Origin of the sequence: Brachybacterium ginsengisoli, assembly GCF_002407065.1 — a bacterium.
Classification (GTDB): domain Bacteria; phylum Actinomycetota; class Actinomycetes; order Actinomycetales; family Dermabacteraceae; genus Brachybacterium; species Brachybacterium ginsengisoli.
The window spans coordinates 2,337,019-2,394,201 of the sequence record NZ_CP023564.1; the positions used below are offsets into that span (position 1 = coordinate 2,337,019).

Here is a 57,183-nt window from a genome sequence, read left to right on the forward strand (position 1 = left end):
GACTGGCAGGCGCACGTGGAGCAGTTCAACGCCATCGGGGTCGAGAACCTGCTCTCCCTCTACCAGGAGGCGTACGACGCGCAGCACGGAGCGTGAGCACAGGGCGCCCGCGATCGCTCCGGCCCGGCCCGGCCCGGGTCGATCGCGGGCGTCCCGCCGCGCTCCGGGAGGGACTGCGGATCCGTGAGCGAGGCGAGCCCGAGACGGCCGGTCCCCGCGGAGTCCCACGGGCTCGACGAAAGGAGCGGGCCCCTGTGACGCGGGCTACTCTGGGAGGCATGAGTCGACGACCTGGACCGAGCGGTCCCTCCGAGGTTCCGGCGTGGGTCACGCGCGGCAACGAGGCGATCGAACGCGTCCTGCTCCTGATCCGGATCTCGCTCCTCTGGGCGCTGCTGAGCCTGCTGGGCCTCGTCGTGCTCGGCGTCGCGCCGGCGAGCGTCGCCGCCGCCGATGCGCTCATCGCCTCCCGCCACGGCGCGGCGGTGAAGGTCCTGCCGACCATGTGGCGCAGCTACCGCGAGCACCTGGTCACCTCGAACCTGCGGATGCTCCCGCTGCTGGTGGTCCAGGTCGGCTCCGCGGCGATGCTCTGGATCGTGATCAGCGGCGGAGCGCCTGGTGCGGTGGGTGCGTACGTGCTGGGCGGAGCGGCGATGGCGAGCCTGTCGTGGGCCACCGCGAGCCTCGCGGCGATCGTGGCGGTGCCCCGCATCCGCCGGCAGGACGTCCTGGTCACCTGGCGCCTGGCGCTCCTGGTGCCCGGGGCGACCCCGATGCGGTTCCTCGCCCTCACCCTCTGCCTCGGCATCTGGATCGCGCTGTGCTCGCTGCTGTGGCCGGTCGCCGTGCTGCTCGGCGCCGGCGCCGCGATCGATCTCGCCGTGAGCCTGCTGGGCCGTCGGCTCGAGCTCCTCCTGGAGGATCTCGAGCGGTCCGCCGCCGGGGCGTCCGCCTCGCGCACAGGCGCCGGCGGGAGCTCCGCGCGGGAGGCCGCCGCCCCGCGGTGACCTCGCCCGACCCTCTGATCGACCTCCCGGCTCGACGGGATACCCTGGACGGCACGACCGCTCGGTGGCGCGCAAGGGATCGAAGGTCCGGCGCCGGGCGCGACCTGTGCACACTGGAACGGAGAGACATGCCAGACCTGGACGTGACCCGCGCGGATGCGGTGCTGATCGGGGGCGGGATCGCCAGCGCGACCCTCGCCGCGATGCTGACGGAGCTCGAGCCGACCTGGAAGATCGTGGTCCTCGAGCGCCTCCACACCCTCGGCGCCGAATCGAGCGATGCCTGGAACAACGCCGGCACCGGCCACAGCGCCCTGTGCGAGCTGAACTACACGCCGCAGGACGTGGACGGCTCGGTGAGCCCCGCGAAGGCGATCGCCATCAACGAGCAGTTCCAGGTCTCGCGCCAGTTCTGGGCGCACCTGGTGGCGAACGACCGCATCGGCGACCCCGGCGAGTTCATCCATACCGTCCCGCACATGAGCTTCGTGCACGGCATGGAGAACGTGGACTACCTCCGTCGGCGCCATGAGGCGCTGACCTCGAACCCGCTGTTCGACCGCATGGAGTTCACGACCGAGCATGCGCAGCTGTCCGACTGGGCACCGCTCGTCTCCGAGGGGCGACCGGTCACCGAGACCATCGCCGCGACGCGCTCGCCCGACGGCACGGACGTCGACTTCGGCGCCCTCACCCGGCAGATGCTCGACTTCGCCTCGCGCACCGGCACCACCGTCTCGACCGGGTCCGAGGTCGTGGACCTGCGCCGCATGGGCTCGGACTGGGGCGTGATGGTCCGCTCGACGAAGGACGACGCGATGAGCGTGGTGCGCGCACCGTTCGTCTTCGTGGGCGCCGGCGGCTACGCGCTGCCGCTGCTGCAGAAGTCCGGGATCGACGAGATCCGCGGCTTCGGCGGCTTCCCGATCTCGGGCCAGTGGCTGCGCTGCACGGACCCCGAGACGATCGCCCGGCACGATGCGAAGGTGTACGGCAAGGCCGCCGTGGGCGCCCCGCCGATGAGCGTCCCGCACCTGGACACCCGCTTCGTGGCCGGCAAGCGGTCGCTCATGTTCGGCCCGTACGCGGGCTGGTCGCCGAAGTTCCTCAAGACCGGCCGCTACACCGACCTGTTCGAGTCGATGAAGCCCTCGAACATCACCCAGATGATGGCCGTCGCCCCGCCGAACCTCGACCTCATGGTCTACCTCGGCTCGCAGCTCGCGGCGACCCATCATCAGCGTTTCGAGGCCCTGCGCGAGTACATGCCGGCGGCCCGGGAGTCCGAGTGGGAGGAGATCACCGCCGGACAGCGCGTCCAGGTGATCGCTCCGGACAAGTCCAAGCACGGCGTGCTGCAGTTCGGCACCCAGCTGATCACCGCCGCGGACGGCTCCATCGGCGGCATGCTGGGCGCCTCGCCGGGCGCCTCGACGGCCACCAGCATCATGCTCCAGCTGCTCGAGAGGATGTTCCCTCAGCGCATCGACACCTGGCGTCCCGCCCTGTCCCGGATGATCCCGAGCTGGGGGACGTCCCTGTCCGATGATCCGGAGACGGCGCACCGGACCCTGGACCGCACGGCCGACGCGCTGGGACTGGCGCACTCCTGAACCCGTCGGCGGCGTCCCCCTCACCGGGACGGGACGTCGCCGTCGGACCGTGAGAGCACGACGAGGAAGAAGGACGAAGGATGCGCATCTCCTTGATGACCACCTGTCTGGTGGACGTGATGGCTCCTGACGTGGCCCGCGCGACGGTCACGCTGCTGGAGCGGCTCGGCCACGAGGTGGTGTTCGACAAGCGCCAGACCTGCTGCGGCCAGATGCACACCAACTCCGGCTATTACACCGAGGCGGCGCCCGTGGTGCGCTCCTTCGTGGACACCTTCGAGCCGGCGCTGGACAGGGTCGACGCGATCGTCATGCCCTCGGGCTCCTGCACCGGCTGCGTGCGCGACCAGCACGAGCTGGTGGCGCGGCACGAGGGCGACAGCGAGCTGGAGCGCCGCGCCGCTGCGGTCTCCGCGAAGACCTACGAGCTCTCGGAGCTGCTGGTCGACGTGCTGAAGGTGACCGATGTGGGGGCGTACTTCCCGCACTCGGTCACGTACCACCCCACCTGTCATTCGATGCGCTTCCTCAAGGTGGGCGCCCGCCCGGTGAAGCTGCTGCGCGCCGTGGAGGGCCTGGAGATGAAGAACCTCCCGGAGTCGGACACCTGCTGCGGCTTCGGCGGCACCTTCTCCGTGAAGAACGACGCCACCAGCGATGCGATGGTGACCGACAAGGCGTCGAACGTCGTGGCCAGCGGCGCCGAGTTCGTCGTCGCGGGAGACGCCTCGTGCCTGATGAACATCGGTGGCAAGCTGCGCCGCACGGGCGCCGCACCGCGCTCGGTCCATCTCGCCCAGATCCTGGCCTCGACGAAGGAGGACCCCTTCGTCCCGGCGGACACCATCCTCGGGAGGGCGTCATGAGCACCGTCGGTCGACGAACTGCGAGGAACGAGCGGGAGGAGACGGACAGATGAGCACAGTCGGTCGACGAACTGCGAGGAACGAGCGGGAGGAGACGGACACGTGAGCACAGTCGATCTGGGCATCCCGTCCGTCCGTCCGCAGCACGCCTCCCCCGGCTCTCTGCTGCGCGGTGAGCGCGGCTTCCCCTCGGCCGCCCGCGAGGAGCTGGCGGACGAGACCCTCCGCGGGAATCTCCGCCACGCCACCGACACGATCCAGTCCAAGCGGGCCTCCGCGGTGCGCGAGGTGCGCGACTGGCAGAAGCTGCGCAGCGCCGGCAGTGCACTGAAGTGGCAGGTCACCGATCATCTCCCGGAGCTGCTGGAACAGCTCGAGGAGTCCGTGACGGCAGCCGGCGGTGTGGTCCACTGGGCGCGCGACGCGGAGGAGGCCGGGGAGATCGTCACCCGGCTCGCGCTCGAGCGCGGCGCCGAGGAGGTCCTCAAGGTCAAGTCGATGGCGACCCAGGAGATCGGGCTGAACGAGGCGCTCGCCCATGCCGGGATCCGGGCGATCGAGTCCGATCTGGCCGAGCTCATCGTGCAGCTCGCCGGTGACACCCCGTCCCACATCCTGGTGCCCGCCATCCACCGCAACCGCTCGGAGATCCGCGAGATCTTCCTGGCCTCGATGCCTGATCTCGACCCGTCGATCACCGACGAGCCGAAGGAGCTGGCCGAGGCGGCCCGCCGGTTCCTGCGCGAGAAGTTCCTGGACATGCCGGGGTCCGTGGCGGTCTCCGGAGCGAACTTCGCCGTGGCGGACACCGGCACCCTGGTGGTGGTCGAGTCCGAGGGAAACGGCCGGATGTGCCTGACGCTCCCCCGGACCCTGATCTCCGTGGTGGGCATCGAGAAGATCGTGCCGTCGTTCCAGGATCTCGAGGTGTTCCTGCAGCTCCTCCCCCGCTCCTCGACCGGTGAGCGGATGAACCCCTACACGACGCTGTTCACCGGGGTCCACGAGGGTGACGGACCGGAGGAGTTCCATCTGGTCCTGCTGGACAACGGACGCTCCGCGGTCCTGGAGGATCCGGAGGGCCGCAGCGCCCTGCACTGCATCCGCTGCTCCGCGTGCCTGAACGTGTGCCCGGTCTATTCGCGCACCGGCGGTCATGCCTACGGCTCGACCTACCCCGGTCCGATCGGCGCGATCCTCTCGCCACAGATGACCGGCATGCACGGCGCGGACGATCCGAACTCGACGCTGCCCTATGCCTCGAGCCTCTGCGGCGCCTGCTACGACGTGTGCCCGGTGAAGATCAACATCCCCGAGGTGCTCGTGCACCTGCGCGCCAAGGACGTGGACCGTCGGCGTGAGACCCCCGGTGACTTCCACGGCACCTGGGACGTCGCGCTGAAGGGCGCCGGCAAGCTCATGTCCTCCCCGCGCGCCTACGACATCGCGGTGCGCTCGGCCGGACCGCTCACCTCCCTGCTGCCCGGGAAGAACATCGGGAAGCTGCCCGGCATCCTGCCGCTCATGCCGGGATGGACGGACCATCGTGATCTGCCCAAGCCCGGGCAGTCCTTCCGCACCTGGTGGGACCAGCACGAGAAGGACCGCACCGCGCAGGCGCCGCAGGAACGGGCGGCCCAGCAGCAGGCGCCGCAGGACCCGACGGTCGACGAGGGCGGGGAGCGCGCATGAACGAGTGGAACGACGACCGTCCCACCCGCACCCCGGGGCTCAGCGCGAAGGAGGAGATCCTCGCGCGGGTGCGGTCCGCACTCGCGGTCCCGCGCCGCGACGAGATCACCGAGGCCGACGACGTGCCGCGCACCTACCAGCGGGCCGATGACAAGCAGGAGCTCCGGACGGCGCCGGAGAAGGTGATCGAGGTGCTGGTCCAGCGGCTCGAGGACTACACCGCGACCGTCCACCGCGCCACGCCGGACACGGCGCCCTCGGTGATCGCCGCCGCGATCGGCGAGGCACGCTCCGTGGTCGTCCCCTCCGCCCTGCCCTCCGCCTGGCACGAGCAGGTCCAGGCCACCCTGGTGATCGACGACGGCGCCACCCCACGGCAGCTCGATGCGATCGATGCGGTGCTCACCGGCTGCCACACCGCGATCGCCCTGACCGGCACGATCGTGCTGCGGGCGGACGGCCTCGGGGGCCGACGGGCGATCTCGCTCGTGCCCGATCACCATGTGGTGGTCATCGAGGCCGACCAGGTGGTGCTCGGCGTCCCCAAGGGGATCGAGCGGATGGCGGAGGATCCCACCGCGGCCTGGACCATGATCTCCGGCCCGAGCGCGACCAGCGACATCGAGCTCGACCGGGTCGAGGGCGTCCACGGACCGCGGCGCCTGGACGTCGTCCTCATCGAACCCGTCCCGGATCCGTCGCCGGAGGAGGCCCCGGCCTCCGCGCCCGAGACGTCCTCCCGCACGGCCCCCACCAGAGACCAGGAGACCAGCTCATGAACGATGCCGCCCCGACCGCCGGGCCCGACCTGCGCACAGACGCCGCCACCCGGGATCGCGGTGAGCTCTTCACGCTCACGGCCGGAACCTACCGGGCCGAGGTCTCCTCGGTGGGCGCGACCCTCGAGTCCCTCACCGTCGGCGGACGGGACCTGCTGGTGCGCAGTCCCGAGACCGGGCCGATGGCCTTCTACCGCGGAGCGATCGTGGCGCCCTGGCCCAATCGCATCGGCGACGGCACCTACACCTGGGACGGCGAGGAGATCCGCACCGCGCTCACCGAGCCCGAGCGCGGCAACGCCCTCCACGGTCTGGTCTCCTTCCAGCAGTTCACCGCGGCGGACGTCTCCGAGGAGGAGATCGTGCTGCGCACCGAGCTCTTCCCCTCGATGGGCTATCCCTTCCACCTGCTGCTGACCGTGCATCACGCCCTGGATCCGCAGACCGGTCTCACCACGACGGTGACCTCCCGCAACCTCGGTGCTCAGGACGCCCCCTATGGTGTCTGCCCGCACCCGTACCTGGTGGCGGGGCCGGAGCCGCTGGACGAGTGGTCGCTGCAGGTCGAGGCCGGAACGGTGCTCACCGTCACCGAGGACCGGCTGCTGCCCACCGGCACCGCCGAGGTCTCCCCCGGCGGCGACTTCGATTTCCGCGCCGCGAAGGTGCTCGGCTCGCTGTTCATCGACCACGCCTTCACCGACCTGGGCCGTGACGAGCAGGGGCGGCTGACGGTCACCGTCACCGCTCCGGGAGGCACCGGGGTGGAGCTGACCGCCGGCCCCGAGTGCCCCTGGCTCCAGGTCCACACCGGTGACCGGCCGGAGCCGGAGGAGAACCGGCTCGGCCTCGCCGTCGAGCCCATGACCTGCCCGCCCGATGCCTTCCGCAGCGGCACCGACGTGGTGCGCCTGCAGCCGGGCGCCGAGCACGCCGCCTCCTGGTCGCTCCGGGGCTGGTGAGCCTCGGACCCGCTGCCCCGAGCACGAAGCAGGCCCGTCACCGATCGGTGACGGGCCTGCTGCACGAGTCGAGGGCCTCGCCGTCTCTGGCGGGCTCACCCGGGGATCACTCCCCGTTGGCCTCCTCGTAGGCCTTGCGGATGGTGCCGGAGATGCGACCGCGATCGGGGACCTCGTAGCCGGCCTCGCGGGCCCACTCACGGATCCGGGCCGAGTCGTTGGAGCCGCTGCGGCCGGAGGAGGTCCCGCGCGCGCGGCGTCCTCCCACGCGACGTGCCTTCTCCACCCAGCTGCCGAGCTCCTCACGGAACGTCGAGGCGTTGGCGGCGGACAGGTCGATCTCGTACGCGACCCCGTCCAGGGCGAAGCTCACCGTCTCGTCGGCGGTGTCGCCGCTGAGATCGTCGATGAGCTCCACATAGGTCTTCCGTGCCATAGGGGTTCTCCCTTGCCGGTCTGATGTCGATATTCTCGTGCGAACTCAGGTGAGCTCGCCATCGGCGTCCAGTATCGGCGCAATAGGCTCAGATTTCAATCCGATACCGATATCAGTTCAGGCCGAGTGATTCTGCTCATCTCCGCCGTGGAGTTCTCGGTATTCACGTTCTGCGTCGCGTTCGACCTCTCGTTCATGCCGATCCGCGCGGAGAACCGCACGCATCACGAACCAGAACAGCAGCCCCACCCCGATCGAGGGAAGCAGCGCACCCGCTTCGAACCAGAAGCCGGAATCCATCTCAGGCCTCCGGCTTCACGAGCGGGAAGAGGATGGTCTCGCGGATGCCGAGCCCGGTGATGGCCATGAGCAGGCGATCGACGCCCATGCCCATCCCGCCCGTCGGCGGGAGGGCGTACTCCATCGCCTCGAGGAAGTCCTCGTCCAGCCGCATCGCCTCGTCATCGCCCTGCGCGGCCAGCTGTGCCTGCTGGGCGAAGCGCTCGCGCTGGATGACCGGGTCCACCAGCTCGGAGTATCCGGTGCCGAGCTCGAATCCGCGCACGTAGAGGTCCCACTTCTCGACGACCCCGGGCTGCGATCGATGGGCCCGCACCAGCGGGCTGGTCTCGACCGGGAAGTCCCGCACGAAGGTGGGCTCGTACAGATGATCACCGACGCGATTCTCGAACAGCTCCTCCACGAGCTTTCCGTAGCCGAACTTCGGATGATCGAGATCGAGATCGAGCGAACGCGCGATCTCGCGGAGGCGATCGGGCGTGGTCTCGGGAGTGATCTCCTCGCCGAGGGATTCCGAGAGCGATCCATAGACGGTGATCTGTGCCCATTCTCCGGAGAAATCGTACTCGGAGCCGTCGGCGAGGGTGACGATCTGGGAACCCGTCGCGTGCTCGGCGGCTTCCTGCACGAGGCGCCGGGTCAGATCCCCGATGGTGTCGTAATCCCCGTAGGCCTGGTACGCCTCGAGCATCGCGAACTCCGGGGAATGCGTGGAATCCGCGCCCTCGTTGCGGAAGTTGCGGTTGATCTCGAAGACCTTCTCGAGCCCGCCCACAGCCGCCCGCTTGAGGTACAGCTCCGGGGCGATGCGCAGGTAGAGGTCGAGGTCGAAGGCGTTCATGTGGGTGACGAACGGGCGGGCCGCGGCACCGGAGGGGATGACCTGCAGCATCGGCGTCTCGACCTCGACGAAGTCGCGGTCGTGGAAGGAGCTGCGCAGGGAGTGCATGACCTCGGCGCGGCGGCGCACGGTGTCGCGGGCCTCCTGGCGCACGATCAGGTCGACGTAGCGGTGGCGCACCCGGGATTCCTCGGAGAGGTCGGCGTGGAGCACCGGCAGCGGGCGCACGGCCTTCGCGGCCATCTTCCAGGAGTCGGCGAAGACGCTCAGCTCGCCGCGGCGCGACGCACCGGCCCGACCGTGGAAGAAGACGTGATCGCCGAGGTCGACGTCGGCCTTGAGATCGGCGAGGCGCTCCTCCCCGATGACGGCCTGCGAGGCCATGATCTGCAGGCGCTCGCCCGCGCCGTCCTGGAGGGTGATGAAGGCGAGCTTGCCCGTGTTGCGCTGGAAGACCACGCGCCCGGCGACGCCGACGAGGTCGTCGGTCTCCTCGCCGGCCTCGAGGTGGCCGTACGTGGCACGCACCTCGGAGATCGTGGTGGTCACGGGCACCGAGACCGGATACGCCTCCTCGCCGCGCGCCAGCAGCCGCTCCCGCTTGGACTTGCGGACCGCGACCTGGTCGGAGGTGTCCGTGGTGTCGAGGGCAGGGGGATTCTCGCTCATGAGGGCGATTGTCTCATCACTGCCCCTGAGAATGCCCGCCCGTTCAGGGTGCTGTCGCGACCGCCACAGCCGCATCGAGCAGACGGGTGCCGCCGACGGTGCCGGCGAGCACGACGAGCACCTCCCCGCGGTGCTCGGGACCGATCTCCTCGAGCGAGGCCGGATCGAGGGCGAGGGCGTAGTCCCAGTCGATCTCGGCGCGCTCGAGCGCTGCGGCGAGCACGTCCCGGATCGCGCCGACCGAGGGGGCGGCCCGGAGGGCTGCGGAGATCGTGCGGGACAGGACCAGCGCCTGCTCGCGGGCGGCGTCGTCGAGGTAGACGTTGCGGCTGGAGCGGGCGAGACCCGAGGGCTCGCGCTGGATGTCGACGGGCTCGATCCGCACCGGCAGGTCGAGGTCGGCGACCAGGCGCTGGATGATGGCCAGCTGCTGTGCGTCCTTGCGCCCGAACACGGTGAGATCCGGGGCTGTCAGCTGCAGGAGCTTCGCCACGACCGTGACCACCCCGTCGAAGTGTCCGGGCCGGGCGGCGCCCTCGAGGATCGTCCCCGCGCGGCCGGCGGTGACGGAGACCGTCGGCGGCAGCACGGGGTACATCTCCTCCACCGACGGCGCGAAGACCACGTCGACCAGCCCGTCCACGAGGGCCAGGTCGGCGTCAAGGGGGCGCGGGTAGGCCTCGTAGTCCTCGCCGGGGCCGAACTGGAGCGGATTGACGAAGTCGGTGAGGATCACGTGGTCGGCGAGCTCGCGGGCGCGCTCCACCAGGGCCAGATGACCGGCGTGCAGCGCACCCATGGTCAGCACGGCCGCGACGGTCCCCGTCATGGCGGCGCGATTCTCCTTCAGCTCGGCCTTTGTCGTCACGAGCCTCGTGCTCGCGCGGCGCGCTCCGCGCGGCGACTGGTCCTGCGTCATGCCTGGTCCTCCCTCGGCGGCCGGTCCTGCGGTGGCCGGTCCTCCAGCAGCGCCCGGATCCTGGCCCGGGTGTCCTCGGGGAGTCTCGCACGGGACAGGGCCGCGAGCGCCAGGGACCGGTAGGTGTCCGAGACGTCTCCCTGCTCCCCCGGCGCCCCGGTGGCGTCGAGGTCCGCCAGGGCGTCCAGGTGCGCCTGCACCGTCCCGGCGTCCCCGCGCACCACAGGACCGGTCAGCGCCTTGGCGCCGTGGCGGAGGGACTCGTCCAGCGCGGCCTCCAGCAGCGGGCGCAGGTAGGCGCCGGGGTCATCGATCCCGAGCCGGGACAGGGTCTCTCGGGCCTGGTCCACGAGGACCACGAGGTGGTTCGCGGCATGGGCGAGGCCCGCGTGGTACAGCGGCCGATCGCCCTCGGCGATCACCCGGGCCTCGCCGCCGAGCTCGACGGCGAGCGCGGCGGCGATGGGCAGCAGCTCGGCGGAGGCGGTGATCCCCATCGGGCAGCCGATCAGCCGGGGCAGATCCGCGGAGGTGCCGGTGAAGGTCATGGCGGGGTGCAGGGCGAGGGTCGCGCTGCCCGCCCGCGCCAGCGGGGCCAGCACCTCGGTGCCGTAGCGCCCGGAGGTGTGCATCACCAGCTGCCCGCCGGGGACGATCCCGGTCGCGGCGATGCCGGCGGCCAGGGGTGCCAGCTGGTCGTCGGGGACGGCGAGCAGCAGCATCTCGCTGCGCTCGACGATCGCCGGGACGTCCAGCAGCGGCACCCCGGGCAGCAGCGCGTCGGCGCGCCCGCGGGAGGCGTCGGAGACGGCGTAGGCGCCGGTGATCGCATGGCCCTCGGCGCGCAGCGCCGCCCCGAGCACCGCGCCCACACGACCCGTGCCGATCACCCCGATGCCGAGGCGCGGCGGGGTCACAGCGCTCCCCCGGCGCTCGTCGGGGCCGTTCCGGCCCCCGGCGCACCAGCCACGAGGGCGGGCCGCGGCCAGTGCTCCCGGTCCCGGTAGCGGCGCAGGGTCGCGGCATCGCGGGCGAGCAGGGCGTGGAGGGCGAGCACGTCCCGACGGGGCAGCTCGCCGAGGGTCATCGTCTCCCCCGCGACGGCGACCTCGAGATCGAGGACCCCCAGACGGCGGGCGAGGGGTCCGTCCTGCACGGTGAGCTCCTGGATCCGCTCCCGCGGGATGATCTCCAGGCGCCGGGTCAGGATCCCGGAGCGCTGGACGAGAGCGCCCGGCAGCAGCACCGAGACCCGGGTGCGCCGGTCGATCCAGAAGGCGCGGACGGAGGTGCGCAGTCCGTCGATGTCCCGGGCCGGCGCGGTGAGCATCCGTTCGATGGTCGCGGCGTCGTCCGCGGTCCCCAGGGGCGCGGCGAGGTGGCCGAGCGTGGCGCGCAGCTCCTCCGCGGTGCCGACGGGCAGCACGCTGGCCGCACCGTCCTCGTCGCTGTCCTCGATCCCCGCGACGGTGACGCCGGCGGCGGTCCAGCCGGGGCCGCGCCGCAGCAGCGGGCGGCGCAGCTCGAAGCGCTGGATCCGGCCCGCGGCAATGTTGTCGGTGCGGGTGTTGGCCAGGCCGCGGCGCATCCGCAGACCGCGCTCGGAGATGCGGGAGACGAAGCCCCAGCCGGACTCGATGCGGCCGAAGACGTACTTCGGGATCGCGATCGCCGTGGGCAGGAGCGCGATGATCACCGCGAAGGAGAAGCCCTCCTGCCAGATCGCCAGGGAGATGGCCACCACCACGCCCAGGACGCTCATGACCACGCCGAGGAGGAACCCCATGTCCCGCAGCAGGGAATGGACCAGGCGACCGGTGGGGATCCGGGCGATCAGCTCACCGTCGGTGACGCCGTCGTGCAGCAGGTCGTCCAGGCGGTGCCCGATGGCATCGCCGTCGGCGGGGGCCGGAGCATCCGCTGCGGGGAGGCCCTCCGCGGAGGGCGGCAGGCCCGCGTCGCCCCCGGCGGGAGCGCCCCCCTCCGTGCCCGTCCCGGCGAGGGCGGCGACGCCGAGGATGCCCCGGCGCAGCTGCTCGGCGTCGGCGGAGCGGATGTACTCGATGTCGAGATAGGACTCCCCGCCGCCGGCGACCTCGACCCGGACCTTCGCCAGGCCCAGCAGCCGCGCGAGCAGGGGACGCTCCACGGAGACCGATTCGATGCGGGCGCGCGGGGCAAACTCGCGCGACCGGCTGATCATCCCGCTGTGCAGGGAGACCCCGGCGTCGTCGACCGCGTAGGTGGTGTACCACCAGCTGACCGCCGACAGCCCGATCGCGACGACCACGGCCGCCGCCACGATGCCGAGGCCGATGAGGGCGCGCTGGAGGGTGAAGTCGTCGGCCAGGCGGGCGATGTTCTGCGCCGTCAGGACGGCGATGATGCCCACGACGATCTTCCAGCCGGTGACCAGCGGGGTGATCGGGTGGGTGCGCCGTCGCTCCGCGGTGGCTCCGGGCTCGACGGGGGTGTCCCCGGCAGCCGAGGCGCCGCGCTCCACGACCGCCTCCGGATCGTCGCCGACGGGGGTTCCGACCGGGTCCTCGGGCCGTGCCGCGCGCGGATCGTCCCTGCTCACAGCGCGGCCATGTTCTCGATGCCGCGGGCCGTCAGCAGAGCCCGCAGACGTTCCGCCTCCGCCTTCTCCAGCCCGGGCAGCACCACCGTGGAGGCGCCGTTGGCGGTACTCACCGTCAGCTTCGCGAGGCCGTAGCGTCGGTCCACCGGGCCCTCGTCGATCTTCACCGACTGCACTCGCCCGTAGGGGATGGTGTGCACGGCGCGGAACATGATGCCGCTGGCGATGGTGAGGTCCTCCTCGGCATCCAGGTACCCGATGGCCCGCACCCTGCGCGGGGTGAGCAGCAGCGCCTGGAGCAGGATCAGCAGCGGGATCAGGCCCAGGGCGGCGATCCACCACATCCCCGAGAGCGACGCGGAGACGATCGCGCCGATGATGAGCAGAACCCAGATCACGGAGCCGATGAGGCCTCCCACGTACCGGGCGGGGATCAGCCTGGGCGAGACCGGACGCAGCGCGCCCGCTCCGAGCAGGCCCTCAGGATCGTCGCTCAGCACCGGCTCGGGCATCGAGGGGTCACGGGGCATCTCGGCGCCGGACAGAATGCCGGACGGAGTGCCGGACGGGGCTCCGGACGGGAGGGCCCCCGGCTCGGGGCGCACGACGGGGTCAGGGGTTCCGCTCATGGGCACCATGGTGTCACCTCCGCAGGTCCGCGCGCTCTGCAGGAGGTCGGTGGAGGATCCGTCGAAGGTCGGCGATGCACGGGCACCGGTGGCCTCAGCTGCCGGCTCCGGCGCCCTCGGGTGCCCCCTCGCCGTCGTCGGGCGGCAGCTGCCCCCAGTGCTCGACGATCACACCGAGCACCCCCAGCACGATGCCCGACAGCGCGGCGGCGGCGGTGGGCAGGACCCCGCGCCACGGGTCCCCGGTCCCGGTGAGGAGCAGGAACAGCACCTGTCCCAGGAAGACCCCGCCGACCACGGTGCCGGTGTAGGCGCAGGCCCGGGCCAGCAGCACGGTGCGGTACGCGGTGGGGAGGTCGATCTGGTGGCGGCGCGGCGCGAAGCTCGGCCGCTCCGCGCGCTCGGCGCTCTCGGCCATGTACCTCCGCAGCGGGAGCCCGAACGCCAGCAGCACGGCGCACAGCACCAGGAGCACCACGGTGGTCAGCCACCCGGCGAGCGGCAGGGAGTGGCCGCGGGAGGCGAGGGTCTCGAGCATCTGCGCACCCAGTCCGGCGCCGACGACCAGCATCAGCACCAGGACCGGGATGTTCAGAGGTCTCACGAGATCCCGTACCCCTCGATCGCGGGTCCGGGGTGGAGCCCGTCGCGGTCCTCCGCCGTCGCCAGCAGCGCGGCGATCGGGCCTCGGCCCGGGAGCTCGGCATCGGGACGAGCGGCGTGCCAGGGGGCGAGCACGAAGGCACGCTCGTGAGCCCTCGGATGGGGCACGGTGAGCGTCTCGTCCCCGCTGGTCCAGTCGCCATAGGTGATGACGTCGACGTCGAGGGTGCGCGGCCCCCACCGCACGATGCGCTCGCGCCGGGCCGCGCGCTCGGCGTGCTGCGCCGCATCGAGCAGGGAGAAGGGTCCCCGATCGGTGCGCACGCCGATCACGGAGTTCAGGAAGGCGCGCTGTCCCTCGGGCCCGCCGACCGGTGCGGTCTCGAGCACGGGCCCGGTCCACTCGACCTCGATGCCGTCGGCGGCCTCGAGCAGGCAGAGCGCGCTGCGCAGGTGCGCGGTGCGGTCGCCGAGATTGGTGCCGACGGCGAGCACGGCCGCGACCGGCGGGGCATCCCGTTCGATGCTCACGGAGACGTCGCCGACGGGCAGGCCCACCGGGGCGGCCGGCTTGTGGACCCGGACGCCGACCCGGCGCACCAGCGGATGGCCGGTGTCGGTGAGGATGCGGCCGGCGATCCGCTCGGCGAGGGACTCGACCAGGGCGTGGGGACCGCCGACGAGCTCCTCGTGGACGGCGTGGGCGACCTCGGCATAGTTCACGGTGCGGGAGAGGGCGTCGCCGAGACCGGCAGGGGCGGTCGACAGGTGCAGGGTGACGTCGGCGACGAACTGCTGCCCGAGCCGCGTCTCCTCGGGGAGCACACCGTGGTGGCCCCAGGCGCGGATCCCGGTCACCTCGATGCGGTCCAGCCGCTCGGCGCCCAGGGCTCCCGAGGCGTCCGGCGCGGTCATCGCCGGCCCCCTCGGCGCAGCGCGTCGCCCACGCGGACGGCGGCGAGGGAGGGGGCGACGTCATGGACGCGCACCGCCCAGGCGCCGTGCTCCGCGCTGTACGCGCTGATCGCGGCGGTCGCGAGGTCGCGGTCCACGCCGAGAGCGCCCACGAAGCGCTTGCGGCTGGCGCCGATGAGGATCGGCAGGCCGTGGGAGGCGATCGCCTCCCACTCGGCGAGCAGCTGCCAGTTCTGCTCACCGGTCTTGGAGAAGCCCAGCCCCGGATCCGCGACCAGGAAACGGTCCTCGACCCCGGCCTCGCGCAGCGCGTCCAGGCGCTCGGCGAGCTCGTGGGCGCTCTCGTGCGCCACATCCTCGTAGACGGCCAGCTCGTTCATGACGTCGCTGTGGCCGCGCCAGTGCATCGCGATGAACACCGGCGGCGTGCCCAAGCGCGTGCGGAGCCGGGCGGCCTCGGTCCCCATGTCCACATCGGCCCGTCCGGCGGAGACGTCGTTGACGATGAGGGCTCCGGCCTCGACGCTCGCGGCCGCGACGGAGGCGCGCATGGTGTCGACGCTGACCACGATGTCCTCGGCGGCGAGGGCCGCGACGACGGGCAGCACCCGCTCGAGCTCCTCGTCCTCGTCCACGCGCGGGGCGCCGGGACGGGTGGACTCCCCGCCGACGTCCACGATCGAGGCCCCTTGCTCCACTAGGAGCCGGCCGTGCGCGATCGCGGCGGCCGGGGTGTCGTGCGCTCCGCCGTCGGAGAACGAGTCCGGGGTGACGTTCAGGACGCCCATCACCAGGGTGTCGTCGGCATCCTCCGGGAAGGGCAGGCCTGCGGGGCGCGGAGTGGGGCTCATCGCGGTCACGACCCGTGGATGAGCGCCATGGCCTCGCCGCGGGTGCTGGCGTTCTCGCGCAGCATCCCGCGCACCGCGCTGGTGACGGTGCGGGCGCCGGCCGCGCGCACACCGCGCATGGACATGCACATGTGCTCCGCCTCGATGACGACGATCGCCCCACCGGCATCCAGCTCGTCCATGAGGGCGTCGGCGATCTGGACGGTGAGGCGCTCCTGCACCTGGGGGCGGTGCGCGTAGATCTCCACCAGGCGGGCGAGCTTGCTGAGCCCTGTCACCCCTCCCCCGCCGGGGATGTATCCGATGTGAGCGCTGCCGTGGAAGGGCAGCAGATGGTGCTCGCACATCGAGTAGAAGGCGATGTCGCGCACGAGCACCAGCTCCTGGTGGTCGATGTCGAAGGTCGTCGACAGCGGCTCGTGCGCATCCTGCTCGAGGCCCTGGAAGACCTCGGCGTACATCCGGGCGACCCGTGCGGGAGTGTCCCGCAGCCCGTCGCGGTCGGGGTCCTCGCCGATCCCGGCGAGGATCTCCCGGACGGCGGCCTCGATGCGCGGGGTGTCCATGGCCATCTCAGCGATCCGTCGGATCGGTCGAGTCCTGGCCGTAGCTCCCCGGGCCCGACTCGCCGCCGTAGTACGGGGCTCCCGGGATCTGCGGTCCGTCACCGCCGGGATGGGGCAGCTCGGGCGGGTTCGGCTGGAGCGGCTCGCCGGCGTCGTGCGACTCTGTGCCGGTCGCCGTGGTGCTGCTGCCCACCGAGGGCGCCTCCAGCGCGGGGCGCTCCTCGCTCGAGGACCACACCTCGCGCGGGGGCTGCTTCTTCACGTCCCGGAAGATCTCGGCGAGCTCGTGCTCGTTCAGGGTCTCCCGCTCCAGCAGCTCCTCGACCAGACGATCCAGCACGTGGCGGTTCTCCACGATCACGGACCAGGCCTCGTCCAGCGCGGTGTCCAGCAGCTCCCGGACCTCCTGGTCGATCAGGGCCGCGGTCTCCGCGCCGAAGCGGGGCGCCTGGCCCTGCTGCATGCCGACGAAGACCTCGTCCTGGTCGCCGGAGAGGGCCACCTGGCCGACCGTGCCGCTCATGCCCAGCTGCATCACCATGGTGCGCGCGATCTTGGTCGCGTTCTGCAGGTCGGAGCTGGGGCCGGTGGTGACGTCGTGGAAGATGCTCTCCTCCACGGCGTAGCCGCCCATCGCGTAGGCCAGACGGTCCAGCAGCTCGTTGCGGGACTGGTAGTTGCGGTCCTGGGTGGGGACGACCATCGTGTAGCCGCCCGCGCGGCCGCGCGGCAGGATCGTCACCTTGGTGACCGGTGCGGAGTTGTTCATGGCCGCGGCGACCAGGGCGTGTCCGCCCTCGTGGTACGCGGTCATCTGGCGCTCGCGCTCGGTCATGACCTTCGAGTACCGCTGCGGGCCCATGGAGACGCGGTCGATCGCCTCGTCCAGGGCGCGGTTGTCGATGATCTGGTTGCCCGAGCGAGCGGTGAGCAGCGCGGCCTCGTTGAGCACGTTGGCCAGGTCCGCACCGGACATGCCGATCGTGCGCTTGGCGACGTGCTCGAGGTCGACGTCATGGGCGAGCGGCTTGCCCTTGGCGTGCACGCCGAGGATGTGCAGGCGGCCCTTGAGGTCGGGGGCCTCGACGCCGATCTGGCGGTCGAAGCGGCCCGGGCGCAGCAGCGCGGGGTCCAGGATGTCCACGCGGTTGGTGGCCGCGATGAGGATGACGTTCTGGTTCTCGTCGAACCCGTCCATCTCCACCAGCATCTGGTTCAGCGTCTGCTCGCGCTCGTCGTGACCGCCGCCCATGCCGGCGCCGCGGTGGCGGCCGACGGCGTCGATCTCGTCGATGAAGATGATCGCCGGGGCGTTCTCCTTCGCGGTGTTGAACAGGTCGCGCACTCGGCTCGCGCCGACGCCCACGAACATCTCCACGAAGTCCGAGCCGGAGATCGAGTAGAAGGGCACGTTCGCCTCGCCGGCGACGGCCTTGGCCAGCAGGGTCTTGCCGGTGCCGGGCGGGCCGTAGAGCAGCACGCCCTTGGGGATCTTCGCGCCGACGGCCTGGTAGCGGCCCGGGTCCACGAGGAACTGCTTGATCTCGTCGAGCTCCTCGACGGCCTCCTCGGCGCCGGCGACGTCCGCGAAGGTGACCTTGGGGGCCTCCTTGTTGAACAGCTTGGCCTTGGACTTGCCGAACTGCATCGCCTTGCCGCCGCCCTGGGCGTTCATGATCAGGAACCAGAACAGGCCGATGAAGATGAGCAGCGGGAGGAAGGAGAGCAGCAGGGTGGACCACCAGGAGCTGCTGGCGATCTCGTCGGTGTAGCCCTTCGACGGGGCGGCGTCCTCGACCGCCTTCACGACGGACTCGCCGCGCGCGTCGACGTAGGAGAAGCGCACCTTGGTGCCCTTGTTCTCGTCGCCGTCCTGGAAGTCCTTCGTCAGGACCAGGTCCACACGCTGCTGGTTCCCGTCGATGATCTTCGCCTGCTCGACGGTGTCGCCCTGGAGCAGCTCGAGGCCCTGCTCGGTGTCGATCTGCTGGTACCCGTCCCTCCCGAACAGGGAGAACATCGCCATGCCCAGGAGCATCGCGACGATGATCCACAGGGCGAGGCTGGTGAACGGGCGGCGCTTCCTGCCGCTGGAGCGCTTGGCGGAATCTGCCACGTGATCAGTCCTCGTAGACGGAGCGCGAGAGCACGCCCACGTAGGGAAGGTTGCGATAGTTCTCGGCGAAGTCGAGGCCATAGCCGATGACGAACTCGTTGGGGATGTCGAAGCCCACGTACTTCACGTCGATCTCGACCCGCGCGGCCTCGGGCTTGCGCAGCAGGGTCGCGATCTCGACGCTCTTGGGACCGCGCGAGCGCAGGTTGGACAGCAGCCACTTCAGGGTGAGGCCGGAGTCGATGATGTCCTCGACGATCAGCACCTTGCGCCCGGAGATGTCCCCGGAGAGGTCCTTGAGGATGCGCACGACGCCGGAGGACTTGGTGCCCGATCCGTAGGAGGAGACGGCCATCCAGTCCATCTCGACCTTGAGGTCGATCTGACGGGCCAGGTCCGCCATCACCATGACCGCACCGCGGAGCACGCCGACCAGGATCGGCGGCTCGTCCGCGTAGTCCTCGGCGATCTGCTTCCCGAGCTCGGCGACCCGTTCGCGGATCTGCTGCTCGTCCAGCAGCACACGGTCGACATCGGGATGGGGGTGCATCTGGGGCACGCTGATCTCCTCCAGGGAACGTGGTGGGGTGGGCGAGCCGCGGTTCACGGAAGGAGGCGGCGCCACACCAACAGGCCGTCGCGGCGAGCGACCTCGATCCTACCCGGAACAGGCACGGCTGACTGACCGTGCCATGAGACCACCAGGGCGTCGAGGGCCAGCACCTGCCGTCGCAGCAGGGATTTCGTCGAGCCTCCCTGCTCCGTAGTGCGGATTGTGCGGTCAGCGGAACGTGAGGCGTCGCGCAGCACGCGGGTGCGCACCGGGGCCGGCGCGAGCGCCAGGGCATGCACGTCCAGCAGCAGCAGGTCCCTCTCCTCGCGGAGCTCGCCGCCGTCCCGGCGCAGCGCCTCCAGCAGGGCGGTCGCCTCGTCATCGAGATGGTCGGCGTCGGCGGCGACGAGGTCGGCGGTGCGGGCGAGGTTCTCGTCGATCTGCTCCCCGAGGATCTCCCGCAGCAGGGGCAGCGCCCGATGACGCACCCTGGAGCGCAGCAGCGTCTCGTCGGCGTTCATCGGATCCTCCCACCAGTCCAGGTCATGGATCCGGCAGATCTCTTCGGTGTCCTCCCGACGCAGCGCGGTGGTCTCGTCCCGCCCGCTGCCCAGGAAGGGGCGCAGCAGGGCCCCGCGGGACCGCGGGATCCCGGCCAGCGCCCGGGGGCCGCCGCCGCGGGCGAGCCCCATCAGCACCTGCTCGGCCTGGTCGTCCAGGGTGTGCGCCATGAGCAGCGCGAGGGCCCCGCGCTCCTCGCGCAGGCTCTCGAGGGCCGCGTGGCGCACGGTGCGGGCGGCGTTCTCGAGGCCACCGGGGGCCTCGTGGTCCACCCGGACGGCGAGGATGTGGGCCTCGGCCCCGAGGCGCTCGGCCTGGACCAGCGCTCGCTCGGCGACCTCGGCGGAGCCCTCCTGCAGCCCGTGGTCGACGATCGCGGCCTCGGTCTCCAGGCCCATCCGCGAGCCCACCCAGACCGTGGTCGCGAGAAGCGCGAGGGAGTCCGCTCCCCCGCTGAGACCGACCACCAGCCGGGGCGCGGTGCGGCCCACGGCGGTCTCGTCGGCGAGCAGCTCGAGGCGGGCGGCGAGCGCGGCGCGCACGGCGGTGCGGGCGCGGGCGACGACGGGCGGCGGGCCGGCCATCAGTCGACCTGCACGATCTCGGCGGCCACCGCGTCGACCGCGGCGCGGGCGTCGTCCGCATCGGCCCCGTCGAAGCCGTGGACCACGATCGAGTAGCCGACCGTGCGCCCGTCGGGCAGCACCGCGACCCCCGCCAGCGTCGCCGCCCCGCCGAGATATCCGGTCTTGCCGCGCACGAGCCCGTCGGCGTCCTCGGTGCCCGCCGCATCGAAGCGCTCGGCGAGGGTGCCCGTGAGCCCGGCGATCGGCACGTCGAACAGGATCTGCTCCAGGGCGGGCACCTCGCCGGAGGCGACCTCGGCGAGGACGGCGGAGAGCAGGGCGGGCGGCACGCGGTCGTCCCGGGAGAGCCCGGAGCCGTCGCGGATCGAGAGGTCGGCGATGACCTCCGGAGCGACGCCGATCTCCTCGGCGAGGTCCCGGATCTCCGCCTCGACCGCGGCGGCGGCACCGGCAGGGGTCGTCTCCTCGCCCCGTGACAGCGCCACCAGGTGCGCGAGCAGCTCGGCGGTGGTGTTGTCGGAGATCTGCAGGGTGTGGCGGACGATCTCGGCGATCGGCTCGGAGCTGATCTGGACGCTGGGAGCGCCCTCGGGCGCCCCGGCCTCGGAGATCTCGCCGGTCACGGTGAGTCCGGCCTCGCCGAGCAGCGAGGCGAAGCGCTCGGCGGCGTCATGCGCGGGGGTGGCGGACTTGGGACCGTACTGCTCGCCGTCCAGCCAGCCCTCGTCCAGCGCGAGGGCGGAGGTGGGCGTCACCCAGCCGCCCGCCCGGCCGTTGCCGCCCCAGGCGGGGTTCTCGCCGCCGACGAGATGGCCCGCATCCAGCGCGACCCTCACCTCGGAGGTCCCCTGCTCCTCGGCGAGATCCGCCGTCCTGCCGGCGAGCTCGCGCAGGTCCTCGACCGTGAGAGTCATGTCACCGCCGCCGACGAGGGTGACCACACCGTCCTGGACGGTCGCGCGCGTGGTGAGCACCTCGTCCCCGGAGTACTGCCGCAGCACGGCGGCGGCGGTGAGCAGCTTCAGGGTCGAGGCCGGGACGAGAGCCGTGGCGGCGTCGCGCTCGGCGACCGGCTCACCGGTCCCCGCGTCGACGACGCTGAAGGCCAGCCCTCCCGCGACCACCGGCAGATCCGCGTGGGAGGACATCCGTTCCTCGAGGTCATCGGCGGAGTCCGCGACCCCCGCGGCGGGTGCCGTCGAGTGGCTCTCCTCGGCGCCGACGCGCGCCCAGTCCTCGGCGGCCGCCCGCGGTCCGAAGGCCGGGCCCTGCTCCTCATGGCGCACGGTGAGGAAGCCGGGGAAGGCGTCGGTGAGATCACCGAGCACGTAGAAGCTCGTCGGCACCACGGCGCACATCACGATGGCCGTGGTGCGCCACATCCGCTCGATTGCGCTCGCTCCCATGGTGCCCACGATATGGTGTCACGGTCTTGACCAGTGGCCCTCAGGGCCGGAGCAATGGAGCCGCTGTCGTGGAATTCGACGTGACCATCGAGATCCCTCGCGGAAATCGCAACAAGTATGAGGTGGACCACCACAACGGCCGCATCCGTCTGGACCGGATGCTGTTCACCGCCACCCGCTACCCGGACGATTACGGCTTCATCGAGGGCACCCTCGGTGAGGACGGCGACCCGCTGGACTGCCTCGTGCTGCTCGAGGAGCCCACGTTCCCGGGCTGCCTGATCCGCTGCCGCGCCCTGGGCATGTTCCGCATGCGCGACGAGGCCGGCGGCGACGACAAGATCGTGGCGGTCCCCGTCGGCGACCGCCGCCAGGTGCGCCGCCAGGAGCTGACCGACGTCTCCGAGTTCCACCGCCTGGAGATCCAGCACTTCTTCGAGGTCTACAAGGACCTCGAGCCCGGCAAGAGCGTCGAGGGCGCCCACTGGGAGGGCCGCAGCGACGCGGAGGCGGAGATCCGCCGCTCCTACCAGCGCGCCGTCGGCACCGAGCACGCGAACGACTTCACGCAGGAGGTCTGAGCCGACAGGTCCGCACGCCGCGGACCCCGCTCCGACCGAGTACGACGGGCCGGCCCCCTCGGGGACCGGCCCGTCGTGCTGTCACCGCCCGTCGGCGGCCATGGGCCGGGGTGCTCAGCCGTCGAGCTGCGCGCGGTCCCCGCCGGTCTCACCCTCCAGGGTGGTCCCGTGGGCGAAGATCTCGAGCATCGCCTCGACCACGGACCGGGACACCGACCGGGCACCGAAGCCGCCGATCGCCGCGCCGATGCCGAAGGGCAGGAGCCGGGCGAACCACAGGGTGCCCGTGCGTTTCACCACCCGACGGCGCACGTAGCGGGAGATCTGCTTGCTGACCAGGCCCGGCAGGAAGCCGCCGCGGCCGCCGAGCACGGCGTTCCACTGCAGGCCCTGCTTGCCCATCGTCCTGCCGATGATCTCGGTTCCGCGCTCACCGCTGAGCACCGCCATCAGCACGAGCCGGCGGGTGCTGCGGTCGGACATGTCCACGCCGTGGATGTCCGCGGCGGCGAGGGTGAGGAAGGCGCAGGCCTCCGCGAAGGTGATGCCCTCCCCGACCGTGAGGCCCATGGCGGCCGCGGTGCCCAGCCCCGGCAGGGCGGCGACGCCGCCGATCCCGGCACCGGTCAGCGTCATGAGGTTCGTGAATCGCTTCGTGACGTGCTCGAGCAGCTGGCGCTCGGACGCATCCGGCTGCTTGGCCCGCAGCTTCTGCACGTAGCTGCGGGCGAGCGGCGCCTGGATCTTGAGCGCGGCATCGAGCGCGGAGAGCCAGCGTTCGTCGATCTGTTCGACGAACTCGCCGTCCTCGGTCAGCTCGCTCTGCTGGATGGGCTGGTCGCTCTGAGCCACCATGTGCTCCGTTCTGTCGGGTCGTGAACAGGGTCAAGCTACAGCGTCGGACCGGGACCGCCCCGGGCGTCAGCCGATCGACACCTCGCCGGGGGCGAGATCGGCGATCTCTCCGGTCAGTCCGAGCCGACGGACGGCCTCGCCGAGGTCGCCGTAGTGGGAGCCGTAGGCGGAGTCGATGAAGGAGCGGGGCACGGACAGGTCGTGGCAGAGCGTCCCGGCCAGGTGGTCGGTCTCGTGCTGGAAGATCCGAGCGGTCCAGCCCTCGTGCTCCTCGTCGATCTCCTCGAGCGCTCCGCCCGGCAGCAGCTCGGTCCCGCGCAGGCGCACCCTGCGCGATCGCGGCACGATCGACTGCCATCCGTCCACGGAGAGGCAGCCTTCGAAGGCGAAGACCTTCCGGGTGCCGAGCGGCTCGACCACCGGGTCGAGCAGGGCCCGCAGAGCGAGCGGTCGGCGCTCCAGCAGGTCGTCGTCCTCGTCCTCCCCCGGTTCGCTCGCGAAGCCGTCCTCGACGACGTAGAAGCTCAGCGGCAGGCCCACCTGCGGAGCGGCGAGCCCCACCCCGGGCGCCTCGCGCATCGTGATGGTCATCGCCTGGGCCAGCTCGAGCAGCAGCTCGACGTCGATCCGCCCGCGGGCGGCCACCGCGCGGCGGCGCAGGGCGGGGTGACCCGCCTGCACGATCTTCAGGGGATCGGTCTCCTTCGCACGGCGGTCGAGGATCTTCCGGGTCAGCTCGTTGATGTCCACCGCCCCAGTATCCCGCAGCGGGCCCCGCCCATCTCTCCGGAGCCCCGCCGATCGCCGCTCCTGCGCTCCACCGGCGACCGGCCCCTCGACGTCCCGGAGCCCGCGTCTCACCCCTCCCGGGAGGCGGTCCGTCCCGAGACATGAGACACACGCGGCATAGATCACGCCGGGGCCGGGGAGCTGGGCTATAGTTCTGCGAGCCGGTGCGAGGGAGCACCCCCGTGGGAACGACGTCGGGCCGGCCGCTCATCACTTCACAACGGACCGTCCGGCACGTACCTGCCGGTGAAGGAGAACCACCATGGCAACAGTCACGTTCGACAACGCATCCCGCGTCTACCCGGGCCAGGAGCGCCCGGCCGTCGACAACCTCAACATCGAGATCGGTGACGGCGAGTTCCTCGTCCTCGTCGGCCCCTCGGGCTGCGGAAAGTCGACCTCCCTGCGCATGCTCGCCGGCCTCGAGGAGATCGACGCCGGCCGCATCCTGATCGGCGATCGCGACGTCACCGACGTGCCGCCGAAGGATCGTGACATCGCGATGGTGTTCCAGAACTACGCGCTGTACCCGCACATGACCGTCGCCGACAACATGGGCTTCGCCCTGAAGATCGCCGGCAACCCCAAGGCCGAGATCCGCAAGCGCGTCGAGGACGCCGCCGCGATCCTGGACCTCACCGAGTACCTCGACCGCAAGCCGAAGGCGCTCTCCGGTGGTCAGCGCCAGCGTGTGGCCATGGGCCGTGCGATCGTCCGCTCGCCCCAGGTGTTCCTCATGGACGAGCCGCTGTCGAACCTCGACGCCAAGCTCCGTGTCTCGACCCGTACCCAGATCGCGTCCCTGCAGCGTCGTCTCGGAGTCACAACGGTCTACGTCACCCACGACCAGACCGAGGCCATGACCATGGGCGACCGCGTGGCCGTCCTGGACCGCGGCGTCCTGCAGCAGATCGACTCCCCGCGTCGCATGTACGACCACCCGAACAACGTCTTCGTCGCGGGCTTCATCGGCTCCCCGGCCATGAACCTGCTCGAGGAGAAGCTCACCGACCAGGGCGTCCAGTTCGGTGACGCCGTTCTGCCGGTGGACCGCGCGACCCTCTCCGACACCGACCAGTCCACGGTCACCGTCGGCGTGCGTCCCGAGGACCTCGAGCTCGTCGGCACCGACGAGGGCATCCCGGTCGAGGTCGACGTCGTCGAGGAGCTCGGCGCCGACGCCTTCATCTACGGGCGCCGCGCCGGCAGCGATGAGACGGCCAAGCCGTTCATCGCTCGCGTCGACGGCCGCCGTCCCCCGGCCAAGGGCGAGACCGTCTTCTTCCGTCCCAAGCAGGGCCACCTGCACCTGTTCGACGCGAAGTCGGGCCTGCGCCTCGGCGACTGATCTCCCCGCAGCACCGCGCGACGGGCGTCCGGCATCTGCCGGGCGCCCGTCGCCGTTCCCCGCCTCCCGGACGTGGGCGGAAGGTGACCTTCGCGTCGAGATGACGTGAAATCTCGTCCGCACCGTGCGAAGCTCCCCGGCACAGGAGACAATGTCGTCATGGCACCCCTGGAGATCACCGCGTCCCGCGCAGATCCGGCCCTGCTGGACCTGCCCTGGGAGCAGCCGCTGGAGCAGTGGCCCGACGAGATCCTCGCCGCCCTCCCCCGCGGCATCTCTCGTCACGTCGTGCGGTTCGCGCGCGTCTCGGGCCGGGTCCTCGCCATCAAGGAGATCTCCCGCGACCTCGCCCAGCGCGAGTACGACATGCTGCGCGTGCTGGGACGGATGGAGATCCCCTGCGTCGAGCCCTTCGCGGTCGTCTCGGGCCGCACCTCGCCCACCGGCGATCCGCTGGACGCCGTCCTGATCACCCGGCACCTGCAGTTCTCCCTGCCCTACCGGGCCGTCTTCAGCCAGGTCTCGCGCCAGGACACCGCCCACCGCCTGCTCGACGCACTGGCGGTCCTGCTGGTGCGCCTGCACCTGTCGGGCTTCTACTGGGGCGACGTCTCGCTGTCCAACACCCTCTTCCGTCGTGATGCGGGCGCCTTCGCCGCCTATCTCGTCGACGTGGAGACCGGCTCGCTGCACGAGCAGCTCACCGCCGGTCAGCGCTCGTACGATCTCGACCTGGCGCGGACCAACATCATCGGCGAGCTGATGGATCTGCAGGCCGGCGACATGTTCGACCCGGAGTCGGATCCGGTCGAGATCGGGGACGACCTGATCTCCCGCTACGAGGAGCTGTGGGAGGCGCTCACCTCGCGCGAGCGGTTCTCCGCCGACGAGCGCTGGCGGGTCTCCGCACGCATCGAGAAGCTCAACAAGCTGGGCTTCGACGTGGGCGAGCTGGAGATCACCACAGACCTTGACGGGACCAGCCTCTCGATCATGCCCAAGGTGGTCGACGCCGGCCACCACTCACGCCGTCTGATGCGCCTGACCGGCATCGACGCGCAGGAGAACCAGGCCCGCCGCCTGCTGAACGACCTCGATCAGTACCGTGCCGACACCGAGCAGCAGCTCGAGGACGAGGAGTTCGTGGCCCACGAGTGGCTCCAGCAACAGTACGAGCCGGTGGTCCGGGCGGTCCCCCGATCGATGCGCTCCAAGCTCGAGCCGCCGGAGTTCTTCCACGAGATCCTGGAGCACAAGTGGTTCCTCTCGGAGAAGGAGGGCCACGACATCTCCCTCGACGAGACCGTGCGCCACTACATCCTCAACGTCCTCATCCACCGTCCCGATGAGAAGTCGCTGATCACCACCGAGACCTCGGCCCTGCCGATCTTCGACTCCTGAGGACGGTCCGCCGCGGGGCCCGGACCCCGCCGAGGGGAGCATCGATCGCATGACCCACGGACGTCGACGCACCGCCGTGCGCCTGGACAACCTCTCCCTGCGCGATCAGCTGCGGGTGGACCGCCTGCCGCTGCGCCTGCTGCAGATGATGGTGGGGCTGACGGGGTTCGGGTTCTCCCTCGCCCTGCTGCTCGAGTCCGGGCTCGGCGGTGCGCCGTGGGACGTCCTGCACGCGGCCCTCGCCGACAGTCTGGGCCTCACCGTCGGCACCCTCAGCATCAGCGTGAGCTTCGTGCTGCTGCTCGCCTGGATCCCGCTGCGCGAGCGGATCGGGATCGGCACCGTCGCGAACTCCCTCTGGGTGGGGGTGAGCATCGACCTGGGGATGCTGGTGCTGCCTGCGGCGGGCGGGATCCCCGCAGCGGTGGCGATGATGCTCGGCGGTGTGGTGCTCAACGGCGTCAGCGGTGCGGTCTATCTCGGTGCGCAGCTCGGTGCCGGGCCTCGTGACGGGCTGATGACCGGACTCGGCAGGGTGCTGGACCGGCCCGTCGGGCCCGTGCGGATCGCGCTCGAGGTGCTCGTGCTCGCCACCGGAACGCTGCTGGGCGGCCCGCTCGGGCTCGGCACCGTGCTCTATGCGCTCGGCCTCGGGCCGATCATCCAGCTGACCCTGCCCTACGTGACTCTCCCGGTGCGAGGTCGGGGCGGCGGCGCACCCGCCGTGTCGACGCAGCAGGTCCCGGACCTCGGCTGACCGGGTCCGGGACGAGTGCGACGGCGGGTGCGCGCCCGGAGCCGGCGACGAACCCGGGAACGGCTCAGCGCAGGCCCTGGCCCTCTCGGACCCCGGAGATCTCGTAGAGGGCGATCGCGGCGGCCACCGAGGCGTTGAGCGACTCAGATCGACCGGCCATCGGGATCGACACCACCTGGTCGCTGATCTCTCGCGCCAGGCGGGAGAGCCCCTTGCCCTCGGCCCCGACCACCAGGACCGCCGGCTGCGTGCCCAGCTCGAGACCGCGGGTGGTGACGTCGCCCTCGGCATCCAGCCCGAGCACGAACACGCCCTCCTCCTTCAGCGCGGTCAGGGTGCGGTTGAGGTTGGTGACCTGGGCGACCCGGACGCGGCCGGCCGCACCGGCGGCGACCTTCCACACGCTCGCGGTCATGGAGACGCTGCGACGCTCGGGCAGGATCACGCCGTGGGCGCCGAAGGCGTCCGCCGAGCGCAGGATGGCGCCCAGGTTCCGCGGATCGGTGATCCCGTCGAGGGCGACCAGCAGCGGGGGCTCGAACCGGTCCGCGGCCAGGCGCAGCAGCTCGTCCACGCCCGCGTACTCGTAGGGCGGGATCGTCAGCGCCACGCCCTGGTGGACGGCGTGGTCGGTCATGCGGTCCATGTCGGTGCGCGAGGCCTCCGCGATCGGCAGACCGCGGGCGGTCGCCAGGCGCATGATCTCGCGGACCCGCTCATCGGTGTCCAGGCGGAGCATCATCGTCAGCTGGGTGGCGGGCACCTCCTCGCGCAGCGCCTCGAGCACGGCGTTGCGGCCGGCGACCTGATCGCTGCCGGGCGTCTTGCGGACGCCGCCCTTGCCGCCGCCGCGACGCGGTGCCGCACCGGCCGAGGACGAGGACCCCTTGTACGCCTTGTGGTTCGGCCGGTCCGCGGCCTTCGGCGTCGGCCCCTTGCCCTCCAGGGCGCGTCGACGCACACCTCCGGACCCGACGGTCGCGCCCTTCTTGCCCTTTCGCACCGCTCCGCGGCGCGCACTGTTCCCTGCCATCGTTCGTCTCCTCAGTCCTGCTCAGTCTCGTGTCTCGAGGGTCCAGCGAGCGCCGTCCTGGCCGTCCTCGATGCGGATCCCTGCGGCGGTCAGCGCATCGCGCAGCGCATCCGCCCGGGCCCAGTCCTTCTCGGCGCGGGCCGCCTCCCGAGCGGCCAGCTGGGTGGTGATCAGCGCATCGAGCGCCGAATGCTCGCCGCCCGAGGCGTCCGCTCCCTGCCCCCACTGGGCACCGAGCGGGTCCAGCCCCAGCACGTCCAGCATCGCCCGCAGCCGGCCGAGGCCGGCGGCGACCTCCGTGACATCCACGGTGCCGCGGGCGGCCAGGAGCGTGTTCAGGGCGGACTGCTCGCGATGGACGACGGCGAGCGCCTCCGGGACCGCGAGGTCGTCGTCCATCGCCGCGCGGAACTCCGCGGACAGCTCGACCGCGTCCAGGGCGGCGTCGGCCGCGGCGACCGGGTGCTCCCCGAGCCGCTGGGCCGCACGGACGGCGGTCGCCCGGAAGCGCTCCCAGACGGTCTCCGCCTCGGCCATCGCCGTCTCGTTGTACTCGACGGTGGCGCGGTAGTGTCCGCTGACCATCGCGAGCCGGACAGCGGGAGCAGGGTGATCGCCCAGCGCCTGCTCGGCGGTGACGAAGTTGTCCAGGCTCTTGCCCATCTTCAGCCCGTCCACGGTCAGCACGCCGGAGTGCATCCAGCGTCGGGCGAAGCCGAACCCGGCGGCATGGGACTGCGCCTGCTCGTTCTCGTGGTGGGGGAAGCGCAGGTCGAGGCCGCCGGCGTGGATGTCGAAGGTCTCGCCGAGGTACTTGCGGCTCATCGCGGAGCACTCGAGGTGCCAGCCCGGGCGGCCGCGGCCGAAGGGCGTGTCCCAGGAGGCGGTCTCGGGCTCGGAGGGCTTGGCGGCCTTCCACAGCGCGAAGTCCCGGCGGTCCCGCTTGCCGGGCTCCATCTCCTCGCCGGCGTCGAGCATGTCCTCGAGGGACTGGCGGGTCAGCGAGCCGTAGCCCTCGAACGAGGCGACGTCGAAGTAGACCGACCCGGCGCCGTCGGCGTAGGCATGACCCCGCTCGATCAGCAGCTGCATCAGCTCGATCATCTCGGGGACGTGGCCCGTGGCGCGCGGCTCATAGCTGGGGCGGCGGTTCCCGACGCGGTCCAGGACGTCCTGGAACTCGCGCTCGAAGCGCTGCGACCACGCCCACCAGTCGGCGCCCGCCTCGGCGGACTTCGAGAGGATCTTGTCCTCGATGTCGGTCACGTTGCGGACCTGGGTGACTTCGTAGCCGCTGCGCTCGAGCCAGCGCACCAGCACGTCGAAGGCGAGGAAGGAGCGCAGATGGCCCAGGTGCGGGGCTCCCTGCGTGGTGGGACCGCAGACATACAGCGACACCGCCCCCTCGCGCACCGGGTTCAGCGGTGCGGTGGTGCGGGTGGCGGTGTCGTGCAGCTGGAGAGTCACGTGCCCAGGGTACTTCCCCGGGACCCTCGCGACGGACCGCGGCTCGCGCCGACCGGATGGTCCGCGGAGCGCGTCGGCGCCGTTGGGGCTCAGTCGGTGCGGGCGCTGACCTGCTTGCCGTAGAGCTCCTCGAAGGTGTCCTCGTAGGAGACGGCGTTCTGGCGGCGCTTGCCCTGGACCGCCTGGACGGCGGACTGCGCGGTCTCGATCGTGGTCTCGGGAGCCTTGAGCTTCTTGGACACGAGGAAGGCCACGAGGCCCAGGATCGCGCCGATCACGACGAACACGCCGGCGACGATGAGGAAGGACGCCCAGTACGGCAGCCCCAGGGCCTGGAGCCCGGTGGCGGCGGCGAACAGCAGCATCACCCAGGCCGAGAGCAGGAGGAACAGCAGCACCGCGGCGCAGGCGGCGATGATGCCCGCCTTGATCGCGAGAGCGGTGATCTCCTTCTTCGCGATGTCGATCTCGTGGTGGACGACACCCAGGAGCTCGTCGCGGATGGACTGGACGAGCTCTCCGATGGACCGCTGGGTGGGCGGCGTGCTCGGGTCGTTCGTGGTGTTGATCATGATCGGAGCCTATCGCAGGGGGCAGTTCGTTCGCAGGTCGGGCGGTCGGAGCCGACGAGGATCAGTCGACGGAGATCCGCTTGCGCTGGGTGGACTCGGGCCGCGGGCCCGCAGAGGTGGAGCGGCGCACCACGATCGAGGGTGCCACGGCCACGTCGCGGGTCGCGCCCTCGTGGCCGGAGACGCGCTCGACGAGGAACTGGGCGGCCAGCGCGCCGAGACGCTCGGAGTTGGGGTCGACGCTGGTCAGCTGCGAGACCCCCGAGGAGGCCAGGGAGGTGTTGCCGTAGCCGGCCACCGCGAGCTGCTCGGGGACCGAGAAGCCAGCATCCCGGGCGGCGGAGAGGACGCCGACGGCGGTGACGTCGTTGGCGCAGGTCACCGCGGTGGGGACCTTGCTGCCGCGCAGCAGCATCGAGCCCGCCGTCTGCCCGACCTGCTCGGTGAAGTCGCCGGGCTCGACCCGGGCGTGCTCGCCGAGGCCGTGGCGCTCCATGGCGGCGCGGAAGGCGTCGGCGCGCTCACGGGCGACGGCCGCACCGACCCCGCCGACGTGAGCGATCTCGCGGTGGCCGAGGCTCACCAGATGGTCGACCAGGAGTCCCTGGCCCGCCACGTCGTCGATGCGGACGGTGTCGAACCGGCCGGTGAAGCTCTGCGAGCAGCCGATGCCGACGAAGGGGCGGCCCGAGGCCGACTCCAGCACGCGGTCCATGTCGGCCAGGTCGGAGATCATCAGGAAGCCGTCCACGCCCAGGCGCACCAGGTCCTCGATCGCGTCGGTGTCCGCGGCGACCGGGTACTCGGGCAGACGGCGACGGGTGGGGACCACGACGGCCGTCCGTCCGGTGGCGGCCAGCTCGATGCGGATGGAGCGCACCAGGTCGGAGATCCAGGTGTTGCGCATGGTGTTCACGAGCACGGCGACGACGCCGCGGTGCTCGGTCTCCTCGCTCAGCTCCTCGAGCGGGAACCGGAGGCGCTCGGCGGCCTCCTGCACACGGCTCGCCATGAGGGGCTTGATCTCGCCGGAGCCGCGCAGCGCGCGCAGGGCGACGGCGCTGGAGATGCCCAGGGAGTTCGCGACATCGCGCAGGGTGCCGCGGTCCTGGCCGTCTGCGGACGGCCCGGCGTCGACGGCGGGATCGGAGGACTCGGCGGAAGGAGTGGCGTCACTGCTCATGCCTCCATTGAACCGCATCCGGGCGCCGCACCCGACGCAACCGCGGCGGAGGTGCGTCACGCGCATCGTCCTCCGGGGGTTTTCCCCCGCCTCCGCGGAGGGCGGGCAGGGTGTGGCTCCGGCCCCGCGACGCCTAGGGTCGGACCATGACCGTCTCCCCCGCCGGACGCGCGGACCGTCCCCGCCCTCGGCTGGAACCTGCCTCGATCGCCTCCGTGGCGGTGGGCGGGATCCTGCTGTGCACCTGGTTCTGGGTCAGCCTGTCGCTGCTGATCACCGGTCTCGGTGGCCTGCCCGCTCTGGGCAGCGGCCTGCTGCTGCTGATCCCGTGGCTGCTGATGATGCAGGTGGTGGTCCGGATCGAGAGGCGCCGTGCGGTCGCGATCCACGGACTGCGCGTGATCCTGCCCGCGCAGCGGCGCTCCCGGCGGCAGGGCACCTCCGGATGGCTGCAGGACCGCTGGTACGAGCTCGGCTCCGGGGCGTTCTGGCGCGGGGTGCTGCATCACCATCTCGCGATCCTCGTGACGGGCCTGTTCTTCCTCGCGTCCGTGGCGCTGCTGTGGGCCGGCTGGACCATCGCGGAGACGGCCATCGCCACCGGCCCGGTGCAGATCGGGACGCGAGAGATCTCACGGATCGCCCTGGCGGTCTTCTCCTCCGCGAGCGTGCTGCTGGCCGCCGCGATGCTGGCCCTCGGCGCCCTGGCGGATCGAGGGCTGGCCCGCGGGCTCATCTCCGGCTCCGAGGACGATCTGCGCGAGCAGGTCGCCGAGCTCGCCGAGCGACGCCAGGGCGCGGTCGACGCCGCCGCGCAGGAGCGCCTGCGCATCGAGCGCGATCTCCATGACGGCGTCCAGCCGCGGCTGGTGAACCTCGCGATGACTCTGGGCATCGCCCGCGGCGCGATCCGGGCCGATCCCGAGCGCGCCGAGCGGCTGGTCGGCGAGGCGCACGCGGAGGCGAAGGCCGTGATGACCGATCTGCGCCAGCTGGCCCGCGGCATCCATCCCGCGGTGCTCACGGACCGGGGCCTGGATGCGGCGCTCTCCGCGCTGGCCGCCCGCTCGCAGATCCCGGTGGCGCTCGACGTCGATCTGGGCGGACCCGCAGCGCCGGCTCTGGACCGGGAGCGCGAGGCGGTGGCCTACTTCGTGGTCGCCGAGGCGCTGACCAACATCGCCAAGCACGCCGCGGCCACCCGGGCCGAGGTCACCGTCACCCGTGACGAGGACTCCCTGCAGGTGCGCATCCGGGATGATGGGCGCGGCGGCGCCCGGGTGCACCGCGACGGGCTCTCGACGGGTCTGGCCGGGCTCACCGACCGGGTCCGCGCCACCGGCGGGGCCCTCGAGGTCGTGAGCTCCGCGGGCGAGGGCACTGCGCTCCGCGCCGACATCCCTCTGACCAGCAGTCCCACTCCGCGGACCCTGCCCCGCACCACCACCGAGGAGACCTCCCGATGAGGATCGTGATCGCCGACGACGCCGTGCTGCTGCGCGCCGGGCTCGAACGCCTGCTGACCGAGGCCGGCCACGAGGTGGTCGCCGCCGTCGGCGATGGGACGGCGCTGGTCTCCGCGATCTCGCACCACCGTCCGGACCTCGCGGTGGTGGACGTGCGCATGCCACCGACCTTCACCGATGAGGGGGTCCGCGCCGCGATGCTCATCCGCCGACAGGACCCGGAGGTCGCCCTGCTGGTGCTCTCGCAGTACGTCGAGGAGCGCTACGCCTCCGATCTCATCGCCGATTCGCCGCGGGGCCTGGGCTATGTCCTCAAGGACAGGGTCGCCGACGTCGAGGACTTCCTCGGCGTGGTGACCGACGTGGGCGCCGGCGGCACCTGGCTCGATCCCGAGGTGGTGCAGCAGATCTTCGTCCGCTCCCGGCGGCGCCGCACCCTCGAGGGGCTGACCCCGAGAGAGCGGGAGGTGCTCGCCCTGATGGCGCAGGGCCGGTCCAACCAGGCGATCGCCGACACGCTCTTCGTCTCCGCGGGCAGCGTCGAGAAGCACATCTCCTCGGTGCTCACCAAGCTCGACCTCCCGCCCGTCGACGGCGAGAACCGGCGGGTGATGGCGGTGCTGCGCTACCTGGAATCCGAGGAGCGATGATGACGGACCCGCGCACCGGTCCGTCCGCCGCGGCCGTCCCGAGCCCCGCGACCGGCGACCATCCGGCCGACCTCCCCGGCGATCATCCGGCCGAGGACCGGAGCCCGCAGCCGACGCAGGCCGGGACGCCGATCCCTCCCTCGGCGCCGGGACCGCTGATCGTGCCCGCCCGCAGCCTCACGCCCTCGCCCGGGCGCGACCGGGTGCTGCGCGGGGTCACCACCGCCGTGGGCGCGGCGACGGTGATCCTGGTGATCCTGACCCTCGCCCTGCTCACGACGGCGACCTGGCTGGCCGGGCGCGGATTCGCTGACGTGCCGGCGACCACCGGCCTCGGCAGTCCCGACTCGCTGAGCCTCACCTCCGGCTCGGGCTCCGTCCGCGTGCTGCCCTCGGCGGATGTGGACGAGCTGACCATCGCCCTGGTCGAGCCCGGGGAGACGGCCCTCCCGGCCGCCGACGCCCGGGCGACCGCTCGGGTCACGGAGTCCGCCCGGAACGGGGCGGCGTCGGTCCAGATCCAGCAGCCTGCGCGCTCCTTCGGACCGTTCTGGTCCGACGGGAGGAAGGACGTCCTGGTGTTGGTGCCGTCGGAGCTGGAGCTCGACCTCGACGTGCGCACGGACGTGGGCGACGTGCAGGTGGACGGGGAGTACACGGCGCTGGAGGCGCACAGCGACGCCGGGGATCTCCGGCTCGGCCCCATCACGGCTCCCGACGGCGTGAGCGCGAGCTCCGAGGTCGGCTCCGTCGACATCGAGCTCGCCTCCCCCGCCCCGACGACGGTCGACGTCTCCGCCTCGGTCGGCGATGTCGACCTGATGCTGCCCACCGACGCCGCGGGCCGGATCACGATCACGGCGGACATCGGCGACGTCGAGGTGGCGGTGCCCGGCATCGCACGCTGGGAGGTCCGGGCCGAGTCCGAGCTCGGCGACGTGAGCACGGCGCCGGGGATCGACGGGGGCGGTGCGGACGCGGCGGGGACCCTCACGGTCACCTCCGACATCGGGAGCATCCGGATCACCCGCTGACGGCTCCGGCGACCTCGCCGGACGCGGAACGGGCGGCCGCCCCGGTCGATGACCGGGGCGCCCGCCCGTTCCCGTGGGGTCTCCCCCCGGCAGGGGTGCTCAGCTCTTGCCGGAGAGCCCCTGCTGGATGAGGTCCATGACCGAGGAGTCGGCGAGGGTCTGGGTGTCGCCCACCTGTCGGTTCTCGGCGACGTCGCGGAGGAGTCGACGCATGATTTTGCCGGAGCGGGTCTTGGGGAGCTCGCTGACCAGGAGGACCCTCTTCGGCTTGGCGATGGGGCCGATCTCCTTGCCCACATGGGCGCGCAGGAGCTCGGCGACCTTGTCGTCGCCGCCGGCCCCGGCGATCGCCTCGTCGTTGCCGCCGCGCAGGATGACGAACGCGACCGGGGCCTGGCCCGTGGTCTCGTCGTTCGCGCCGACCACGGCCGCCTCGGCGACCCAGTCGTGGCTGACCAGGGCGGACTCGATCTCCATGGTGGACAGCCGGTGGCCCGAGACGTTCATGACGTCGTCCACACGGCCCAGGAGCCAGATGTCGCCGTCGTCATCGCGCTTGGCGCCGTCACCGGCGAAGTACAGGCCCTCGAAACGGGACCAGTAGGTCTCCTTGAAGCGCTCCGGGTCACCCCAGATGCCCCGCAGCATGCCCGGCCACGGCTGGTTCAGGATCAGGTACCCGCCCTCGCCGTTCGCGACCGGGACCCCGGACTCGTCGACCACGTCGGCGCTGATCCCGGGGATCGGCACCTGGGCGGAGCCCGGCTTGGTCGCGGTGATGCCCGGCAGCGGGGAGAGCATGATGCCGCCGGTCTCGGTCTGCCACCAGGTGTCCACGATCGGGCAGCGGTCGCCGCCGATGACGCGGCGGTACCACATCCACGCCTCGGGGTTGATCGCCTCACCGACGCTGCCCAGCAGGCGCAGCGAGGAGAGGTCGAACCTGCCCGGGATGTCCTCGCCCCACTTCATGGCGGTGCGGATCGCGGTGGGCGAGGAGTAGAACTGCGTGACCTTGTACTTCTCGATGATCTCCCACCAGCGGCCCTGGTGCGGGGCGTCCGGGGTGCCCTCGTAGATCACCTGGGTGGAGCGGTTGGCCATCGGCCCGTAGACCACGTAGGTGTGACCGGTGATCCAGCCGATGTCGGCGGTGCACCAGTAGACGTCGGTCGCGGGCTTGAGGTCGAAGACGTTCCGATGGGTGTACGCCGCCTGCGTGAGGTACCCGCCGGTGGTGTGGATGATGCCCTTCGGCTTCCCCGTGGTGCCCGAGGTGTAGAGGATGAACAGCGGGTGCTCGGCCTCCACCGGCACCGGGGCGTGCTCGGTCGAGGCGCTCTCGCGGGCCTCGTGCCACCACACGTCGCGACCCTCGGTCCACTCGACGTCGCCGCCGGTGCGGCGCACCACGAGCACCTTCTCGACGGTCTCCCCGCCGCCGGCGAGCGCCTCGTCGACGGCCGGCTTGAGCGGCAGCTGCTTGCCGCGGCGGTTCTGGCCGTCGGCGGTGATGACCACCCGCGCCTCGGCGTCCTCGATGCGCGAGCGCAGCGCCTCGGCGCTGAAGCCGCCGAACACGACGGAGTGGGGCGCGCCGATGCGGGCGCAGGCGAGCATCGCGAAGACGGCCTCGGGGATCATCGGCATGTAGATCGCGACGCGGTCGCCGGTCTTCACCCCGAGATCGGCCAGGACGTTCGCCATCCGGGAGATCTCGTCCTTGACGGCGGAGTAGGTGTAGCTCGCGTCGGTGCCGTCCTCGTACTCGGCCAGCAGCGCGACCTGCTCGCCATGGCCGGACTCCACGTGGCGGTCCACGCAGTTGTAGGCGACGTTCAGGGTGCCGTCGGCGAACCAGCGGGCGAACGGCGGGTTCGACCAGTCGAGGGTCTCGGTGAAGGGCGTCTCCCAGCTCAGGAGGCTGGCCCGCGAGCGCCAGAAGGCGAGACGGTCGCGCTCGGCCTCCTCGTACAGCGAGGGCCGGGCGACCGAGTTCTGGACGAACTCGGTGGGAGGGGAGAACGTGCGGGTCTCCTGGGAGAGGTTCTCGATCCCGGGGGCGGTGTCGTCGGACATCATTGCTCCTGCTTCGCGGGCCCCGGTGCGCCGGGGCGGATGGACGTCGACACCGTATCGCAGGAGAGCCAGGTCACGTGCACAGGTCACATCACTGGAACCGCATCGTGGTCATCCGCCCGGCGTCGATGCGGCTCAGGGAACGGGGCGGGGGTGGATCTCGAGGGGCTCGCCGTCGGGATCGGTGACGCGGACCGCGCGCACGCCGCCCTCCTCTCCGACCTCCGCCGGATGCCCGGCGGCGCGGAGCCGCTCGGCGAGCTCCTCGAGGTCCTCGGACGTCTCGAAGCCGAGGTGCACCTGGAGCGAGTCCCCGAACTCGGTGCCGGTCGATCGCGCGCGACGACCGTCCGGCAGGGGCGTGTGGAGGCCGATCACGCCGGCCCCGTCTCCCCCGCGCAGCGCCCGGTATCCCTCGGTGCCGCGATCCTCGGCGACGAACCCGAGGCGGGCGGCCCAGTCGGCATCGGCCGCGAAGTCCGCGCTCGACAGCACGGCGGTCACGGTCAGGCGCGGGTCGGCGGCGCTCGCATCGTGGCCGCGGTAGCCGTAGAGGTCGCGCTGGTGCTCGTTCAGTCCGACGCTCTCGCCGGTGGGCAGGGTGATCACGCCCTGACGACCATAGGTCTCGTCCCAGACGTCGACCGCGAACCCGCGGGTCCGCAGCTCGGCGGCCGCGGCATCGGTGTCCGGCACGGAGAAGCAGAGGTCGGTGTCCACGGCGCGGGCTCCCGATTCCGCACCGGAGACGGAGTGGATCATGACCCGCCCGGCACCGGCGACCAGCTCGCCGTAGGACTCCTTCCCACCGGTGACGGCGGGCGCCATGCCGAGCAGCCGCAGGAAGGCGATCATGGCTGGGGCGTCGGACGTGAAGCGCAGGGGGAAGACCGATGGCTCACGCTCTCCGCGGGGGGCTCGGGGGTCCGGGGCGGCACCTGGAACGGCACCGGTGACATCGGAGCTGGGGTGCGGTGCGGCCATGACGGCCTCCTCGAGGCTCGGGGCGCCGACGGGCGCCGGGTGCGGATCCGGGATCTGCTCAGGCATCCTCGCCCCCGGTGGCGAGGTATCGGCGCAGCGCCGTCTCGACGAGCGCGCTCAGGCTCGTGGACTCGTCGATCGCCCGATGCTTGACCTCGACCACGAGGTCCTTGGGGAGATAGACGTTGAACTGCGCCTTCGGTGCGGGCTCTCGACCAGTGCTGGCTACCATGCCGGAATGCTAGCAATCTAACTCCCTGGGGGCAAATGGCCGGTTCGGGTCGCACCGCCTCCGGAGCATGCCGAGCGGGCCGACCCGGTGCCCCGCCCCGCTGTGTCCCGCTGGTCGACTCCTGGCGCAGGAGCGATGCGTATGCCCTTGCCGCCGCAGTCCTTACCGGGACGCCACCAGCCGACCACCAGCGGCCGCTTCGGCCGGGCAGCTCGCTGGTCCGACGCCTCCCCCGGACCGGACACCGCCCGGACGTCGCGCCGGGGGCACCGACGGGATGACTATCGTGGAGACATGGTCTCCGCACCCACCGATTCCCCGCCCACCCTGCTGGCGCCGTCCCGGCTGCGGGGGCTGGAGCTGCGCAACCGCATGTGGCTCGCCCCCATGTGCCAGTACATGGTCGAGGCGGAGGACGGCATCCCCACCGACTGGCACCTCGTGCACCTGGGCGCTCGCGCGACGGGCGGCTTCGGGCTGGTGATCACGGAGGCCACCGCGATCTCGCCCGAGGGCCGCATCAGCCCGCAGGACACCGGCCTGTGGAACGACGAGCAGGCCGTCGCCTGGCGACGCATCACCGCGTTCTGCCAGGAGCAGGGCGCGAAGGTCGCCGTCCAGCTCGCCCACGCCGGCCGCAAGGCCTCCACCTGGCCCGCCCTGCCGAGGTTCAGCGGCCGTCGCGGCTCGGTGCCGGAGTTCGCCTCGGGCTGGCGAGCGGTGGGCCCGACCTCGGATCCCTTCCCCGGGCTCGACGCCCCCGATGCGCTGAGCACCGAGGACATCGCCCAGGTGGTCGCGGACTTCGTGGCCGCGACGCGTCGCGCCGAGGAGGCGGGCTTCGACGCCGTCGAGCTGCACTTCGCCCACGGCTACCTGGTGCACGAGTTCCTCTCCCCGCTGGTCAACACCCGCACCGACCAGTACGGCGGTGACGGCGCGGGTCGCCGCCGCCTCGCGCTCGAGATCGCCGCGGCGGTGCGGGAGCAGTGGCCCGCCGATCGCCCCGTCATCGTGCGCCTGAGCGCCACCGACTGGATCGACGGGGGCTGGGACATCGAGCAGTCCGTCGAGCTCGCCCGGGAGCTCGAGTCCCTGGGGGTCGACGCCCTCCACGTCTCGACCGGAGGCGCCGTGATCGCCGACATCGCCGTCGGCCCCGAGTACCAGGTCGGCTTCGCCCGGACCCTGCGCGAGGCGGTGTCGATGCCGGTCGCGGCCGTGGGCCTCATCACCGAGCCCACCGGCGCCCAGGCGGTCCTGGACCGCGGCGACGCCGACTTCGTCGCGCTGGGGCGCGCCGCCCTGCGTGAACCGGGCTGGCCCCAGCGCGCGGCGCATGAGCTCGGCGTGCGGGATGGCTCCCTGTATCCCGACACCTACCGACGGGGTTCGTGGTGACCTCCCCCGGCGGCGCCCCGTGATCCTGGTGACCGGGGCGACCGGGGGGATCGGCACCGTGCTCTGCCTCGAGCTGGCCGCTCGCGGGGAGCAGCTGGTCCTCACCGCGCGCGACCCCCAGCGGCTGGAGGAGCTCGCCGACCGGGTGCGAGCCGCCGGCGGCGGCGCCGTCTCCCTTCCGTGCGACCTGCGCGATCAGCAGGCAGTCTCGGAGATCGCCGCACAGGTCCTCGCCAAGCACGGCGTCCCGACCGCGGTGGTCTCCCTGGCCGGCCATTCGATCCGCCGCAACCTGACGGAGACCTTCGGTCGCCCGCACGACCTGGTGCGCCTCGCAGGGACGAACCTGCTGGGCCCCGCCACGCTGCTGCTGGCGCTGCTCGAGCCGATGTGCGCGGCGGGACGGGGCCGCGTCGTCGTCGTCACCAGCGCCTCCGCCAGGATCCCCACCCCGGGCTGGGCCGCCTACGGCGCGTCGAAGGCGGGCCTGGACTCCTGGCTGCGCGCGCTGCGTCCGCAGGCGGCACGCCGTGGCGTGCAGATCACGATCGTGGAGATGCCGCTGGTCGCGACCGCGATGGCGACGCCCTCCTACGGGAGCTCGCCGCGCGGCGCCCTCACCCCGCAGCGAGCCGCCGCGCGGGTGCTGAGGGCGCTGGACTCGCGGAGCACGCTGCTGTCGCCGCCCTGGGCCAGGATCGGGGCCGTGCTCTCCCAGGCCGCCCCGGCGCCCGCCGCCGCCTGCGCCGAACGGGCCGGGCACCTGCTGCGCCGGATCTCCGCCCGCGACGTCTCCGCATCGGGCGGCCGAGGATGAGGGTCCTCCAGGCCTCCACCGCGCTGCGCGCCCGCGTCGCGCTGCGCCCGCGCACCGTCGTCCTCCGGGATCAGCACGGCACGCTCGAGGCCGAGGAGCTGCTCGACCTCGTCCAGCTCCATCGGCGTCGGCGCGGTGCCGCACCGGCCGGTCTCGGCGCCCTGCCCGCCACGGCGCCCCTGCGGCAGGTGCTGGTCTCCGTCCTGGCGGGGAACGGGGTGCTGGAGCTGCGGTCGAGCGGCTCCACCGGGCCGCCCCACCGGCGTCGCAGAGGTCCGCTCACGCTCGGGCAGCTCTCGAGCCTCAGCGACCTCGCCGGGCGGATCGGCCTGCGGCCGGGTCGACGGGTCGCCTGCCTCGCCCCCGGGGTCCACGGCCACGGACTGCAGATCTCCCTCGGCGCGCTCGCGCTCGGGGCGCCGCTGGTGGATCTGACCCATCTCCCCAGCGCCGAGCGGATCTCGCTGCTGCATCGCACCTCGCCCGATCTCGTCACCGGCGTGCCCGTGCATCTGGTGGACCTCCTCCGGGCGGACAGGGAGCTGGCGGGCGGCCGATCGCTGCAGATCCCACGGATCATCTCCGGCTCCGATCACCTCTCCCCCGAGCTGCGCGCGGACCTCTCACGCCACTTCCGCGCCCGCGTGCATGACGTCTACGGGACCACCGAGGCGGGTTCGCTGACGGTCGACGGCAGACCTCTGCGCGGGGTGCGAGTGCGATCCAGCGGTGGGCTGCTGCACGTCCGAGGGCCGTTCACCGGCGGTCGTGAGCTGGTGACCGACCGCGGGGAGATCGCCTCGGACGGCACCGTCCGGGTGGTCGGCCGCGCCGACGGCTCGCTCTCCTCGGGCGGGATGCTGCACGATCCCGCCGCCGTGGTGCGCGCGCTGCTCTCCCATCCCGCGGTGGCCGCCGCCTCCCTGCGCGCCGTGCCCGACGAACGCTTCGGGGTGCGCACCGTGGCCGACGTGGAGCTGGCGGCCTCACCCGCCGGGGCGCCCGATCCCGGCCCGGATGAGCTGCGCGCACTGGTCCGCGACCGGCTGGGCGCGGCGGCGGTCCCGCGCGAGGTGCACCTCAGCAGTCCGGGACGCTCACCGGCACGGCCGTGACCGCGAGGCCGCCCATCGCGGTCTCCTTGTAGCGCTCGTTCATGTCCTTGCCGGTCTGGCGCATGGTCTCGATGACGGTGTCCAGGGAGACGAAGTGCTCCCCGGTGCCGCGCAGCGCGAAGCGTGCCGCGGTGATCGCCTTGACCGCCGCCATCGCATTGCGCTCGATGCAGGGCACCTGCACCAGGCCTCCGACGGGGTCGCAGGTCAGGCCCAGGTTGTGCTCCATCGCGATCTCGGCGGCGTTCTCCACCTGCGCGGGCTTGCCGCCCATCGCCTCGCACAGCGCCGCCGCCGCCATCGAGCAGGCGGAGCCGACCTCGCCCTGGCAGCCCACCTCGGCGCCGGAGATCGAGGCGTGCTCCTTGTAGAGGGAGCCGATCGCGCCGGCGGTGAGCAGGAAGCGCACCGCGATCTCGTCGGGATCCACACCCTCGATGTACGTGGTCGCAAAGTAGAGCACGGCGGGGATGATGCCGGCGGCGCCGTTGGTGGGCGCGGTGACCACGCGGCCGCCCGCGGCGTTCTCCTCGTTCACGGCCAGCGCCGCGAGGGAGACCCACTCGAAGGCGTTCATCGGCAGACGGACCGGGTCCTCGGCCGAGAGCGAGTCGTACCAGGAGGCGGCCCGGCGCTTGACCTCGAGGCCTCCGGGCAGAGTGCCCGGAGTGCGGGTCCCGCGGTCGATGCAGTCGTGCATCGCACCCCAGATGGTCAGCAGTCCGGCGCGGATCTCCTCGTCGCTGCGCCATTGACGCTCCCGCAGCAGCATCGCCTCGGAGACGGAGATGCCCCGGTCCTCGCACACCCGCAGCAGCTCGTCGCCCGTGGTGAAGATCGTCCGGCCCTCATCCTCCGCGGCGACCTCGGCGATCGATCGATCCATGTCCGCCTCGTCGACGACGAAGCCGCCGCCGACGGAGAACATCGGCCGACGCAGCAGCTCCTGGCCCTCGGCGTCCAGCGCGATGAAGGTCATCCCGTTGGAGTGCTGGGGCAGGAAAGTCAGCGGATGCAGCACGATCGTGGAAGGGCGCAGGCCGATCGGGAGCCGCCCGTCCAGCCGCAGGCCGCCCGACTCCTCGATCTGCGCGACCCGCTCGAGGCCCGCCACCGGGTCGACCGATTCGGGATCCGCGCCCTCGAGGCCCATCACCACGGCGTTCAGCGTGCCGTGGCCGGCGGCGGTCGCCGCCAGCGAGCCGTACAGATGCACCTCGACGTCCGCGACCTGCGATCCGATGCCGGAGTCCACGAGCACCTCCCGGGCGAACATCGCCGCCGCCCGCATCGGCCCCACGGTGTGCGAGCTCGAGGGTCCGATGCCGATCTTGAACATGTCGAACGTGCTGATGCTCATCGCGTGCCTCCTCGGCGTGACAGCCCCTCGTCCTCGAGAGTCGGCCGGGCCGCTCCTCGTCGAACGGCCCTCGGCCCGCCCTCAGCGGGCGGGGTGGTGCATGCCGCCGTTCAGGCGGCGGCGCTCCATCGTCTCATCCTTCTCAGCGTCCGCCGCGACGGCGGGGAGCCCGCGACGGCGCGCCCGAGCGGCCTCGGCCCTGACCGGTGCCGCCGGAGCGCCCTCGGCCCTCGCCGGAGGAGGCCCCGCGGCCGCGACCCTCACCGCTTCCGCCCCGGCCCTCGCCGCTGCGGCCCCCGCCGCTCCGACCACGACCCTCGCCGCCGGTCGTGCGTCCGCCCTGGCGCGAGCCGTCGGCATCCGCACCCCGGCCCGCCGCGCCGCGGCCACCGGCTGCGCGTCCACCGGCACCGCGGCCACCGGCTGCGTGCCCGGCGCCCGCTCCGCGGCCGTTCGCGTCGCCGCGGCCCGGTCGCCCACCGGAGCGCGCACCGCCACGACCACCGCGGCGGCCCGGCTCCTCGGGCTCCTCCTCCCAGGAGGCACGCCGCTCCTCGTTCGCCCGACGTTCGTCGGCCTTCCTGGAGTCGGCGCCTCGGGACTTGGTGAGATCGAGCTTGCGCGGAGCGCCCTTGTACTTGACGGTCGCCGGGTCCTCGACGGGCTCACCGGCCGGCGTGCGGCCACCGAGCGCGTCGAGCGCCTCGTGCTCGGCGGAGTCGACGTCCTCGACCCAGGTCGGCTCGACCTCTGCTTCGCCGAGCACGCGACGGGACAGGCGCAGCTGATGCGGCAGCGCGAGGGTGACCACGCTGCCGGCGGCTCCGGCGCGGGCGGTGCGGCCCGAGCGGTGCACGTACTCCTTGACGTCGTCGGAGGGGTCGACGTGGACCACCATCGAGATGTCGTCGATGTGCAGACCGCGAGCGGCGACATCCGTCGCGACCAGCACGGGGAAGGCTCCGGCACGGAAGCCGGCCAGCACGTTGGTGCGCAGGCCCTGCTGCTTGTTCCCGTGCAGCGCCGCGGCGGGGACGCCCACCTCGATGAGCTCCTGGGCCACGCGCTCCGCACCCAGCTGGGTGCGGGTGAACATGAGGGTGCGGCCCGGGCGGGCGCCGAGCTGCGCGGTGACCGTGCGCTTGGCCTCGGGGGCGATGGCCAGCACATGGTGGTCCATGGTCTTCACAGCGGCGGTGACCGGGGTGGTCTCGTGGCTGATGGGGTCCACCAGGAAGGTGTCCACGATCTGCTCGACCTGGCCGTCCAGCGTCGCGGAGAACAGCATCTTCTGGGTGCCCATCGGGATCGCGGCGAGGATGTCGCGCACGTCGGGCAGGAAGCCGAGGTCCGCCATGTGGTCGGCCTCGTCGATGACGGTGCTCTCCACCAGGTCCAGCTGCAGGGCGCCCCGCTCGGCGAGGTCGATGAGTCGACCCGGGGTCGCGACCACGATCCCGACCCCGCGGGCGATGGCGTCCGCCTGCTTCTCGATGTTCATGCCGCCGGAGACGAGCTGCGCCGTGACGCCCACGGCCCGGGCGAACGGGTGGATGGTGTCGACGACCTGCACGGCGAGCTCGCGGGTGGGGACGAGGACCACACCGAGCGGGCGGCGTCGGTGCACCTTGCGGCCCCGGAAGCGGGAGGTCATCGCCAGCGTGAACGCGAGGGTCTTGCCGGATCCCGTCTCGGCGCGGGCCAGGACGTCCCGTCCGGCCAGGGCGTCGGGCAGGATCGCCGACTGGATCTCGAAGGCGCGCTCGAGCCCCTGATCGGCGAGCACGCCGAGCAGCTCGTCGGGCAGCGCCATGTCCTCGAACCGCTCGGAGCGGTGGGCGGAGCGGCGGCGGGCCTTGGGCATGGTGATCCTCCTGACGAAACGGACGTCCCCATCATCCAGCATCGCGCATCGGTGGGAGAATGGAAGCGATGTTGCGCACTCTGATGACTTCGAAGATCCACCGAGCCACTGTCACGCAGGCAGACCTGCACTACGTGGGCTCGGTCACGATAGACCCCGAACTCACGGAGGCCGCCGGCCTGGTCGAGAACGAGCAGGTCTCGATCGTCGACATCACCAACGGCCACCGCCTGGTCACCTATGTGATCGAGGGCGAGCGCGGTTCCGGCGTGATCGGCATCAACGGCGCCGCAGCCCATCTGGTCGCCCCCGGCGACCTGGTCATCATCATGGCCTACGGGCAGCTAGACGCGGCCGAGGTCGCCTCCCACCGTCCGCGCGTGGTCCACGTGGACCACGAGAACCGCATTGTCGCCCTCGGGAACGACGGCGCGCAGCCCGTCCCCGGGATGCCCGATCAGATCGACGGGCGCTCCTCGCACGGCATGCGCTGACACGGCGCCCGCGGAGCGCCGTCCCCTCCTCGCCCCTTCCGTCCGAGGGCTGAGCCCCGGAAGCCCCTTTCCCGCCGTCGGGCTAGGATTCCTCCAGTGATCGTCTCCTCGCCGTCCGTGCCGCTGTGAGCGGAGTCCTCGCCGGCTTCTTCATCGTCTGGGCCCTGATCGGCGTGGGCATGGTGGCCGGCCGCAGCGGCGTCCTCGGACCCCATGGCCGGTACGTGCTGAACCGAACCACCTTCTTCATCGCGTCCCCCGCCCTGGTGCTCCTCGGGCTGCTGGAGTCCGATGTGCGCGAGGTGTTCTCGCTACCGATGGCGGTGGCCGGGATCTCGGGCCTCGTCACCGGCGGGATCCTGCTGCTGGGCGTCGCCCTGTTCACCGACCGTCGCGGCCCCGATCTGGTGGTCACCGCGATCAGCGGCTCGGTCGTCAACGGCGCGAACATGGGCTTCCCGATCGCCGCGTACGTGCTGGGCGACATCTCCCACGCCCTGCCGGTGGTCCTCTTCCAGCAGGCGGTGTACACACCGCTGTACCTGTTCGTGCTGCACCGGGTCACCGAGAAGGACGATCCGGGGCCGTCTGGCGCCGCCGGCGTGCTGCGCAGCATCGTCGCGAACCCCACGATCATCGCCTCCGCCGTCGGGCTCCTGCTGGTGCTCGTCGGGGCGCAGATCCCGCCGATCCTGCTCGAGCCCGTCCGCTCCCTCGCGGACATGGCGATCCCCGCGATGCTGCTCGCCTACGGCCTGTCGCTCTACGGCTCGCGCCCGCTCGCGAAGGACGACGGCTACCGCGGCCTCATCGCCGCGGCCTCCGCCTCGAAGCTGCTGCTCATGCCGGTCATCGCCCTCGGCGTGGGCCTGCTGCTGGGTCTGCGGGGCACCGCACTGTACGAGGTCGTCGTGATGGCGGCCCTGCCCACCGCGCAGAACGTCTACGTCGCAGCGGCGCGCTACCGCGCCTCGGAGAACCTGGCCCGCGACACGGTCCTGATCACCACCCTCGGCACCGTGCTGGTGCTGCTGCTGATCTCCGCCGTGCTCGAGGTCTGACCAGCACCTCCCGTTCCCCCTCCTCTCCACCTCCGCCCGCTCCGTCCCTCCGGGAGACGCGGCGGGCGCTTCGTCGCGCCACGCCGACGACGCCACGGACGGTCGATGATTGCGTTAGTCCATCGGTGTGAGTAATGTGCCTCACACGGAACAGCGCGGTCCCGACTCGGGCTGCGGCCGCCGGGGCATCGACGCCCCGGCCCACCGAGTCACACAGGGGCCGCGGAACTCGAAGGGAGAGCGATGAGCACGAGAGATGCCATCGCGGCGGACGTACCGCGGACTCGCACGTCCGGTCCTGGTACCGCCGACGGCCCCACACCCGGGGACCATGCGGGCGCGAGCCCAGGGGCACCACCCCGACGGAAGATGTCGGGACGGGACAAGCGCAACCTCCGGCTGGGGCTGCTGTTCATCTCGCCGTGGATCATCGGGGTCGCGGTCTTCGTGATCTACCCGCTGATCTACTCCTTCGCGATCAGCCTCACCCAGTACTCCGGCATGCAGTCCCCGACGTTCATCGGGTTCAAGAACTACATCGCCGCCTTCGCGGATCCGATGGTGCACACCGCCGTGGGCAACACGGTGTACTACATGCTGCTGGCGGTGCCGATCGGGCTCGTGATCGCCCTGCTGCTGGCGGTGGCGATGAACCGCAACGTGCGCGAGGTCGCCATCTACCGCACGCTGCTGTACCTGCCCTCGCTGATCCCGATGTTCGCGATGTCCTTCATCTTCATCGTGTTCGTCAACCCGCAGTACGGCATCGTCAACCAGTTCCTGGGCCTGTTCGGCATGCCGGACACGAACCTGCTGGGCGAGCCGCGCTACGCGAAGATCGTCATGATCGTCATGGCACAGCTCGGTGCGGGCAACGCGGCGCTGATCTACCTCGCCGGCCTGCGCAACATCCCGAGCACCCTGTACGAGGCGGCCCGCATCGACGGTGCGAGCAGGTTCCGGCAGTTCACCGCGATCACCCTCCCGCTGCTGACCCCCACGATCCTGTTCAACCTGATCACGGGCGTCTCCGGCGCGATGATGGTGTTCACCGAGGCGTTCATCATGACCAACGGCGGTCCGGACAACTCGACGCTGTTCTACATGCTCTACCTCTACCGCAACGCCTTCTCCTACGGGCAGCTCGGCTTCGCCTCGGCGCTGGCTGTGCTCCTGTTCCTGTTCGGCATGCTGCTGGCAGGGCTCATCTACTGGCTCTCCCGCCGGTTCGTGAACTACGACGTATCGGCCGGCTGAGGAACAGGGGATCACGGACATGGCCATCAACACTCTCGAGACCGGGGCACAGGATCTCGGTCGAAGCCAGAAGATCAAGTCGCGATCGAACTTCGGTCGCAATCCCGACGGGTCCCGGCAGAGCCCCGTCGGCGCATGGGTCTCGCGCATCATCATCCTGGTGGTGCTCGCGCTCTTCACGCTGCCGCTCTACTGGATGTTCATCTCGGCGCTCAAGTCGCCGGAGGAGCTCTCGCAGTTCCCGCCCACGCTCTTCCCCACGGAACTGCGATGGTCCAACTTCGTCGACGCCGTCACGGTGATGCCGTTCTGGACCTTCTTCCGCAACAGCCTGATCATCACGGTCTGCGTGGTCGTGTTCAGCGTGGTCTCGAACTTCATCGTCGCCTACGGCTTCTCCTGCATCGACTGGCCCGGGCGCAACAAGGTGTTCTTCATCGTGCTGGCCACCCTGTTCCTGCCGTTCCCGGTGACCCTGATCCCCATGTTCGACATGTGGGCGGGCCTCGGGTTCGTGAACACCTGGGTGCCGCTGATCGTCCCCGCGCTGTTCGCCGGCGGGTTCTTCACCTTCCTCCTGCGCCAGTTCATGCTCCAGACCCCGCGCGACATGCTCGACGCCGCACGCGTGGACGGGGCCAGCGAGTGGTCCATCGCCTGGCGGATCGTCTTCCCGACCGCCCGCCCGGCGGTCACCGTCATCGCGATCTTCTCGGCGGTCGGCACCTGGAACGACTTCATGGGCCCGCTGATCTACCTGCAGGACACGAGCAAGCAGACGCTCTCCATCGGTATGCAGGTGTTCCGCTCCGTGAACTCGCAGGACATCCAGTTCAACCTGCTCATGGCCGCATCGTTCCTGGTGCTCCTGCCGCTGGTGCTCCTCTTCTTCATGTTCCAGCGCTACTTCATCAGCGGCATCACCCTCGGAGGCTTCAAGTGATCGATCGTCGAACCCTGCTGCGCGCCCTCGGCGCGGGCGCGAGCGTGACCGTGGCCGGCGGCTCGATCGTCGGCTGCTCGAACCGTCCCGTCGGATCCGAGCGGGATCCCAACGTCGTCAAGCTGTGGGGCCAGGGCGGAACCAACGCCGACTTCGAGGCCAAGATCATCGAGGCCTTCTCCGAGAAGAACCCCGACATCACGATCGAGGTCTCCCAGGTGCCCTCGAACGGTCAGGGCGACGCCTCCAGCGCGATCACCGCCGTGCGCGGTCGCACCGGACCGGACGTCTACTTCATGGACCGCTTCAACGGCGCCCAGTTCGCGTCCCTCGGGCTGCTCGAGCCGATCAACGGGCTCATCGAGGAGCACGAGGACATGGACGTCGAGGAGTTCATGTCCCAGTGGATCAAGTTCGCCACGGACGAGCTCTACTACGACGGCCAGTACTACGGGCTCCCCGTGGACACCGACACCCGAGGCCTGTTCGTGAACAAGGGCCTGGCGAAGGAGGCCGGGATCGATCCGGCTCTCCTGGACCCGAAGAACGGCCCGATGTCCTACGACCAGATCTGGGAGATCAACGACCAGTTCAACGTCCAGGACGCCCGCGGCACGTACGAGAAGGTCACCTGGATCCCGTGGGATGATCAGGCCTCGCTGCTGATGTGGGCCATGGCCCATGACGTGCCGCTCTTCTCGAACGAGACCTGCGACGTGCTGCTGGACTCGCCGGAGATGCTCGACGTCGCGACGATGTATGCGGGCTGGATCGAGCGCCTGGACTTCCATCGGCTCGACGCCTTCAAGGCGACCTACCAGCCGCCCAACGCCCCGCCCACCCAGACCTCGTTCTTCTCGGACCGCCAGCTGTTCCAGATCACCGGGTCCTGGAACGTCAAGGGCCAGAAGCAGTACAAGCCCGACATGGACTACGGGGTCACCTACCTCCCGGTCCCCAACGAGGGCGATGACCCCTTCACCTGGGCGGGCGGCTTCGCGCTGGCGATGCCGAAGGGGGCCAGCATGTCCAAGGCCTCCTGGGAGTTCTTCAAGTTCTATGCCGGGTACGAGGGGCAGAAGATCCTCATGCCGCTGCTCACGAACATCCCCACGAACATCGAGACCCTCAACGATCCCGAGGGCTGGAGCCCCGACATCAAGTTCTTCGTCGAGATGATGTCGATCGCCAAGTCGCGGCCCCCTCTGCCGGTGGGCACCAAGCTGTGGGACTCGATGTTCACCATGCAGGACAGCATCAACCAGGGCTCCGACACCCCGGAGAACCTGGTCAAGGAGGCGCAGGCGTACGTGAACCCCACGATGCAGCAGTTCTGCCCGATCACCCTTCCCGAGGGGTTCGGTCAGCCGGACCCGAACTTCACCGGGATCGGCGAGAAGAAGGCGGGCAAGAACTCCTGACCTCCTCGATCCACCACCACGACCCGCCGGAGCGGGGCGGGGCCCATCGGCTCCCGCCCCGCTCCGGCGGTGTCTGCGTCGACACCGGCGGCTCCCCTCCCCTGCTCCCCCATCCCCACCAGCACCAGCACCAGCACCAGCACCTGACCTCGCACCCCTTCTCGGAGGACCCTCGTGATCGATCGTCGAACCCTGCTGCGCGCCGTGGGCGCCGGCGCCACCGTGACCATCGCCGGCGGCTCGATCGTCGGATGCACCTCCCGTGCCGTCGGCGAGGACCGGGATCCGAACACCGTGCGGCTCTGGGGCCTCGGCGCGGCGGATGCCGACAAGGAGGCGAAGGTCCTCGAGGCCTTCTCCGAGAAGAACCCCGAGGTGACGGTCGAGGTCTCGCAGGTGCCGTCCAACGGCGAGGGCGATGCCTCGAGCGTGATCACCGCGATCCGGGGCAGGACGGGCCCGGACCTCTACTGGCTGGACCGGTTCAACGCCCCGCAGTTCGCCTCCCTCGGCCTCCTCGAGCCGATCGACGACCTCATCGAGGAGCACGAGGGCGTCAGCCCCGAGGAGTTCATGGCCGGCTGGATCCGTTTCGCCACCGATGAGCTGCAGTACGACGGCAGCTACTACGGACTGCCCACCTCGACGGACACCCGCGCGATGTACGTCAACATGGGGCAGGTCCGCGAGGCCGGCATCGACCCGACGCTGTTCGACCCCCGCAACGGCCCGCTCCCCTACGCCACGATCTGGGAGATCGACGAGCAGTTCACCTCCCAGGACGCGCGCGGGACCTACGAGCGGGTCACCTGGATCCCCTGGGACGACCAGGCGAAGCTGATCATGTGGGCGATGGGGGCGGGCGTCCCCTTCTACGACGACGCGAGCGGGCACATGCTGCTGGACTCGCCCGAGATGCTCGACATCGCGACCATGTATGCAGGATGGATCGAGCGGCTCGACTTCCCGCGGATGGACGCCTTCAAGGCGACCTATCAGCCGCCGAACGCCCCGCCCGCGCAGACGTCCTTCTTCTCCGATCGCCAGCTGCTCCAGATCACCAACCCCGGCACCGTCCGCAGCCTCGCGGAGTACAAGCCCGACATGGAGTACGCCGTCACCCACCTCCCGGTGCCCGCCGACGGGGACGATCCCTTCAGCTGGTCCGGCGGCTTCGCGCTCTCGATGCCCAAGGGATCGAGCATGTCGAAGGCCGCCTGGGATCTGATGACCTTCTACGCGGGCCCCGAGGGCCAGAAGATCATCATGCCGCCCCTGACCGCGATCCCGACCCACCTGGAGACCATCGCCGACCCCGAGGGCTGGGACCCGCGGATCGAGTTCTTCGTGCAGCTCCTGGACGTGACGATGTCCCGCCCGCCGCTGCCCGTCGGCACCAAGCTGTGGGACGCCATGGAGACCATGCAGGGCAGCCTCACGCAGGCCTCGGACACTCCGGAGAACCTCGTGAAGGAGGCACAGCAGTACGTGGATCCGACCATGCAGCAGTTCGTGCCCTTCTCGCTGCCGGACGGCTTCGGCGAGCGCGACCCGAACCTGGAGCTCCCCTCCCGCTGACGGCGGCCCGTGTCGAGGATCCGGGTCGCGGAGCGGCACGGCGAAGAACCCTCCCACCGCGCCCGTGGGACCGCCGTCGAGCGGCCCCGCGGGCGCGGTACCATGTACAGGTGACTCGACGGCTCCTGCTTATGCAGCCGCGTCGGACAAGGCCCGCGCCCACCCCCTGCTCCTGAGAGCGACGGCGGTGCGACTGTGAGGCACCGATGCGGCTCCCCTCGCCTGCGCGAGGGTTTTTTCATGTCACGAGACGCCCGGCGGCACCTGCCGCACTGATCCTTCGGAGGACGATTCCCCATGAGCGAGGCCCCGCACCGTTACACCGCCGCGGTGGCGGACGAGATCGAGCGCCGCTGGCAGCAGCGCTGGGACGAGGACGGCACCTTCCACGCCGACAACCCCGTCGGCGAGCTCCGCGGCTCGGCCGGCTCCGCCGCCGAGGCGGCCACCGCCGCGACCTCCTCCGCGCCCGAGAAGATGTACATCATGGACATGTTCCCGTACCCCTCGGGGGCGGGTCTGCACGTGGGCCATCCGCTGGGCTACATCGCGACCGACGTGGTGGCCCGCCACCAGCGCATGCTGGGCCGGAACGTGCTGTACACGATGGGCTACGACGCCTTCGGCCTGCCGGCGGAGCAGTACGCCGTCCAGACGGGCACCCATCCGCGCACCACCACCGAGGCGAACATCGCGAACATGCGTCGCCAGCTGCATCGCCTGGGGCTCTCGCATGATCCGCGTCGCACGCTGGCGACCACCGATCCGGAGTTCGTGAAGTGGACGCAGTGGATCTTCCTGCGGATCTTCGACTCCTGGTACGACCCCGAGGCCGCGAACGCCGACGACGTCACGGGCCGTGCGCGTCCGATCGCCGAGCTGCGCGAGGAGCTGCGCGCCGGAACCGTCGATCCCTTCGCCCTCGCCGAGCGCCAGGGCATCGAGCTGCCCGCGGGCTGGGCGTCCCGCAGCGCCGCCGACGTCCCGGGCGCCTCCGACGCCGAGCTGTCCGCCCTCGCCGATGCCTTCCGCCTGACCTACATCTCCGAGACCCCGGTGAACTGGTGCCCCGGGCTGGGCACCGTGCTGGCCAACGAGGAGGTCACGGCCGACGGCCGCTCCGAGCGCGGGAACTTCCCGGTGTTCACGCGGCGCCTGCGCCAGTGGAACATGCGCATCACCGCCTATGCGGACCGGCTGATCGACGACCTGGACCGCGTGGACTGGCCCGAGTCGATCCGGGCGATGCAGCGCAACTGGATCGGTCGCAGCCATGGTGCCCAGATCACCTTCGCCGTCGCGGGCGCCGAGGGCGGGAGCACGACGGAGTTCGACGTGTTCACCACCCGCGCCGACACCCTCTTCGGCGCGACCTTCTGCGTGCTCTCCCCCGAGCACCCGCTGCTGGGCGACGCCGAGTCGCTGCCCGCGGCCTGGCCCGAGGGCACCGCGGACGCCTGGACCGACGGCGCCGCGGACCCGCGCGCGGCGGTCGCCGCCTACCAGGCCCGTGCGGCCTCGCTGGACGAGGACGAGCGCACGGCGGACGACCGCGAGAAGACCGGTGTGTTCACCGGCCTGTTCGCGACCAATCCGATGGACGGCCGGGTGCTGCCCGTGTTCACGGCGGACTACGTCCTGACCGGGTACGGCACCGGCGCGATCATGGCCGTGCCCGCCGAGGACGAGCGCGACTTCGCCTTCGCCGACCGGTTCGACCTGCCGGTGATCCGCACCGTGCGTCCGCCGGCCGACTTCGAGGGCGGCGCCTGGACCGGCGAGGGCGAGAAGATCAACTCCGCGAGCGCGGACCTGGATCTGAACGGCCTGGACAAGGACGAGGCCAAGGCCCGTGCCACCGCGTACGCGGAGGGGAAGGGCTTCGGGCGCGCCCGCACCACGTACCGACTGCGCGACTGGCTGTTCTCGCGCCAGCGCTACTGGGGCGAGCCCTTCCCGATCGTCTACGACCCGGCCGCGCCCGAGGTGCCGATCCCGCTGCCGCAGTCGATGCTGCCGGCGGATCTGCCGGAGGTCGCCGACTTCTCCCCGCGCACCTTCGACCCGATGGACGCGGACACCGAGCCCCAGACCCCGCTCTCCCGGGCGAACGACTGGGTCGAGGTCGAGCTGGATCTCGGCGAGGGTCCGAAGACCTACCTGCGCGAGACCAACACGATGCCGCAGTGGGCCGGCTCCTCCTGGTACCACCTGCGCTACATCGATCCCACCGAGGACGAGGTCCTGGTGCGGCCCGAGAACGAGAAGTACTGGCTGGGCACGCGCGAGGACGGCGGAGTGGGCGGCGTCGACCTGTACGTCGGCGGCGTCGAGCACGCCGTGCTGCACCTGCTGTATGCGCGGTTCTGGCACAAGGTGCTCTTCGATCGCGGTGACGTCTCCAGCCAGGAGCCGTTCCACCGTCTGTTCAACCAGGGCTACATCCAGGCCTTCGCCTACACCGACTCCCGCGGCGTGCACGTCCCGGCGGAGGAGGTCGTCGCCGAGGCCGACGGCACCTTCACCTACCAGGGCGAGCAGGTCACCCAGGAGTACGGGAAGATGGGCAAGTCGCTGAAGAACGCGGTGGCCCCGGACGACATGTACGAGGAGTACGGCGCCGACACCCTGCGCGTGTACGAGATGTCGATGGGTCCGCTGGACCTGTCGCGCCCGTGGGAGACCCGCGCCGTCGTGGGCTCCCAGCGCTTCCTGCAGCGCCTGTGGCGCCTCGCGGTCGACGAGGAGAGCGGCGAGCTGACCGTCTCCGACGAGCCGGCCGAGCTCGCCACGAAGCAGGCGACGCACCGCGCCATCGACGGGGTCGCCCGCGACATGGAGCGGATGCAGTTCAACACGGCGATCGCGAAGCTGATCGAGCTGGTCAACCATCTGACCAAGCACCTGACCTCGACGGGCTCCACCCCGCGCGAGGCGCTCGAGCCGCTGGTGCTGATGGTCGCTCCCCTGGCCCCGCACCTGGCCGAGGAGCTGTGGACCCGGCTGGGGCACACCGGGAGCATCTCCCGCGTCGCCTACCCGGTCGCGGACCCGGAGCTGCTGAAGGCCGACCAGGTCACCTGCGTGATCCAGGTCAAGGGAAAGGTGCGCCACCGCATCGAGGTCGACCCGGAGATCTCCGAGGCCGATCTCGAGGCCGCGGTGATGGCCGAGGAGCGAGTGCAGGAGCTGCTGGAGGGCCAGACGATCCGCAAGCTGATCATCCGAGCGCCGAAGATCGTGAACATCGTGATCTGACCCCTCGGACGAGGCCCTCGCCCGGTCACACCCCGCACGGCCCCCGGAGCTCCTCAGAGCACCGGGGGCCGTGCGGCGTCGCGGGCCTCGCTGACGCTGGCGACCGTTCCTCCACAAAGCCGGTCCATCCACAATCCCCGTCGCTGCTCGGCGAGGAGGTCGGTGTGCTGTCTACGGTCGCGCCATGAACACCATCTGGGGATGCGACACCGAGACCATGACCGAGCTGTCCGGGGACTTCGCCGCGGGCGCCGAGCAGCTGCAGGGGATCTCCGCCCGGGCGCGCCTCGCCCGCCGCGCCGTGGCCTGGTTCGGGCCCGACGCCGAGGAGCACCGTTCCACCACCGAGGAGCTGTTCGAGCGCGCGGAGCAGATCGCGGAGGTGGTCCGCCGGCTCGCCGAGCTGCTGGGGAAGGAGGCGACGGCCCAGGACATCTGCTCCGCGGCGGAGGGCGGCATCGATCCCACCGATCCGCTGGGGGTGCGGGCCATGCCTCCGTCGCTCGTGACCGGCAGTCCCCTGCCCAAGGTCGCCGGCGATCCGGAGGGCCGGTGGCGGCCCATGGTCGGCGGCCCCCTCCGGGCGGAGGAGATGCCCTTCGTCGGAGGTCCGATCCCCACGCCGGATCTCAGTGACCTCTGGCCGATCCTGACCCGACCGATGGAGCCCGAGCCCGTGTTCGGAGCGCCTCTGAGGCCCTCGCCGGCGCCGGTCGCACCGGACGAGAAGTACCCCCTGGACGACGATCATCTCGCCGATGCCCAGAGCATCCGGCGGCTGGCGCTGCGCACCGTTCCCGGCGGGGGCATCGCCCAGGGCATCCTGGACGGCCACGACGCAGTCGGCGATCTCTTCGACGGGGCGGAGACCGTGCTCGAGGAGAACGGGCTGGGATCGCTCACCCCTCTCGTCGACGTGGCGCGCATCCCCCACACGCTCACCGAGCCCGTGCTCGGGGAGGGGTCGATGCCCGGGCAGATGGTCACCGGCATCGATCGCGGCATCGCCAACACCCTCCAGACCGGCGAGGAGGTCACCACGGCGCTCGGCCAGGGAGATGTCGCGGAGGCGGCCCGTTCCGCGGAGCGCGGCATGCACCGGCATGTCGGCAACACGACGGACCTCCTCACTGCCACGGCGTTCCCGACCGCTGCGCAGAGCGTCTCGGACGTGCTGGGCACCGGCGGGGATCTGGCCGACGGCATCTCCCCCGGAGCGGGCGACGGACTGCACCGGGCCAGTGACGCCTTCCAGCGCGCCCATGACGAACTGCAGGGCGGCCTCGACACCATCACCGATGCCGAGGCCGCCTACGACCTGCGCCGTCAGTACGTCCCGATGCCGTGGGACGAACGGCCCTGATCCCTCAGGAGCCGGCCGGCGGGCGCCCTTCGGCGGCCGAGCGATCCGCGTCCGGGGAGCCCGGAGTCTCGGCAGCATGCTCCCCCACCACACCGAGCGCGAGACCGTTCCCGTCGGCGGCGGTCGTGACTGCGACAGACTGGCCGTCCTGCACGACGCCGCGCAGGATCAGCCGCGCCAGGCCGTCCCCGATCTCCTTCTGGACCAGTCGCTTCAGCGGCCGTGCACCGTACAGGGGATCGAAGCCCTCGGCGGCGAGCCAGCTCGTGGCCTCCTCGGAGACCTCGAGCGTGATGCGGCGCTCCTGCAGCCGCTCCGCGACCTCCTGGACCTGCAGGGTCACGATGCTCGCCAGCTCCTCGCGGTCCAGCGCATCGAACATGACGATGTCGTCCAGACGGTTGAGGAACTCGGGCTTGAAGGAGGCGCGCACCACCTGCATGACCCGGTCGTGCTTCTCCTTCTCGGCGAGCATCTGGTCCTGCAGCGCGACGGCTCCGAGGTTCGAGGTGAGGATGAGGATGGTGGAGCGGAAGTCCACCGTCCGCCCCTGGCCGTCGGTGAGACGGCCGTCGTCGAGAACCTGCAGCAGCACGTCGAACACGTCCTGATGCGCCTTCTCGATCTCGTCGAGCAGCACCACCGAATACGGCCTGCGCCGGACGGCCTCGGTGAGCTGGCCGCCCTGGTCGTAGCCCACATAGCCCGGAGGGGCGCCCACCAGGCGCGAGACGGTGTGCTTCTCCCCGTACTCCGACATGTCGATGCGGATCATCGCCCGCTCGTCGTCGAAGAGGAACTCCGCCAGGGCCTTGGCGAGCTCGGTCTTGCCCACGCCCGTGGGTCCCAGGAACAGGAACGAGCCGGTGGGACGGTGCGGATCCGAGATCCCCGCCCGGGCCCGGCGCACGGCGTCCGAGACCTCGGCGACAGCGCGCTCCTGCCCGATCAGGCGGTGCCCGATGATCTCCTCCATCTGCAGGAGCTTCTCCGTCTCGCCCTGCAGGAGCCGCCCTGCGGGGATGCCGGTCCAGGCCTCGACGACCTCGGCGATGTCATCGGGGCCCACGTGATCGGCGACCATCGGCCGCTGCTGCTCGCCCTGCCCGCCGGACTCCTGCTCCTCGGCATCGCGCAGCTGCTCCTTGAGCGAGGGGATGTCGCCGTAGAGGATCTTCGAGGCGGCGGTGAGGTCCCCCTCGCGCTGGGCGCGGTCGGCCTGCATGCGCAGCTGCTCCAGCTGGGCCTTGAGATCGCCGACGAGGTTCAGTCCCGCCTTCTCCCGCTCCCAGCGGGCGGAGAGCTCGTCCATCTGCTCGGTGCGGTCGGCGAGCTGGCTGCGCACCGACTCCAGCTGGGCCAGGC

At 71.4% G+C, this 57,183-nt stretch carries 52 protein-coding genes (2 of these 52 cut by a window edge); 25 read left to right on the forward strand and 27 right to left on the reverse strand.

Annotated features, from left to right (window positions below):
* From CFK41_RS17750 to CFK41_RS10445, 7 genes are all read left to right on the forward strand, one after another.
* On the forward strand, window positions 1–96 hold the end of the coding sequence (locus CFK41_RS17750) for a type 2 periplasmic-binding domain-containing protein (protein WP_151904730.1). It extends 1,680 nt beyond the left edge of the window; 96 of the gene's 1,776 nt are visible here — the last part of the coding sequence; the start codon falls outside the window, past its left edge; its stop codon occupies window positions 94–96.
* A gap of 182 nt (window positions 97–278) precedes the next feature.
* Complete coding sequence (locus tag CFK41_RS10420) at window positions 279–1,010, forward strand: DUF624 domain-containing protein (RefSeq protein ID WP_096799590.1); 732 nt, start codon at window positions 279–281, stop codon at window positions 1,008–1,010.
* Window positions 1,011–1,138: 128 nt separating this feature from the next.
* Window positions 1,139–2,623 carry a malate:quinone oxidoreductase gene (locus tag CFK41_RS10425; protein ID WP_096799591.1) on the forward strand — a complete coding sequence of 495 codons (1,485 nt, stop codon included), beginning with the start codon at window positions 1,139–1,141 and terminating at the stop codon, window positions 2,621–2,623.
* A gap of 80 nt (window positions 2,624–2,703) precedes the next feature.
* Window positions 2,704–3,489 carry a (Fe-S)-binding protein gene (locus tag CFK41_RS10430; RefSeq protein ID WP_096799592.1) on the forward strand — a complete coding sequence of 262 codons (786 nt, stop codon included), beginning with the start codon at window positions 2,704–2,706 and terminating at the stop codon, window positions 3,487–3,489.
* A gap of 102 nt (window positions 3,490–3,591) precedes the next feature.
* The gene (locus CFK41_RS10435; RefSeq protein ID WP_227873042.1) at window positions 3,592–5,181 is read left to right on the forward strand and encodes a lactate utilization protein B; all 1,590 of its coding nucleotides are present in this window, start codon (window positions 3,592–3,594) and stop codon (window positions 5,179–5,181) included.
* Window positions 5,178–5,960, forward strand: a complete 783-nt coding sequence (locus tag CFK41_RS10440; protein WP_096799593.1) for a LutC/YkgG family protein — start codon at window positions 5,178–5,180, stop codon at window positions 5,958–5,960. The genes CFK41_RS10435 and CFK41_RS10440 overlap by 4 nt, the downstream gene beginning before the upstream one ends.
* Complete coding sequence (locus tag CFK41_RS10445) at window positions 5,957–6,922, forward strand: aldose 1-epimerase family protein (protein WP_096799594.1); 966 nt, start codon at window positions 5,957–5,959, stop codon at window positions 6,920–6,922. Before CFK41_RS10440 ends, CFK41_RS10445 begins: the two co-directional genes overlap by 4 nt.
* 106 nt (window positions 6,923–7,028) lie before the next feature.
* Here the strand turns inward: CFK41_RS10445 and CFK41_RS10450 are convergent, their stop codons facing one another.
* The 15 genes from CFK41_RS10450 to CFK41_RS10520 form a co-directional block, all read right to left on the reverse strand.
* Window positions 7,029–7,358: a histone-like nucleoid-structuring protein Lsr2 gene (locus CFK41_RS10450; RefSeq protein WP_096799595.1), complete on the reverse strand. Its 330-nt coding sequence runs from the start codon at window positions 7,356–7,358 to the stop codon at window positions 7,029–7,031.
* Window positions 7,359–7,475: 117 nt separating this feature from the next.
* Window positions 7,476–7,658, reverse strand: a complete 183-nt coding sequence (locus CFK41_RS10455; RefSeq protein WP_096799596.1) for a hypothetical protein — start codon at window positions 7,656–7,658, stop codon at window positions 7,476–7,478.
* Window position 7,659: 1 nt separating this feature from the next.
* Window positions 7,660–9,168, reverse strand: a complete 1,509-nt coding sequence (lysS, locus tag CFK41_RS10460) for a lysine--tRNA ligase (RefSeq protein ID WP_096799597.1) — start codon at window positions 9,166–9,168, stop codon at window positions 7,660–7,662.
* A 43-nt stretch (window positions 9,169–9,211) separates the two neighbouring features.
* On the reverse strand, window positions 9,212–10,087 hold the full coding sequence (panC, locus tag CFK41_RS10465; protein WP_096799598.1) for a pantoate--beta-alanine ligase: 876 nt from the start codon (window positions 10,085–10,087) through the stop codon (window positions 9,212–9,214).
* Entirely contained in the window at window positions 10,084–11,004 is a 921-nt protein-coding gene (locus tag CFK41_RS10470; protein ID WP_096799599.1) for a Rossmann-like and DUF2520 domain-containing protein, read from the reverse strand. Before CFK41_RS10470 ends, panC begins: the two co-directional genes overlap by 4 nt.
* Complete coding sequence (locus tag CFK41_RS10475) at window positions 11,001–12,668, reverse strand: PH domain-containing protein (protein WP_227873043.1); 1,668 nt, start codon at window positions 12,666–12,668, stop codon at window positions 11,001–11,003. The genes CFK41_RS10470 and CFK41_RS10475 overlap by 4 nt, the downstream gene beginning before the upstream one ends.
* Entirely contained in the window at window positions 12,665–13,297 is a 633-nt protein-coding gene (locus CFK41_RS10480) for a PH domain-containing protein (protein ID WP_227873044.1), read from the reverse strand. Before CFK41_RS10480 ends, CFK41_RS10475 begins: the two co-directional genes overlap by 4 nt.
* 94 nt (window positions 13,298–13,391) lie before the next feature.
* Window positions 13,392–13,901: a DUF3180 domain-containing protein gene (locus CFK41_RS10485; RefSeq protein WP_096799600.1), complete on the reverse strand. Its 510-nt coding sequence runs from the start codon at window positions 13,899–13,901 to the stop codon at window positions 13,392–13,394.
* Entirely contained in the window at window positions 13,898–14,815 is a 918-nt protein-coding gene (gene folK / locus CFK41_RS10490) for a 2-amino-4-hydroxy-6-hydroxymethyldihydropteridine diphosphokinase (RefSeq protein ID WP_096799601.1), read from the reverse strand. Before folK ends, CFK41_RS10485 begins: the two co-directional genes overlap by 4 nt.
* The gene (folP, locus tag CFK41_RS10495; protein WP_096799602.1) at window positions 14,812–15,666 is read right to left on the reverse strand and encodes a dihydropteroate synthase; all 855 of its coding nucleotides are present in this window, start codon (window positions 15,664–15,666) and stop codon (window positions 14,812–14,814) included. The genes folK and folP overlap by 4 nt, the downstream gene beginning before the upstream one ends.
* A gap of 5 nt (window positions 15,667–15,671) precedes the next feature.
* The gene (gene folE, locus CFK41_RS10500; protein ID WP_096799603.1) at window positions 15,672–16,238 is read right to left on the reverse strand and encodes a GTP cyclohydrolase I FolE; all 567 of its coding nucleotides are present in this window, start codon (window positions 16,236–16,238) and stop codon (window positions 15,672–15,674) included.
* Between the two features lies 1 nt (window position 16,239).
* On the reverse strand, window positions 16,240–18,348 hold the full coding sequence (gene ftsH, locus CFK41_RS10505; protein WP_096799604.1) for an ATP-dependent zinc metalloprotease FtsH: 2,109 nt from the start codon (window positions 18,346–18,348) through the stop codon (window positions 16,240–16,242).
* A gap of 4 nt (window positions 18,349–18,352) precedes the next feature.
* Entirely contained in the window at window positions 18,353–18,898 is a 546-nt protein-coding gene (gene hpt / locus CFK41_RS10510) for a hypoxanthine phosphoribosyltransferase (protein ID WP_174705984.1), read from the reverse strand.
* A gap of 53 nt (window positions 18,899–18,951) precedes the next feature.
* Entirely contained in the window at window positions 18,952–20,046 is a 1,095-nt protein-coding gene (gene tilS / locus CFK41_RS10515) for a tRNA lysidine(34) synthetase TilS (RefSeq protein WP_096799606.1), read from the reverse strand.
* Window positions 20,046–21,455: a D-alanyl-D-alanine carboxypeptidase/D-alanyl-D-alanine-endopeptidase gene (locus CFK41_RS10520; protein ID WP_096799607.1), complete on the reverse strand. Its 1,410-nt coding sequence runs from the start codon at window positions 21,453–21,455 to the stop codon at window positions 20,046–20,048. Before CFK41_RS10520 ends, tilS begins: the two co-directional genes overlap by 1 nt.
* A 68-nt stretch (window positions 21,456–21,523) precedes the next feature.
* On the opposite strand from CFK41_RS10520, the gene CFK41_RS10525 reads away from it, so the two are divergent.
* Window positions 21,524–22,036, forward strand: coding sequence for an inorganic diphosphatase (locus CFK41_RS10525; RefSeq protein WP_096799608.1), 513 nt, complete (start codon window positions 21,524–21,526; stop codon window positions 22,034–22,036).
* A gap of 114 nt (window positions 22,037–22,150) precedes the next feature.
* Here CFK41_RS10525 and CFK41_RS10530 read toward each other — a convergent pair whose 3' ends face one another.
* Window positions 22,151–22,888 carry a hypothetical protein gene (locus CFK41_RS10530; RefSeq protein WP_227873045.1) on the reverse strand — a complete coding sequence of 246 codons (738 nt, stop codon included), beginning with the start codon at window positions 22,886–22,888 and terminating at the stop codon, window positions 22,151–22,153.
* Between the two features lie 69 nt (window positions 22,889–22,957).
* Complete coding sequence (locus CFK41_RS10535) at window positions 22,958–23,641, reverse strand: peptide deformylase (protein ID WP_151904731.1); 684 nt, start codon at window positions 23,639–23,641, stop codon at window positions 22,958–22,960.
* A gap of 301 nt (window positions 23,642–23,942) precedes the next feature.
* On the opposite strand from CFK41_RS10535, the gene CFK41_RS10540 reads away from it, so the two are divergent.
* The 3 genes from CFK41_RS10540 (at window position 23,943) to yczE (ending at window position 27,186) form a co-directional block, all read left to right on the forward strand.
* The gene (locus CFK41_RS10540) at window positions 23,943–25,028 is read left to right on the forward strand and encodes an ABC transporter ATP-binding protein (RefSeq protein WP_096799609.1); all 1,086 of its coding nucleotides are present in this window, start codon (window positions 23,943–23,945) and stop codon (window positions 25,026–25,028) included.
* A gap of 159 nt (window positions 25,029–25,187) precedes the next feature.
* The gene (locus CFK41_RS10545) at window positions 25,188–26,429 is read left to right on the forward strand and encodes a DUF4032 domain-containing protein (RefSeq protein WP_096799610.1); all 1,242 of its coding nucleotides are present in this window, start codon (window positions 25,188–25,190) and stop codon (window positions 26,427–26,429) included.
* A 49-nt stretch (window positions 26,430–26,478) separates the two neighbouring features.
* The gene (gene yczE / locus CFK41_RS10550) at window positions 26,479–27,186 is read left to right on the forward strand and encodes a membrane protein YczE (RefSeq protein ID WP_096799611.1); all 708 of its coding nucleotides are present in this window, start codon (window positions 26,479–26,481) and stop codon (window positions 27,184–27,186) included.
* A gap of 64 nt (window positions 27,187–27,250) precedes the next feature.
* Here yczE and rlmB read toward each other — a convergent pair whose 3' ends face one another.
* The 4 genes from rlmB to CFK41_RS10570 form a co-directional block, all read right to left on the reverse strand.
* Entirely contained in the window at window positions 27,251–28,219 is a 969-nt protein-coding gene (rlmB, locus tag CFK41_RS10555; protein ID WP_096799612.1) for a 23S rRNA (guanosine(2251)-2'-O)-methyltransferase RlmB, read from the reverse strand.
* A 21-nt stretch (window positions 28,220–28,240) separates the two neighbouring features.
* Window positions 28,241–29,686 carry a cysteine--tRNA ligase gene (gene cysS, locus CFK41_RS10560; RefSeq protein ID WP_096799613.1) on the reverse strand — a complete coding sequence of 482 codons (1,446 nt, stop codon included), beginning with the start codon at window positions 29,684–29,686 and terminating at the stop codon, window positions 28,241–28,243.
* A gap of 89 nt (window positions 29,687–29,775) precedes the next feature.
* Complete coding sequence (locus CFK41_RS10565) at window positions 29,776–30,258, reverse strand: phage holin family protein (RefSeq protein WP_096799614.1); 483 nt, start codon at window positions 30,256–30,258, stop codon at window positions 29,776–29,778.
* Between the two features lie 61 nt (window positions 30,259–30,319).
* Window positions 30,320–31,441, reverse strand: a complete 1,122-nt coding sequence (locus CFK41_RS10570; RefSeq protein ID WP_151904732.1) for a LacI family DNA-binding transcriptional regulator — start codon at window positions 31,439–31,441, stop codon at window positions 30,320–30,322.
* Window positions 31,442–31,587: 146 nt separating this feature from the next.
* Between CFK41_RS10570 and CFK41_RS10575 the strand changes: the two genes are divergently transcribed.
* From CFK41_RS10575 to CFK41_RS10585, 3 genes are read left to right on the forward strand one after another with little or no spacing between them, the layout of a single operon-like run.
* A complete protein-coding gene (locus CFK41_RS10575; RefSeq protein WP_096799615.1) occupies window positions 31,588–32,907 on the forward strand; it encodes a sensor histidine kinase in 1,320 nt (439 codons plus the stop codon).
* Entirely contained in the window at window positions 32,904–33,557 is a 654-nt protein-coding gene (locus CFK41_RS10580) for a response regulator (RefSeq protein WP_096799616.1), read from the forward strand. The genes CFK41_RS10575 and CFK41_RS10580 overlap by 4 nt, the downstream gene beginning before the upstream one ends.
* Window positions 33,557–34,591: a DUF4097 family beta strand repeat-containing protein gene (locus CFK41_RS10585; protein WP_096799617.1), complete on the forward strand. Its 1,035-nt coding sequence runs from the start codon at window positions 33,557–33,559 to the stop codon at window positions 34,589–34,591. Before CFK41_RS10580 ends, CFK41_RS10585 begins: the two co-directional genes overlap by 1 nt.
* Window positions 34,592–34,690: 99 nt before the next feature.
* On the opposite strand, the gene acs is transcribed toward CFK41_RS10585, so the two are convergent.
* The 3 genes from acs to CFK41_RS10600 form a co-directional block, all read right to left on the reverse strand.
* On the reverse strand, window positions 34,691–36,670 hold the full coding sequence (gene acs, locus CFK41_RS10590) for an acetate--CoA ligase (RefSeq protein ID WP_096799618.1): 1,980 nt from the start codon (window positions 36,668–36,670) through the stop codon (window positions 34,691–34,693).
* Between the two features lie 135 nt (window positions 36,671–36,805).
* Window positions 36,806–37,720, reverse strand: a complete 915-nt coding sequence (locus tag CFK41_RS17755) for a VOC family protein (RefSeq protein WP_151904733.1) — start codon at window positions 37,718–37,720, stop codon at window positions 36,806–36,808.
* Window positions 37,713–37,886, reverse strand: coding sequence for a ribbon-helix-helix domain-containing protein (locus CFK41_RS10600; RefSeq protein ID WP_096799619.1), 174 nt, complete (start codon window positions 37,884–37,886; stop codon window positions 37,713–37,715). The genes CFK41_RS17755 and CFK41_RS10600 overlap by 8 nt, the downstream gene beginning before the upstream one ends.
* A 294-nt stretch (window positions 37,887–38,180) precedes the next feature.
* Between CFK41_RS10600 and CFK41_RS10605 the strand changes: the two genes are divergently transcribed.
* The 3 genes from CFK41_RS10605 to CFK41_RS10615 are packed head-to-tail and all read left to right on the forward strand — an operon-like array spanning window position 38,181 to window position 41,219.
* Entirely contained in the window at window positions 38,181–39,287 is a 1,107-nt protein-coding gene (locus CFK41_RS10605; protein WP_096799620.1) for an NADH:flavin oxidoreductase/NADH oxidase, read from the forward strand.
* A 19-nt stretch (window positions 39,288–39,306) separates the two neighbouring features.
* A complete protein-coding gene (locus tag CFK41_RS10610) occupies window positions 39,307–40,104 on the forward strand; it encodes an SDR family NAD(P)-dependent oxidoreductase (protein ID WP_096799621.1) in 798 nt (265 codons plus the stop codon).
* Window positions 40,101–41,219, forward strand: coding sequence for an AMP-binding protein (locus CFK41_RS10615; protein WP_096799622.1), 1,119 nt, complete (start codon window positions 40,101–40,103; stop codon window positions 41,217–41,219). Before CFK41_RS10610 ends, CFK41_RS10615 begins: the two co-directional genes overlap by 4 nt.
* Here the strand turns inward: CFK41_RS10615 and CFK41_RS10620 are convergent.
* On the reverse strand, window positions 41,185–42,579 hold the full coding sequence (locus CFK41_RS10620) for an L-serine ammonia-lyase (RefSeq protein WP_096799623.1): 1,395 nt from the start codon (window positions 42,577–42,579) through the stop codon (window positions 41,185–41,187). The genes CFK41_RS10615 and CFK41_RS10620 overlap by 35 nt on opposite strands.
* A gap of 142 nt (window positions 42,580–42,721) precedes the next feature.
* Window positions 42,722–44,443 carry a DEAD/DEAH box helicase gene (locus CFK41_RS10625; protein ID WP_096799624.1) on the reverse strand — a complete coding sequence of 574 codons (1,722 nt, stop codon included), beginning with the start codon at window positions 44,441–44,443 and terminating at the stop codon, window positions 42,722–42,724.
* A 68-nt stretch (window positions 44,444–44,511) separates the two neighbouring features.
* On the opposite strand from CFK41_RS10625, the gene panD reads away from it, so the two are divergent.
* From panD to CFK41_RS10665, 8 genes are all read left to right on the forward strand, one after another.
* The gene (panD, locus tag CFK41_RS10630) at window positions 44,512–44,937 is read left to right on the forward strand and encodes an aspartate 1-decarboxylase (RefSeq protein WP_096799625.1); all 426 of its coding nucleotides are present in this window, start codon (window positions 44,512–44,514) and stop codon (window positions 44,935–44,937) included.
* A gap of 125 nt (window positions 44,938–45,062) precedes the next feature.
* Window positions 45,063–45,998, forward strand: a complete 936-nt coding sequence (locus tag CFK41_RS10635) for an AEC family transporter (RefSeq protein WP_096799626.1) — start codon at window positions 45,063–45,065, stop codon at window positions 45,996–45,998.
* A gap of 369 nt (window positions 45,999–46,367) precedes the next feature.
* Window positions 46,368–47,255: a carbohydrate ABC transporter permease gene (locus CFK41_RS10640; protein ID WP_169928810.1), complete on the forward strand. Its 888-nt coding sequence runs from the start codon at window positions 46,368–46,370 to the stop codon at window positions 47,253–47,255.
* Window positions 47,256–47,274: 19 nt separating this feature from the next.
* Entirely contained in the window at window positions 47,275–48,198 is a 924-nt protein-coding gene (locus tag CFK41_RS10645) for a carbohydrate ABC transporter permease (protein ID WP_096799628.1), read from the forward strand.
* A complete protein-coding gene (locus CFK41_RS10650; RefSeq protein ID WP_096799629.1) occupies window positions 48,195–49,619 on the forward strand; it encodes an extracellular solute-binding protein in 1,425 nt (474 codons plus the stop codon). Before CFK41_RS10645 ends, CFK41_RS10650 begins: the two co-directional genes overlap by 4 nt.
* Window positions 49,620–49,793: 174 nt before the next feature.
* On the forward strand, window positions 49,794–51,197 hold the full coding sequence (locus CFK41_RS10655) for an extracellular solute-binding protein (RefSeq protein WP_096799630.1): 1,404 nt from the start codon (window positions 49,794–49,796) through the stop codon (window positions 51,195–51,197).
* 297 nt (window positions 51,198–51,494) lie between these two features.
* Entirely contained in the window at window positions 51,495–54,455 is a 2,961-nt protein-coding gene (gene leuS / locus CFK41_RS10660) for a leucine--tRNA ligase (protein ID WP_096799631.1), read from the forward strand.
* A gap of 184 nt (window positions 54,456–54,639) precedes the next feature.
* Entirely contained in the window at window positions 54,640–55,818 is a 1,179-nt protein-coding gene (locus CFK41_RS10665) for a hypothetical protein (RefSeq protein WP_096799632.1), read from the forward strand.
* Between the two features lie 4 nt (window positions 55,819–55,822).
* On the opposite strand, the gene CFK41_RS10670 is transcribed toward CFK41_RS10665, so the two are convergent.
* Window positions 55,823–57,183, reverse strand: partial view of an ATP-dependent Clp protease ATP-binding subunit gene (locus CFK41_RS10670; RefSeq protein WP_096799633.1) — the 3' portion only. Its footprint extends 1,318 nt past the window's final position; the window shows 1,361 of its 2,679 coding nt (coding positions 1,319–2,679); its start codon lies beyond the right edge, outside the window; the stop codon is at window positions 55,823–55,825.

Coding starts and splice junctions, on each gene's coding strand:
- CFK41_RS10580 (WP_096799616.1), top strand. CDS start 32,904: ATGAGGATCGTGATCGCCGACGACGCCGTGCTGCTGCGCGCCGGGCTC.
- panC (WP_096799598.1), bottom strand. CDS start 10,087: ATGACGCAGGACCAGTCGCCGCGCGGAGCGCGCCGCGCGAGCACGAGG.
- lysS (WP_096799597.1), bottom strand. CDS start 9,168: ATGAGCGAGAATCCCCCTGCCCTCGACACCACGGACACCTCCGACCAG.
- CFK41_RS10625 (WP_096799624.1), bottom strand. CDS start 44,443: ATGCCCAAGGCCCGCCGCCGCTCCGCCCACCGCTCCGAGCGGTTCGAG.
- CFK41_RS10640 (WP_169928810.1), top strand. CDS start 46,368: ATGTCGGGACGGGACAAGCGCAACCTCCGGCTGGGGCTGCTGTTCATC.
- rlmB (WP_096799612.1), bottom strand. CDS start 28,219: ATGGCAGGGAACAGTGCGCGCCGCGGAGCGGTGCGAAAGGGCAAGAAG.
- CFK41_RS10545 (WP_096799610.1), top strand. CDS start 25,188: ATGGCACCCCTGGAGATCACCGCGTCCCGCGCAGATCCGGCCCTGCTG.
- CFK41_RS10450 (WP_096799595.1), bottom strand. CDS start 7,358: ATGGCACGGAAGACCTATGTGGAGCTCATCGACGATCTCAGCGGCGAC.
- CFK41_RS10600 (WP_096799619.1), bottom strand. CDS start 37,886: ATGGTAGCCAGCACTGGTCGAGAGCCCGCACCGAAGGCGCAGTTCAAC.
- CFK41_RS10665 (WP_096799632.1), top strand. CDS start 54,640: ATGAACACCATCTGGGGATGCGACACCGAGACCATGACCGAGCTGTCC.
- folK (WP_096799601.1), bottom strand. CDS start 14,815: ATGACCGCGCCGGACGCCTCGGGAGCCCTGGGCGCCGAGCGGCTGGAC.
- CFK41_RS10540 (WP_096799609.1), top strand. CDS start 23,943: ATGGCAACAGTCACGTTCGACAACGCATCCCGCGTCTACCCGGGCCAG.
- CFK41_RS10620 (WP_096799623.1), bottom strand. CDS start 42,579: ATGAGCATCAGCACGTTCGACATGTTCAAGATCGGCATCGGACCCTCG.
- CFK41_RS10440 (WP_096799593.1), top strand. CDS start 5,178: ATGAACGAGTGGAACGACGACCGTCCCACCCGCACCCCGGGGCTCAGC.
- CFK41_RS10455 (WP_096799596.1), bottom strand. CDS start 7,658: ATGGATTCCGGCTTCTGGTTCGAAGCGGGTGCGCTGCTTCCCTCGATC.
- CFK41_RS10425 (WP_096799591.1), top strand. CDS start 1,139: ATGCCAGACCTGGACGTGACCCGCGCGGATGCGGTGCTGATCGGGGGC.
- folP (WP_096799602.1), bottom strand. CDS start 15,666: ATGAGCCCCACTCCGCGCCCCGCAGGCCTGCCCTTCCCGGAGGATGCC.
- CFK41_RS10615 (WP_096799622.1), top strand. CDS start 40,101: ATGAGGGTCCTCCAGGCCTCCACCGCGCTGCGCGCCCGCGTCGCGCTG.
- CFK41_RS10565 (WP_096799614.1), bottom strand. CDS start 30,258: ATGATCAACACCACGAACGACCCGAGCACGCCGCCCACCCAGCGGTCC.
- CFK41_RS10520 (WP_096799607.1), bottom strand. CDS start 21,455: ATGGGAGCGAGCGCAATCGAGCGGATGTGGCGCACCACGGCCATCGTG.
- tilS (WP_096799606.1), bottom strand. CDS start 20,046: ATGGCCGGCCCGCCGCCCGTCGTCGCCCGCGCCCGCACCGCCGTGCGC.
- leuS (WP_096799631.1), top strand. CDS start 51,495: ATGAGCGAGGCCCCGCACCGTTACACCGCCGCGGTGGCGGACGAGATC.
- yczE (WP_096799611.1), top strand. CDS start 26,479: ATGACCCACGGACGTCGACGCACCGCCGTGCGCCTGGACAACCTCTCC.
- acs (WP_096799618.1), bottom strand. CDS start 36,670: ATGTCCGACGACACCGCCCCCGGGATCGAGAACCTCTCCCAGGAGACC.
- CFK41_RS10605 (WP_096799620.1), top strand. CDS start 38,181: ATGGTCTCCGCACCCACCGATTCCCCGCCCACCCTGCTGGCGCCGTCC.
- folE (WP_096799603.1), bottom strand. CDS start 16,238: ATGGCCATGGACACCCCGCGCATCGAGGCCGCCGTCCGGGAGATCCTC.
- hpt (WP_174705984.1), bottom strand. CDS start 18,898: ATGCACCCCCATCCCGATGTCGACCGTGTGCTGCTGGACGAGCAGCAG.
- panD (WP_096799625.1), top strand. CDS start 44,512: ATGTTGCGCACTCTGATGACTTCGAAGATCCACCGAGCCACTGTCACG.
- CFK41_RS10480 (WP_227873044.1), bottom strand. CDS start 13,297: ATGAGCGGAACCCCTGACCCCGTCGTGCGCCCCGAGCCGGGGGCCCTC.
- CFK41_RS10420 (WP_096799590.1), top strand. CDS start 279: ATGAGTCGACGACCTGGACCGAGCGGTCCCTCCGAGGTTCCGGCGTGG.
- CFK41_RS10570 (WP_151904732.1), bottom strand. CDS start 31,441: ATGAGCAGTGACGCCACTCCTTCCGCCGAGTCCTCCGATCCCGCCGTC.
- CFK41_RS10575 (WP_096799615.1), top strand. CDS start 31,588: ATGACCGTCTCCCCCGCCGGACGCGCGGACCGTCCCCGCCCTCGGCTG.
- CFK41_RS10430 (WP_096799592.1), top strand. CDS start 2,704: ATGCGCATCTCCTTGATGACCACCTGTCTGGTGGACGTGATGGCTCCT.
- CFK41_RS10645 (WP_096799628.1), top strand. CDS start 47,275: ATGGCCATCAACACTCTCGAGACCGGGGCACAGGATCTCGGTCGAAGC.
- CFK41_RS10445 (WP_096799594.1), top strand. CDS start 5,957: ATGAACGATGCCGCCCCGACCGCCGGGCCCGACCTGCGCACAGACGCC.
- CFK41_RS17755 (WP_151904733.1), bottom strand. CDS start 37,720: ATGCCTGAGCAGATCCCGGATCCGCACCCGGCGCCCGTCGGCGCCCCG.
- CFK41_RS10585 (WP_096799617.1), top strand. CDS start 33,557: ATGACGGACCCGCGCACCGGTCCGTCCGCCGCGGCCGTCCCGAGCCCC.